Origin of the sequence: Aquimarina aquimarini, from assembly GCF_900299535.1 — a bacterium.
GTDB classification, from domain to species: domain Bacteria; phylum Bacteroidota; class Bacteroidia; order Flavobacteriales; family Flavobacteriaceae; genus Aquimarina; species Aquimarina aquimarini.
In genome coordinates, this window is sequence record NZ_OMKE01000009.1 from 230,687 (window position 1) to 288,357 (window position 57,671).

The 57,671-nt window shown below is 32.0% G+C and carries 57 protein-coding genes (2 of these 57 running past the window's edge); 36 read left to right on the top strand and 21 right to left on the bottom strand.

Going from position 1 to position 57,671, the window contains the following annotated elements:
- The 6 genes from DG508_RS04935 to DG508_RS04960 all read left to right on the top strand — a co-directional run.
- Positions 1-41, top strand: partial view of a winged helix-turn-helix domain-containing protein gene (locus DG508_RS04935; protein ID WP_103863773.1) — the 3' portion only. The gene continues 253 nt to the left of window position 1, outside the view; only the last 41 of its 294 coding nucleotides appear in the window; its start codon lies beyond the left edge, outside the window; it ends in the stop codon at positions 39-41.
- Between the two features lie 54 nt (positions 42-95).
- Positions 96-557, top strand: coding sequence for a Coq4 family protein (locus tag DG508_RS04940; protein ID WP_108867062.1), 462 nt, complete (start codon positions 96-98; stop codon positions 555-557).
- Positions 554-853 carry a hypothetical protein gene (locus tag DG508_RS04945; RefSeq protein WP_108867063.1) on the top strand — a complete coding sequence of 100 codons (300 nt, stop codon included), beginning with the start codon at positions 554-556 and terminating at the stop codon, positions 851-853. Before DG508_RS04940 ends, DG508_RS04945 begins: the two co-directional genes overlap by 4 nt.
- A 15-nt stretch (positions 854-868) precedes the next feature.
- Complete coding sequence (locus tag DG508_RS04950; RefSeq protein ID WP_108867064.1) at positions 869-1,522, top strand: DUF1361 domain-containing protein; 654 nt, start codon at positions 869-871, stop codon at positions 1,520-1,522.
- Between the two features lie 27 nt (positions 1,523-1,549).
- Entirely contained in the window at positions 1,550-2,905 is a 1,356-nt protein-coding gene (gene creD / locus DG508_RS04955) for a cell envelope integrity protein CreD (RefSeq protein ID WP_108867065.1), read from the top strand.
- 163 nt (positions 2,906-3,068) lie between these two features.
- Complete coding sequence (locus DG508_RS04960; RefSeq protein ID WP_108867066.1) at positions 3,069-3,566, top strand: DUF192 domain-containing protein; 498 nt, start codon at positions 3,069-3,071, stop codon at positions 3,564-3,566.
- Positions 3,567-3,831: 265 nt separating this feature from the next.
- Here the strand turns inward: DG508_RS04960 and secDF are convergent, their stop codons facing one another.
- From secDF to asnB, 7 genes are all read right to left on the bottom strand, one after another.
- Positions 3,832-6,858, bottom strand: coding sequence for a protein translocase subunit SecDF (gene secDF, locus DG508_RS04965; protein WP_108867067.1), 3,027 nt, complete (start codon positions 6,856-6,858; stop codon positions 3,832-3,834).
- Between the two features lie 227 nt (positions 6,859-7,085).
- On the bottom strand, positions 7,086-7,706 hold the full coding sequence (locus tag DG508_RS04970) for a hypothetical protein (protein ID WP_108867068.1): 621 nt from the start codon (positions 7,704-7,706) through the stop codon (positions 7,086-7,088).
- Between the two features lie 148 nt (positions 7,707-7,854).
- A complete protein-coding gene (locus DG508_RS04975; RefSeq protein ID WP_108867069.1) occupies positions 7,855-8,793 on the bottom strand; it encodes a SecDF P1 head subdomain-containing protein in 939 nt (312 codons plus the stop codon).
- A 72-nt stretch (positions 8,794-8,865) separates the two neighbouring features.
- Complete coding sequence (mdh, locus tag DG508_RS04980) at positions 8,866-9,792, bottom strand: malate dehydrogenase (protein ID WP_108867070.1); 927 nt, start codon at positions 9,790-9,792, stop codon at positions 8,866-8,868.
- Between the two features lie 87 nt (positions 9,793-9,879).
- A complete protein-coding gene (locus DG508_RS04985) occupies positions 9,880-10,881 on the bottom strand; it encodes a DUF6588 family protein (protein ID WP_108867071.1) in 1,002 nt (333 codons plus the stop codon).
- An 89-nt stretch (positions 10,882-10,970) separates the two neighbouring features.
- A complete protein-coding gene (gyrB, locus tag DG508_RS04990; protein WP_108867072.1) occupies positions 10,971-12,911 on the bottom strand; it encodes a DNA topoisomerase (ATP-hydrolyzing) subunit B in 1,941 nt (646 codons plus the stop codon).
- Positions 12,912-13,303: 392 nt separating this feature from the next.
- Positions 13,304-14,968, bottom strand: a complete 1,665-nt coding sequence (asnB, locus tag DG508_RS04995) for an asparagine synthase B (RefSeq protein ID WP_108867073.1) — start codon at positions 14,966-14,968, stop codon at positions 13,304-13,306.
- A 262-nt stretch (positions 14,969-15,230) separates the two neighbouring features.
- Between asnB and DG508_RS05000 the strand changes: the two genes are divergently transcribed.
- Positions 15,231-15,764, top strand: a complete 534-nt coding sequence (locus DG508_RS05000) for a DUF2911 domain-containing protein (RefSeq protein ID WP_108867074.1) — start codon at positions 15,231-15,233, stop codon at positions 15,762-15,764.
- A 1,384-nt stretch (positions 15,765-17,148) separates the two neighbouring features.
- On the opposite strand, the gene DG508_RS05005 is transcribed toward DG508_RS05000, so the two are convergent.
- The gene (locus DG508_RS05005; RefSeq protein ID WP_108867075.1) at positions 17,149-17,778 is read right to left on the bottom strand and encodes a 7-carboxy-7-deazaguanine synthase QueE; all 630 of its coding nucleotides are present in this window, start codon (positions 17,776-17,778) and stop codon (positions 17,149-17,151) included.
- A gap of 119 nt (positions 17,779-17,897) precedes the next feature.
- Positions 17,898-18,356 carry a RidA family protein gene (locus DG508_RS05010; RefSeq protein ID WP_108867122.1) on the bottom strand — a complete coding sequence of 153 codons (459 nt, stop codon included), beginning with the start codon at positions 18,354-18,356 and terminating at the stop codon, positions 17,898-17,900.
- Positions 18,357-18,522: 166 nt separating this feature from the next.
- Between DG508_RS05010 and DG508_RS05015 the strand changes: the two genes are divergently transcribed.
- From DG508_RS05015 to DG508_RS05090, 16 genes are all read left to right on the top strand, one after another.
- Positions 18,523-20,052 carry a helicase HerA-like domain-containing protein gene (locus DG508_RS05015; protein WP_108867076.1) on the top strand — a complete coding sequence of 510 codons (1,530 nt, stop codon included), beginning with the start codon at positions 18,523-18,525 and terminating at the stop codon, positions 20,050-20,052.
- A 42-nt stretch (positions 20,053-20,094) separates the two neighbouring features.
- Complete coding sequence (locus DG508_RS05020) at positions 20,095-20,661, top strand: hypothetical protein (protein ID WP_108867077.1); 567 nt, start codon at positions 20,095-20,097, stop codon at positions 20,659-20,661.
- Between the two features lie 184 nt (positions 20,662-20,845).
- Positions 20,846-21,685, top strand: a complete 840-nt coding sequence (locus DG508_RS05025) for an alpha/beta hydrolase (protein WP_108867078.1) — start codon at positions 20,846-20,848, stop codon at positions 21,683-21,685.
- A gap of 157 nt (positions 21,686-21,842) precedes the next feature.
- Complete coding sequence (locus DG508_RS05030) at positions 21,843-22,850, top strand: SIMPL domain-containing protein (RefSeq protein ID WP_108867079.1); 1,008 nt, start codon at positions 21,843-21,845, stop codon at positions 22,848-22,850.
- Positions 22,851-22,960: 110 nt separating this feature from the next.
- Positions 22,961-23,833: a 23S rRNA pseudouridine(2604) synthase RluF gene (gene rluF / locus DG508_RS05035; protein WP_108867080.1), complete on the top strand. Its 873-nt coding sequence runs from the start codon at positions 22,961-22,963 to the stop codon at positions 23,831-23,833.
- A 186-nt stretch (positions 23,834-24,019) separates the two neighbouring features.
- The gene (locus DG508_RS05040) at positions 24,020-24,673 is read left to right on the top strand and encodes a hypothetical protein (protein WP_108867081.1); all 654 of its coding nucleotides are present in this window, start codon (positions 24,020-24,022) and stop codon (positions 24,671-24,673) included.
- A 186-nt stretch (positions 24,674-24,859) separates the two neighbouring features.
- Complete coding sequence (locus DG508_RS05045) at positions 24,860-25,789, top strand: sterol desaturase family protein (RefSeq protein ID WP_108867082.1); 930 nt, start codon at positions 24,860-24,862, stop codon at positions 25,787-25,789.
- Positions 25,790-25,992: 203 nt separating this feature from the next.
- Positions 25,993-27,357, top strand: a complete 1,365-nt coding sequence (locus DG508_RS05055; protein WP_108867084.1) for an aldehyde dehydrogenase family protein — start codon at positions 25,993-25,995, stop codon at positions 27,355-27,357.
- A gap of 250 nt (positions 27,358-27,607) precedes the next feature.
- Positions 27,608-27,865, top strand: coding sequence for a LysM peptidoglycan-binding domain-containing protein (locus DG508_RS05060; protein WP_108867085.1), 258 nt, complete (start codon positions 27,608-27,610; stop codon positions 27,863-27,865).
- Between the two features lie 213 nt (positions 27,866-28,078).
- A complete protein-coding gene (locus tag DG508_RS05065; RefSeq protein ID WP_108867086.1) occupies positions 28,079-28,927 on the top strand; it encodes a helix-turn-helix domain-containing protein in 849 nt (282 codons plus the stop codon).
- 45 nt (positions 28,928-28,972) lie between these two features.
- Positions 28,973-29,446, top strand: coding sequence for a hypothetical protein (locus DG508_RS05070; RefSeq protein WP_108867087.1), 474 nt, complete (start codon positions 28,973-28,975; stop codon positions 29,444-29,446).
- A 41-nt stretch (positions 29,447-29,487) separates the two neighbouring features.
- Entirely contained in the window at positions 29,488-29,859 is a 372-nt protein-coding gene (locus DG508_RS05075) for a DoxX family membrane protein (protein WP_108867088.1), read from the top strand.
- Between the two features lie 169 nt (positions 29,860-30,028).
- Complete coding sequence (locus tag DG508_RS20965; protein WP_158250473.1) at positions 30,029-30,184, top strand: hypothetical protein; 156 nt, start codon at positions 30,029-30,031, stop codon at positions 30,182-30,184.
- A gap of 153 nt (positions 30,185-30,337) precedes the next feature.
- Complete coding sequence (locus tag DG508_RS05080) at positions 30,338-30,886, top strand: carboxymuconolactone decarboxylase family protein (protein ID WP_103866299.1); 549 nt, start codon at positions 30,338-30,340, stop codon at positions 30,884-30,886.
- A 126-nt stretch (positions 30,887-31,012) separates the two neighbouring features.
- On the top strand, positions 31,013-31,381 hold the full coding sequence (locus tag DG508_RS05085; protein ID WP_108867089.1) for a cupredoxin domain-containing protein: 369 nt from the start codon (positions 31,013-31,015) through the stop codon (positions 31,379-31,381).
- Positions 31,382-31,488: 107 nt separating this feature from the next.
- Positions 31,489-32,211 carry a hypothetical protein gene (locus DG508_RS05090; protein WP_108867090.1) on the top strand — a complete coding sequence of 241 codons (723 nt, stop codon included), beginning with the start codon at positions 31,489-31,491 and terminating at the stop codon, positions 32,209-32,211.
- 15 nt (positions 32,212-32,226) lie between these two features.
- Here the strand turns inward: DG508_RS05090 and DG508_RS05095 are convergent, their stop codons facing one another.
- The gene (locus DG508_RS05095) at positions 32,227-33,225 is read right to left on the bottom strand and encodes a Gfo/Idh/MocA family protein (protein ID WP_108867091.1); all 999 of its coding nucleotides are present in this window, start codon (positions 33,223-33,225) and stop codon (positions 32,227-32,229) included.
- A gap of 186 nt (positions 33,226-33,411) precedes the next feature.
- Between DG508_RS05095 and DG508_RS05100 the strand changes: the two genes are divergently transcribed.
- From DG508_RS05100 to DG508_RS05145, 10 genes are all read left to right on the top strand, one after another.
- Entirely contained in the window at positions 33,412-34,272 is an 861-nt protein-coding gene (locus DG508_RS05100) for an AraC family transcriptional regulator (RefSeq protein ID WP_108867092.1), read from the top strand.
- A gap of 275 nt (positions 34,273-34,547) precedes the next feature.
- Entirely contained in the window at positions 34,548-35,816 is a 1,269-nt protein-coding gene (kynU, locus tag DG508_RS05105; protein ID WP_108867093.1) for a kynureninase, read from the top strand.
- Positions 35,816-37,213, top strand: coding sequence for an FAD-dependent oxidoreductase (locus DG508_RS05110; RefSeq protein WP_108867094.1), 1,398 nt, complete (start codon positions 35,816-35,818; stop codon positions 37,211-37,213). The genes kynU and DG508_RS05110 overlap by 1 nt, the downstream gene beginning before the upstream one ends.
- Positions 37,214-37,243: 30 nt before the next feature.
- Positions 37,244-37,660 (top strand): RidA family protein, encoded by a 417-nt coding sequence (locus tag DG508_RS05115; RefSeq protein ID WP_108867095.1) that lies wholly within the window; start codon positions 37,244-37,246, stop codon positions 37,658-37,660.
- A gap of 25 nt (positions 37,661-37,685) precedes the next feature.
- On the top strand, positions 37,686-38,453 hold the full coding sequence (locus DG508_RS05120) for an IclR family transcriptional regulator (RefSeq protein WP_108867096.1): 768 nt from the start codon (positions 37,686-37,688) through the stop codon (positions 38,451-38,453).
- Positions 38,454-38,471: 18 nt separating this feature from the next.
- On the top strand, positions 38,472-39,914 hold the full coding sequence (locus DG508_RS05125) for an aldehyde dehydrogenase (RefSeq protein ID WP_108867097.1): 1,443 nt from the start codon (positions 38,472-38,474) through the stop codon (positions 39,912-39,914).
- Between the two features lie 30 nt (positions 39,915-39,944).
- Positions 39,945-40,724: an SDR family oxidoreductase gene (locus tag DG508_RS05130; protein ID WP_108867098.1), complete on the top strand. Its 780-nt coding sequence runs from the start codon at positions 39,945-39,947 to the stop codon at positions 40,722-40,724.
- Positions 40,725-40,847: 123 nt separating this feature from the next.
- Complete coding sequence (locus DG508_RS05135; RefSeq protein ID WP_108867099.1) at positions 40,848-41,372, top strand: 3-hydroxyanthranilate 3,4-dioxygenase; 525 nt, start codon at positions 40,848-40,850, stop codon at positions 41,370-41,372.
- Positions 41,373-41,418: 46 nt separating this feature from the next.
- Positions 41,419-42,501, top strand: coding sequence for an amidohydrolase family protein (locus tag DG508_RS05140; protein ID WP_199912757.1), 1,083 nt, complete (start codon positions 41,419-41,421; stop codon positions 42,499-42,501).
- A gap of 84 nt (positions 42,502-42,585) precedes the next feature.
- Positions 42,586-43,227 carry an O-methyltransferase gene (locus DG508_RS05145; RefSeq protein WP_108867101.1) on the top strand — a complete coding sequence of 214 codons (642 nt, stop codon included), beginning with the start codon at positions 42,586-42,588 and terminating at the stop codon, positions 43,225-43,227.
- Positions 43,228-43,299: 72 nt separating this feature from the next.
- Here the strand turns inward: DG508_RS05145 and DG508_RS05150 are convergent, their stop codons facing one another.
- The 7 genes from DG508_RS05150 to DG508_RS05180 all read right to left on the bottom strand — a co-directional run bounded on the left by DG508_RS05150 (position 43,300) and on the right by DG508_RS05180 (position 51,039).
- The gene (locus DG508_RS05150) at positions 43,300-44,796 is read right to left on the bottom strand and encodes a S8 family peptidase (RefSeq protein WP_108867102.1); all 1,497 of its coding nucleotides are present in this window, start codon (positions 44,794-44,796) and stop codon (positions 43,300-43,302) included.
- A gap of 340 nt (positions 44,797-45,136) precedes the next feature.
- Positions 45,137-45,430 carry a Sec-independent protein translocase subunit TatA/TatB gene (locus DG508_RS05155; RefSeq protein ID WP_108867103.1) on the bottom strand — a complete coding sequence of 98 codons (294 nt, stop codon included), beginning with the start codon at positions 45,428-45,430 and terminating at the stop codon, positions 45,137-45,139.
- Between the two features lie 90 nt (positions 45,431-45,520).
- Entirely contained in the window at positions 45,521-47,830 is a 2,310-nt protein-coding gene (locus tag DG508_RS05160; protein ID WP_108867104.1) for a M1 family metallopeptidase, read from the bottom strand.
- A gap of 64 nt (positions 47,831-47,894) precedes the next feature.
- Positions 47,895-48,404 carry a DUF6702 family protein gene (locus DG508_RS05165; protein WP_108867105.1) on the bottom strand — a complete coding sequence of 170 codons (510 nt, stop codon included), beginning with the start codon at positions 48,402-48,404 and terminating at the stop codon, positions 47,895-47,897.
- Between the two features lie 144 nt (positions 48,405-48,548).
- Positions 48,549-49,241: a hypothetical protein gene (locus DG508_RS05170; protein ID WP_108867106.1), complete on the bottom strand. Its 693-nt coding sequence runs from the start codon at positions 49,239-49,241 to the stop codon at positions 48,549-48,551.
- A 174-nt stretch (positions 49,242-49,415) separates the two neighbouring features.
- Positions 49,416-50,171 (bottom strand): peptidase associated/transthyretin-like domain-containing protein, encoded by a 756-nt coding sequence (locus DG508_RS05175; RefSeq protein WP_108867107.1) that lies wholly within the window; start codon positions 50,169-50,171, stop codon positions 49,416-49,418.
- Positions 50,172-50,247: 76 nt separating this feature from the next.
- Entirely contained in the window at positions 50,248-51,039 is a 792-nt protein-coding gene (locus DG508_RS05180; protein ID WP_108867108.1) for a carboxypeptidase-like regulatory domain-containing protein, read from the bottom strand.
- A 103-nt stretch (positions 51,040-51,142) separates the two neighbouring features.
- Between DG508_RS05180 and pepE the strand changes: the two genes are divergently transcribed.
- Both pepE and DG508_RS05190 read left to right on the top strand, forming a co-directional pair.
- Positions 51,143-51,850, top strand: coding sequence for a dipeptidase PepE (pepE, locus tag DG508_RS05185; RefSeq protein ID WP_108867109.1), 708 nt, complete (start codon positions 51,143-51,145; stop codon positions 51,848-51,850).
- Between the two features lie 11 nt (positions 51,851-51,861).
- Entirely contained in the window at positions 51,862-52,779 is a 918-nt protein-coding gene (locus tag DG508_RS05190) for a glutaminase (protein WP_108867110.1), read from the top strand.
- A gap of 11 nt (positions 52,780-52,790) precedes the next feature.
- Here DG508_RS05190 and DG508_RS05195 read toward each other — a convergent pair whose 3' ends face one another.
- From DG508_RS05195 to DG508_RS05210, 4 genes are read right to left on the bottom strand one after another with little or no spacing between them, the layout of a single operon-like run.
- Positions 52,791-54,272 (bottom strand): hypothetical protein, encoded by a 1,482-nt coding sequence (locus tag DG508_RS05195; RefSeq protein WP_159090680.1) that lies wholly within the window; start codon positions 54,270-54,272, stop codon positions 52,791-52,793.
- 1 nt (position 54,273) lies between these two features.
- Complete coding sequence (locus tag DG508_RS05200; protein ID WP_108867112.1) at positions 54,274-55,221, bottom strand: glycosyltransferase family 2 protein; 948 nt, start codon at positions 55,219-55,221, stop codon at positions 54,274-54,276.
- 43 nt (positions 55,222-55,264) lie between these two features.
- Positions 55,265-56,212, bottom strand: coding sequence for a Gfo/Idh/MocA family protein (locus DG508_RS05205; RefSeq protein WP_108867123.1), 948 nt, complete (start codon positions 56,210-56,212; stop codon positions 55,265-55,267).
- 9 nt (positions 56,213-56,221) lie between these two features.
- Positions 56,222-56,797: an acyltransferase gene (locus DG508_RS05210; RefSeq protein WP_108867113.1), complete on the bottom strand. Its 576-nt coding sequence runs from the start codon at positions 56,795-56,797 to the stop codon at positions 56,222-56,224.
- A 505-nt stretch (positions 56,798-57,302) separates the two neighbouring features.
- Between DG508_RS05210 and DG508_RS05215 the strand changes: the two genes are divergently transcribed.
- Positions 57,303-57,671, top strand: partial view of a tetratricopeptide repeat protein gene (locus DG508_RS05215; RefSeq protein ID WP_108867114.1) — the start only. The gene runs 1,596 nt beyond the window's last position; only the first 369 of its 1,965 coding nucleotides appear in the window; it begins with the start codon at positions 57,303-57,305; the stop codon falls past the right edge of the window.

Here is a 57,671-nt window from a genome sequence, read left to right on the forward strand (position 1 = left end):
AAAAGCACGTAGAGGCAATTGAAAAATTACTAAAACAATAGTTGTATTTTTTTTATCAACTTACTTTGAATTTCAAAGTACTTTAAGAAATTAAAATGAGAGCATTATTACTAGAGAGCATATACGAATGGAGCAAAAAACCATACCAAAAATGGTTTAAAAAACAACCTTCTTGGGATATTCCTGTAAAAACTTTAATAGAATATCCAAAAGACAGTCTTGGGTTTCATTTAGGGTCATTTTTATTACAGCATGATTTTAGCCCACAACCTAAACTAGAGAATCACGATGTTTTTCATGTACTAACCGATACAGGTATCACCGTTCCTGAAGAGATCGCTATGCAATATTACTTATTAGGAAATGGTAAATACAGCACCTATTTATTCTCTGTAATCTTTCTAGGCACTTTGCTATACCTTGATGAAATCAAACTTTTTAAAAATGCATATCAAAAAGGAAAAGCCGCTTACTCATTTCACCGATTAGATTATAAAAAGCTGTTGCATTATCCCATACAAACATTACAAACCACATTTTTAATATCATCATTATGAAAGTCATACAACCTATTAATAAAACAGCACTTTTTATTGCTGTTATAAGTTTTGTGTTAGGAACATCCTTATTATTATTTTTTCTGATTTCTCAATATCAAACCATGATCGACATAGGTATATTTTATGTTATGATCGCTTTTACCTTGAATGCAATCACTTTTGTTGGTCTCATTGCTAATTCAATTGTCAACTATAAGCATTACAAAGAAAATTTAATCACTATCGCAGTGGTCGTTATCAATATCCCTATAACCATAGGATACATTAATATCGTTCTTACTAATTCTTTTTAAAATATTTTTTAACTAATGAACACTATCTATAACCAAATACCTTTTATCAAAGGCTTTATATTTGCTACAGCCTTTAGTTTTTTACTACTATTAGTAAGAGTCTTAAAAACTGATTCTTTATTTTATTTATTTCTAATCTGGAATCTTTTTTTAGCATGTATTCCTTATGCAATTGCTCTTTTATTAAGCATTAGAAAAACAAATCATTTTATCTTTTGGGCTGGTTTTGCCATATGGTTGGTATTTCTACCTAACTCCCCATATATCTTAACCGATCTACAGCATCTACGATTAAGTACTCTAGAATCGATATGGTTTGATGTGTTACTCATTCTGTCTTTTGCGATCAATGGTCTTATTATTGGGTTTGCCTCATTAAACTTAATACACTCATTACTATTACAGCGATTTTCTAAAAAAAACACGAACCTTATTTCTTATTCTATTTTAATGCTATGTGGATTCGGCATTTATTTAGGAAGAGTTTTGCGATGGAATAGCTGGGATATACTTCAAAATCCAATGAAAATAGTATCTGATATATCAAAACGAATTTTATTCCCTATAGAACATATCAATACCTGGGCATTTACACTAGGGTTTGGCTGTTTTTTGATTATCATTTATAGAATTTCACAGCAGTATCAAATCAAAAAAGAAAACTACTAAAAACATATACAATAAACTTTTATCATTATGGAAACCCAAAAACAAAAAAAGTCCTTTGGACAATGGCTAAAAACATCAATTACAGTGCGAATGCTAATGGTGGGAGTACTCATCTTATTCCTCCTAATTCCTCTTTCATACGTAAAAAACTTAATACGTGAGCGCGCAAATAGACAAGAAGAAGTAGTAAACGAGATTAATCAAAAATGGGGTAATGAAGTATTACTTTATGGTCCTGTACTAAAAATACCTTACCAAACTCATAACATACATAAAAGATGGGATGAGAAAACAAAATCATATCATGAAGATGATATCATAACAGTAAACTATGCTTTTTTCTTTCCGAACACGCTAGATATTATAACAGATATAGAATCTGAAACTTTAGGTAGAAGTATTTATGAATCTGTGGTATATACTGCTGATATTAAAATAAAAGGGTCTTTTACTACTCCGAATTTTGAAACACAAGACGTAGCAGAAAAAGATATTTTATGGAACAAAGCTACTATACTGGTAAATTCTACCAATCTAAAAGGTATACGAAGTAATCTTGAATTAGAAATAGGAGAAGAAAACTACCCACTTCGCTCAAAGTATACTCAAAACTCGTATACCAATACTATGGAGACCAAGTTTCTAAAAGAAACAGCCTTGCCTAAAGAAAACACTATTGATTTTAGTCTAGATTTAATCATAAACGGAAGTGAACAACTACGATTTATACCTGTGGGTAGAGAAACCAATGTATCTATGACTTCCAATTGGGCTTCTCCTAGTTTTAATGGTAATTACCTACCAGATACTAAGACAAAAGAAATTACAGAGAATGGATTTAAAGCTAACTGGAAAGTTTTACAGATAAACAGAGAATTCGAACAAGAGTTTTTTGGAGAGCTACCTGAGATCAATTCTTCTGCCTTTGGAGTAAAACTCCTTATTCCTGTAGATGAGTATCAAAAAAGTGAACGTGCAGCCAAATATGGTTATCTTGTAATCGCACTTACTTTTCTAGTATTTTTCTTAATACAGGCAATTAGTAAAATTCATATTCATCCTTTTCAATATTTGATGATTGGACTGGCGCTCACCATGTTCTACACGCTTCTTATCTCTATCTCAGAACATGCAAGCTTTTTACAAGCATACAGTATCGCAGGTACTGCTGTGGTCGCCCTAATATCTATTTACTCAAAAGCAATACTCAAAAGTTTTAAGTTTATGATTTTTGTAGCTACTTCTCTAGCCGCATTATACTTATTTATTTTTGTGATTATACAATTAGAAAACTACGCATTGCTTGTAGGTAGTATTGGTTTGTTCTTAATTCTAGGTACTATAATGATGATATCACGCAAGATTGATTGGAAAAATGAATAGAAAACAACAGTTATAGAATTTGGTTCGGTTAGTTAGTTGAGAAAAGTCGTGCTTCATATTTTTGAAGTGCGGCTTTTTTATCTACTTTAGTTCGCGCAAAAAAGGATAGGTAAAATAATTATAAACAAATCGCAACTATCTTATAAAACCATATCATACACAAATGAAAAAGAGGATTTATTTTTCCATCATCGCATGTACTGCACTAAGCATTTTTTCATGCAAAACAGATAATAAAGTCAAAAAGATCGACACAAAAGAGATTACATTTACCAAAGAAGGCGAACTCTCATTATTTAGTTTGCAAGATTCTGTACCCAAACTGATCACCCAATTGGATATTGAAATTGCTGATGATGACTATCAAACTCAAACTGGATTAATGTACCGCAAGTCTATGCAACCTAACCAAGCTATGTTGTTTATTTCTGAAGAAAAAAAAGTACAATATTTTTATATGAAAAACACTTTAATCCCTTTAGACATTATATACATAGATGATGCATACAAAGTAGTGAGCATACAAAAAAATGCCAAACCTCTAGACGAATCTTCATTACCTTCTGAAGGCCCTGCTTTATATACACTAGAAGTAAATGCAAATCTTACAGATACATGGAACCTGAAAAAAGGAGATTCTATCTCCTATTCAAAACAATAATATAAATTATACGAGTTATGGATAAGAATTTCGCATAAAGAGTTTAAATTATTTTGTGCTAGATTAAGGCATAAAATTAAAGAATAGCCTTAGCTATTGTTGAATTTTATAACACAGATATAGTGCAAAAGAAACAAACTATATACGAAATTCTTATCCATAAATCGTATTAACTATCATAGTTTCTAAAACTATTGATATCAAAAAAAATCCGTTGTGTACACAACGGATTTTTTTGATCTTATATTTATTGAAGTAAGAAGATTTAATTCTCGACTTCTTCTTCTTTCTTTTTAGTCTTCAGACCTACTTTCTTTACTGTATCAAACATTATTGGTGTAGCAATAAATAACGATGAATACGTACCTATAACCACCCCTATAATCAGAGAGAACATAAACCCTCGCAGCGGTACTGCGAATATGAAGATCGCAATAAGTACTAATAAGGTAGTCAACGATGTATTCAATGTACGACTTAATGTACTATTCAAAGCTCCGTTAACATTTTTATCTAATGGTCTACCTGTATATTCATTAAAGAATTCCCTAATTCTATCAAACACAACCACCGTATCATTCAGTGAGTATCCAATTACAGTAAGGATTGCTGCTATAAATGCTTGATCGATTTCCATATTAAATGGCATAAACTTATAAGTCAAAGAGAATACACCTAGTACTACAAGTACATCATGGAATACCGCTGTTACCGCTCCTAAACTAAATTGCCATCTTCTAAATCGTAATAATATGTATAAGAACACTACTATTAATGACCCTAATACAGACCAGAATGCTGCTTGCTTAATATCATCTGCAATAGTTGGACCTACCTTCATAGATGACATAATACCTACTTGCTTATCTTTACTCCCATTAGCAAACTCATCATAAGTCAACCCTTCTGGTAGATGAGGTTTTAATGATGTATATAGCTTATTTGAAATCTCGGTATCTATTTCCTCCCCAGTTTCATCAACTTTGTATTTTGTAGTAATCTTTAACTGATTATTTGCTCCCAGTGTTTTTGCCTGTGCACTCTCAAAAGTAGCTACAAGATCTTTTTCTATCACTGTAGGCACAACATCTTTAGCAAAACGCACTGTATATGTTCTACCTCCTACAAAATCAACTCCATAATCCAACCCTTGCGTAAACAAAGATGATAACCCTGCAATGATAATAATACCTGAGATTACATACGCTACTTTACGCTTTTTCAAGAAATCGATATTTACATTCTTGAATAAGTTTTTGGTAACTCCTGTAGAGAACGCTAATTCTTTTCCATTTTTACCATACCCATCAATAAACAATCTTGTTACAAAAATTGCTGTAAATAAAGAGGTCAAAATACCAATTAATAAAGTAGTTGCAAAACCTTTAATTGGCCCTGTACCTATAACCAATAAGATGATACCTGTAAGACCTGTAGTTATATTTGCATCAAGTATAGATGATAATGCATTATTAAATCCATCTTTTATGGCATCTGCTTGAGATTTCCCTTTTGCTAGTTCTTCTCTAATTCTTTCAAAAATAAGTACGTTTGCATCTACAGACATACCAATAGTCAATACAATACCAGCAATTCCAGGAAGTGTTAATACAGCTTTTAGCCCTGCTAATACCCCAAAGATAAACAAGATATTTACTACCAACGCTACATCTGCAAAAGCTCCTGCTTTACCATAATAAAAGATCATCCAGATTAATATCAATACTAATGCAATAGCAAAAGACATCACACCACTATTAATAGATTCTTGTCCTAATGATGGTCCTACAACTTCTGCCTGAATAATATCTGCAGATGCAGGTAATTTACCAGCTCTTAATACGTTTGCTAAATCTTTACCTTCTTCTATAGTAAAGTCTCCAGAGATTTCACTTCTTCCTCCTGTTATCTTTCCTTTGGTTACCCCTGGTGCAGAATACACTATATTATCCAACACGATAGCAATCTGACTTCTTTGGTTATAAGCACGATCGGTCATTTCTTCCCATTTCTTAGCTCCTTTACCATCCATTTGCATAGACACAACTACATTATTGGACTGGTCAAAAGTCTGTGAAGCATCTGTAATAACACCTCCACTTAATTCAGGATCATTATCTCTATTTCCTCTAAGAGCATAGAAATCTACTATTTCTGCATCTTTTTTACCTTTACTCCAAGCAAACTTAGTATGTCTTATACTTTGTGGTAATAATGCTCTGATATCTGATCTTCTGAAAAACTGTCCTAATTGCGCTGTATCTTTAACATTTGCAGAGAACAAAGCTCCTGGAACTAATGGAAAACTTATTAAATCATTTATTGGGTTTACCTGTGTTTCAACTTCTGATGAATCTTCTGCATCTTCTAACAGGTCTTCTATAGCTGTATCAGCAGTTGTTGTACTATCAATCTGGGCAGAATCTACTACTTTTTCTGTATTCTCTGCTACCTCATTCTCCACCTTTTCTTTTGGCTCTTTCTGCCCTTCTAATTCTTGTTTCAAAAGTAAGTTGGCTGCATTGATAAAACCGCCTAATTCTTGAGAAGTCTCTACATCCCAAAATTCAAGTTGCGCCGTACTCGTTACCAAACTTCTTACTCTTTCTATATCTTTTGCGCCAGGTAACTCTACCAAAATACGCCCAGATTCTCCTAAACGCTGGATATTAGGTTGAGTAACTCCAAACTTATCAATACGTTTACGTAATACTTCGAATGCTGACGCCACAGATTCGTCTATCTTACGCTTTAGAATAGGTCTTACCTGCTCATTAGTCATATCATAAGTGATATCATCACTTAAGTTTTTGTTTGCAAAAATATCAGGTGAAGCTAATTTAGCATCTGGAATTTTTTCAAACTCAGTAAAAAAGTCATCGATATAGTTATTCTGACTATTCTTCTGCACCTCATCTGTTGCAATCAATGCTTGATTAAATGAAGGGTCTTTTGATTTGTTTGCAAGACCACTCAATATATCTCTTACAGAAATTTGTAGGATAACATTGATTCCACCTTTAAGGTCAAGCCCTTTATTAAGCTCTTTATCTTTTGCATCATTATATGTTATACCAGCAAAGATTTCTTCTTTACCAATAGAATCTAAATAATTACGCTCTGCTGTTTCTCTTAATTTTGAGTAATCTTCTACAGTTTCAGCATATTTTTGTTGTGCATATGCTTCTGCTTCTTTTTCTTTTGTGTAGGCCATATACGTATATGACAATTGGTAAATACATACCAAGCCAAATAGAACCGCAAATATCCTAACAAGTCCTTTGTTTTGCATTATTTGTTGATTTTGGTCAAACCCTTGTTAAAATTGAGTTATTATTAATTACTCAAGGTTTGACAATTGTTTTTAATTATTTATTTGTGTGATTGTACTTTATCTTTTTACAGATATAAGCAGGTATCAAAAGCTAAAACAACTTTTGAGAGCTTTTTGTTCTCTCTCTTTTTATTTTACTTTTAATAAGAAATGAATTGTTTTTAGGAATGGATTATAAATCCCTATTAAGAGATTGGTCCCGCTCTTACTTCTGGAATAATAGGTGAAGTAGTGTCTATTGCAATTGCAATATTTCTATTTACTTTTTGAGCTACTTTTACCAGCTTATCAATATAATTAACATCAATTACAGCGATACAACTACAGGAGTTAAGGCTGAAATACCCTCCTTGCTCTTGTTTTACCTCTAAAACATATTTACTATTAAAGTCAGAATTAAAATCTGTACTCTTTTGGATTTCATAAACATCAAAATTATAATCTTTTGAGTTTTTATCTAAAGGAAATTGACTATCCTCGTTATCTTCACCATAAAATATATGATCGAGAGCTACATTTTGTTCTTCAGAAAGTATTTTTTTGATATCTTCTACATCTGCATCACTATAATATGCAATAGTAAGCTTACCATTGGCTAATCCTTTTGATATCCTAGTACGCTCAACACCTATTGATTGCAGCTGCTTTTTTACAATTTCAATCGTATTTTGAGCCTCTAGAGAGGTAACTTCAATATCAACAAATTCTAATACAATTTCCTGATTAGGTACAAGGGCTTGTTGCTGAATAGCAACAAGTAATGCTAGTGCAGTAATTAAAGTCCCGAAGTACCATTTTTTCTTCATTGCGCAAATATAAAAAATTAGAATTGCATTTCTAATGTCTTCAAACAAATATCTGGTTTACTTTATAAATATCAAAAAACGTTTTAATATTGGATTTGGTATACAGCTATTGAATTATGATAAAATCAATAAGTAGACGTATCTGCAATTAGTTAATTTGCGTAACATCAAAACTTATTATACGCATTTTTGAAATACTTCCTGAGTCTAAAATAATAGCAAGATCCTGAGCTTCTTCAACTGTAAAATCACTTGAAATTTCAAACTTCCCTCCTTTTATAGGACCCTGTGATACTCCTGGAGCGCTATACACCGCATCATTAATAACCATCGCAATTTGAAATCGTTCTTGAAAAGCTCTCTCAGTCAATCGCTCCCAAATCTCTGCTCCTTCTTCGTTCACCTGAACTGCAATTGCTGGTCGAGCCAATTGATCAAACACTTGCTTTGCTTGTTCTATTGTTTTTTGATCTAGTACAGGTTTACCATATTTACCTAATTTTAACGCATAAAGCGGAAAAAAACTTGTACGCTCTTCTTGCCTACCCCATACAAATCGTATTATTCGTCTTTTGGCTGGTAATTTCGTCTCAGCTCCCTTAAAAGACAAATAATGATTTATTATAGTAGTATCTTTTTCTGAAGCATAAAAAAGAATAGCTCCACTACTATACTCTGCTCTTTTGATTATATCTAGCAACGGATCAATATCATCATCCTTCTTTAACAAGTTGTTTGTTTCTATCAAAAAAGGAAGTATCTCTTCTATATTATAGGTTTCATAGAAATCTAATCTTCCCTCATTTATTACTAAATCTTTAATTCGTTCTGGATCATAATGTGTAGTTACTTCAATTGTAATTTGATCACTATCTTGTTTTCTTTCTATTTTGGAATCACTAGAAATTTTATTAATTCTATTTTTTAAAATTTCAACCACAGTATTGATTTCTTCATTTGATCCATTTTTTTCATCAAATGTCACTGTGATTTTAACTATCTTATCTGGTTTTGGTCCAAAATTACAGGAAATTACCCCTAAGAATAATAAAGTGAATAGTAAAATTTTGATAGATATTGTATACATATCATATGGCCTTATAAACAACAAGAGCTGCAAAATTGCAGCTCTTGAAGATATTATATTATACAGTATAGATTATAGTTCTAATAATCCATTTGTTTTTTTCACTCCTTCTGCACTTTCAGCTAATTTGGCTTTTTCTGCTTCGCTAAGTTCTATTTCTACAACTTTTTCGATTCCATTTTTACCTAACACTACAGGTGCACCGATACACAAATCGTTTAATCCATACTCTCCTTCTAATAATGTAGAGCAAGGAAAGATTTTCTTTTGATCACAAGCAATTGCTTGCACCAATCCTGATACGGCTGCTCCTGGAGCATACCAAGCTGATGTTCCTAATAGTTTTGTAAGAGTAGCTCCACCTACTTTGGTGTCTGCTGCTACTTGCTCCAATCTATCATCAGAAATAAACTCAGATACAGGAACACTATTTCTTGTTGCCAATCTAGTTAATGGCACCATACCTTTATCACTATGTCCTCCGATCACCATTCCGTCAACATCAGAAATAGGAGCTCCTAAAGCTTCTGCCAATCTGTACTTGAAACGTGCACTATCTAATGCTCCTCCCATACCAATAATTCTGTTTTTAGGCAGATTGGTTGTTTTATGTACCAAATAGGTCATTGTATCCATTGGATTACTTACTACAATGATAATAGCATTAGGAGAATGCTCAATAAGACTAGAAGAAACTGTTTTTACAATTCCTGCATTAATTCCTATCAATTCTTCTCTTGTCATTCCTGGTTTACGAGGGATTCCTGATGTTATTACAGCAATATCACTTCCTGCAGTTTTAGAATAATCTCCTGTAGTACCTGTTATTTGGGTATCAAATCCATTTAAAGAGGCTGTTTGCATTAAATCCATTGCTTTTCCCTCTGCATATCCTTCTTTGATATCTAATAATACTACTTCTGAAGCAAAATCTTTTATCGCGATATATTCGGCACAACTTGCACCTACTGCACCAGCACCTACTACTGTAACTTTCATGGTATATTTTTTTTGAATGTGGTTAAAACTTATTTGCTTGCGAAAATACAAATTCTTTAACGAATTTATTAGCAAATAAAGTGTTAATTACCAGCCAAAATTAAGGCCTAAAGAAAGATTATTATAATTCTGTAAAGTATAATCCATATTAGCTTTAAAAATTCCAAATTTTACTCTTGCACCTATAGTTGCCTTCACTCCATTTGTTTTATTTCTTACACTAATCGGATCAGTAATTATCTGCGAAGCTAATGAGCCATTTTGTACCTGATAGGTTCCTAGTACATCTGCATTACTTGATCCAAAATAATACCCTAGACCACCATAAAAATTAAAAACAGGAAATTTGGTAGACACAACACTTGTAATTAACCAGGAGTTTGTTTGCAAACTCACTTCTTGATCTGTTCCAGACACTTCACTATCAGAATTTATATCATAGAAACCTTTGACGTTTGTATATCCTATTAACGCCGATAACCTAACTGGCCACCTTTTTAGAGGAAATACCCAATCTGTAAATTCGTGTTGAAATCCCACTCCATATAATTGTATTTCTGCATCTTGCACAGCCTTTACTCTTGGCAAAAACCTCAACTTGATCTCTGTACTTTTTATCAATCCTAGTGATCCTTGAATAAAACCACTTGGTATAGAATTAATTCCCGAATCTCCAAACCCATCTGGCAGAACAATCTCTACTGCTGGGCCTTGATCAGAAGCAACTATTACAGAAACATCTTGTTGATTATTCCCTAATGCACTGGCTACTTCTTGTCTTGTTTGCCCACTTGAAAGTATTAAATTTGTATAATTGCGAGTATCTAAAACAAAGGATTGTTTCTCATCTCTCACAAAAGAAAGATTACCTACTATTCCCACTTCAAAGTGCCAGAGTTTTTTGGTTTTTGCAGTACTATACCAACCATTACTCATAGCATTGACCAATGATTCTCCTGCTGGAGCAAAATACTCCCCACTAAATCTTTGAGCATTATCAATTCCTGCTTCCAGAATTTGATCTATATCTGTTTGTGAAAAGCCGACATGACATAGAACCAATGTCAACAGCAACATGCATTTTTTCATAAGATTTGGGTTTAATAGGCATTGCAATATAAAAAAAAATCCGCTATACCATAGATATGCGGATTTTTTAGTCTTTTAACAAATACTACTTACGCATCAATATTTGCATAGACAGCATTTTTCTCGATAAATTCTCTACGAGGTGGTACTTCATCTCCCATCAACATAGAGAAAATTCTATCTGCTTCTGTAAGATTATCTATAGTAACTTGTCTCATTGTTCTGAACTCTGGATTCATTGTTGTATCCCACAATTGCTCAGCATTCATCTCTCCAAGACCCTTATATCGTTGTATCTTAGAATTTTCACCAAATTCTTTTACAATCATATCACGCTGATCATCGTTCCAAGCGTATTGTTTTTTAGCACCTTTTTTAACCAAATATAATGGTGGTGCTGCTATATAGATATGACCTGCTTCTATCAATTCCTTCATATAACGGAAAAAGAATGTTAATATCAGGGTAGAAATATGACTACCATCGACATCGGCATCACACATAATCACAATTTTATGATAGCGTAATTTTGATAAATTAAGCGCCTTACTATCTTCTTCTGTTCCTATAGTTACACCTAAAGCAGTAAAAATATTTTTTATTTCTTCGTTTTCAAAGACTTTATGATGCATTGCCTTTTCTACATTCAAAATCTTACCTCGTAAAGGAAGAATTGCCTGAAACATTCTATCACGCCCTTGCTTGGCTGTTCCACCTGCCGAATCTCCCTCGACAAGAAACACCTCACACAATGCAGGATCTTGTTCTGAGCAATCTGATAATTTTCCTGGCAAACCACCAATACTCATCACAGATTTACGTTGCACCATTTCACGTGCTTTTTTTGCTGCGTGACGTGCTTGAGCTGCCAGAATTACTTTTTGAATAATTGTTTTAGCATCATTAGGATTTTCTTCCAGATAATTTTCTAGCATCTCAGAAACTGCCTGAGAAACAGCAGAAGTAACCTCCCTATTTCCTAGTTTAGTTTTGGTTTGCCCTTCAAATTGTGGCTCTTGTACTTTTACAGATACAATTGCAGTCAACCCTTCACGAAAATCATCTCCAGCAATCTCAAATTTAAGTTTATCCAATAAACCAGAAGCATCTGCATACTTCTTTAAGGTAGAGGTAAGACCTCTTCTAAAACCAGATAAATGTGTTCCCCCTTCATGCGTATTAATGTTATTTACATAAGAATGTAAATTCTCTGCATAGGAATCATTATAAATCATAGCTACTTCTACAGGAATATCATTCTTTTCCCCTTCCATAGAGATTACATTGTCTATAATAGAACTACGACTTGTATCTAAAAATCTTACAAATTCTTTTAATCCTTCTTCAGAATGAAAAGTCTCTGTAACATCTTTACCTTCTTCATCTTGATGACGCTTATCTGTAAGGGTAATTGTTATTCCTTTATTAAGGTAGGCTAATTCTCGCAAACGACTTGCTAGAGTATCATAATTATACTCCAGAGTTTGCTGAAAAATAGTTGGATCTGGTTTAAATGTCACTACCGTACCATTAAAATCTGTATCACCAGTTGATTTTACAGGGTATAACGGTTTTCCTCTTTCATATTCTTGCTCCCATACTTTACCTTCTTTATGCACAATTGCATGCAGATGGTCTGATAATGCATTTACACAAGAAACACCAACACCATGAAGTCCCCCAGACACCTTATAAGAATCTTTATCAAACTTTCCTCCTGCTCCAATTTTGGTCATTACTACTTCTAATGCAGAAACGCCTTCTTTTTTATGTATACCTACAGGTATACCACGCCCATTATCTTTTGTAGTAACAGAATTATCCTCATTAATAGTAACATCTATAATATCACAATGTCCGGCTAAAGCCTCATCTATAGAATTATCAACAACTTCATATACCAAATGGTGCAGTCCTCTCACTCCAACATCACCAATATACATCGATGGTCGCATGCGCACATGCTCCATTCCTTCGAGTGCTTGAATACTATCTGCTGAATAGTTCTTCTTATTAGCTTCTTCGCTCATAAAGTCCCTTGTTTATTTTTTTTACTTTTTGACAACAAACAAAGATAAAAAAACAGTAAAAGGATAAAAGGGTTTTATCAAAGATGATTTAAAGAGTTATCAACAATTAGTTAAGAACCAGTACCAGAAAAAAGGAAAATGCTCTTAAAAACGATAAAAATGCCCTTAAATTGAATTTAAGGATATCATAACATTTTTAAGCATTTCTTAAACTTCAAAAACTAACACACTAGCAATGAGTAATCTAAAAAAACCATATATCCTGACTCCCTGTTTTTATTGGATTTATAAACTATAAAACCCTGAAAATGATTTTCAGGGTTTTACATCACAATTAACGCAACTTTCAGCTATAAGTAAACTGGAACTTGGTTATATTATAAAATACTAGCTTAATATGCTTCCTCATGTACGTTGGTTACTGCTCTACCACTAGGATCATTCATATTCTTAAACGCTTCATCCCATTCTAAGGCTATTTTTGTGCTACAAGCTACAGATGGTTCCTGAGGCACACTTAATGCTGCTGTATCACTAGGAAAGTGGGTTTCAAAAATAGATCTGTAATAAAATTCTTCTTTGTTTTGAGGAGTTTGTATCGGAAATCTAAAATGTGCATTCGCCATTTGTTCATCAGTAATTTCGGTTTCTACAACTTCTTTTAATGTATCGATCCAACTATACCCAACTCCATCAGAAAATTGTTCTTTCTGCCTCCAAGCAACGCTTTCTGGTAAGTAGGATTCAAAAGCTTTACGAATAACCCATTTCTCCATTCTTTCTCCGTTGATCATTTTATCTTTGGGATTAATTCTCATGGCTACATCCATAAATTCTTTGTCCAAGAATGGTACTCGCCCTTCTATCCCCCAAGCCGCAAGTGATTTATTTGCTCTTAAACAGTCATACATATGAAGTTTATCAAGTTTACGCACGGTTTCTTCATGAAACTCTTTTGCATTTGGGGCTTTATGAAAATAGAGATATCCACCAAAAATCTCATCTGCTCCTTCTCCAGAAAGTACCATTTTTACTCCCATAGATTTAATAACTCTAGCCATTAAATACATAGGTGTTGATGCTCTTATCGTAGTAATATCATATGTTTCTAGATTATAAATAACATCTTTTATTGCATCCAATCCTTCTTGGATTGTAAATTTAATCTCATGATGAACCGTCCCTATATGATCTGCCACTTTCTGTGCAGCTGCTAGATCTGGTGACCCTTCTAACCCGACTGAAAATGAATGTAATTTAGGCCACCAAGCATCTTTGGTATCATTAGATTCTATTCGTTTTTCAGAATATTTCTTAGCTATAGCTGAAGTTACAGAAGAATCCAAACCTCCAGACAGTAATACTCCATATGGCACATCTGACATTAATTGCCTGTGAACTGCTGCTTCCAATGCATCTCTAAGTTCATCAATACTCGTCTGGTTTTCTTGTACTGTTTTATAATCAGACCAATCTCTTACGTACCACTTTTTAAGCTCTCCTTCTTTACTATATAAATAATGCCCTGGGGGAAACAATTCTATTTTTGCACAAACTCCTTCAAGAGCCTTTAATTCTGAAGCTACATAAAAAGTTCCATTTTGATCCCACCCCATATACAGGGGAATAATCCCCATATGATCTCTTGCAATTAAGTACACATCTTTTTCTACATCGTATAAAGCAAAAGCAAATATCCCATTAAGATCATCTAAAAATGCTGTCCCCTTTTTTTGATACAATGCTAAAATTACTTCACAGTCTGATTCTGTCTGAAAATCATAACTCCCTTCAAATTGCTTACGAAGTTCTCTATGATTGTAAATCTCTCCATTTGCAGCAAGGATTAATTTTTTATCTGCACTAAATAATGGTTGTTTACCAGAAACGGGGTCTACTATTGCTAATCTTTCATGAGCAAGTATCGCATTATTGTCTGAATATATTCCACTCCAATCTGGACCTCTATGTCTTATTTTTTTTGACATCTCTAATAATTGAGGTCTTAACACCTCTGAGTCTTGCTTTAAATCAAAAGCACAAACAATTCCACACATATCTTTCTTCTTTTCTATTAGTTTGAGATATCAAATATTAACTTATAGTTACAAAATAAAAACAATAACAACGCATCACCTTACAATATCAAACAAAAAGAACACAAAAAACTATAAAACAAAACAAAAAACATTATTTCTCCTTACTTCTACTACTAAACTGTTACTACAAACATTTAACACAATTTATAGACAGGATTAACACTTCGATTGTAAGTTCACAGATATCTTTACAGCAATCATAAAAATTAAAATCACCATTATGAAAAAATCACTCGTATTAATTATTATTATGTTTTTGGGTACGCTATCTTCTGTAAATGCTCAAAAGTTTGCTGGATTACAAAAAAGCCCAACTGACATTTCTTATGCAAAAAAGGATAGAAATGCCAAACCTGAGATCAAAGTTGTTTATAGTCGTCCTCAGAAAAAAGGTCGTAAAATTTTTGGTAGTCTAGCCGCATATAATAAGGTATGGAGAACTGGTGCTGATGAAGCAACAGAAATTAAGTTCTATCAAGATGTAAAAATGGGAGATAAAACTATCAAAGCAGGTACATACTCTTTATTTACTATTCCTGGTGAAAAAGAATGGACTATTATTATAAATTCTGACCTTGATAGTTGGGGCGCTTATAACTATGATAAAAGCAAGGACGTTGCAAGAATTAATGTTCCTGTAGCCAAAGGTGATGAATTAGAAGTTTTTTCTATTGCATTCAAAAAGACTGACAAAGGATATCATATGGCAATGGGATGGGACACTACTGTTGTAGAGGTTCCTTTTTACTTCTAATCAAATTTTAAATCTTCTTATATAAAAAAATAGCTTGAACGTTTTGTTCAAGCTATTTTTCCCTAAATTAAAATTATTAAGTGTGCGTTTTAGTACCTCAACAGAGGTCAATTAGTTCTTCCTTCAACTACCTTTTCTATCTATGTATTGCATGACCAGACGCGCCAGGTAGTTCTTTTAGAAATTCCATTACGATTCTAAAAGTTAATCTAAATTTTGTGTAAAATAGCCCCATAAGTGTTTGATTAAAAGTTAATTATTATTGTTATTGTTTTTCAAATATAACATTGATATTACGAGATATCAATAGTTTTATATACATTTTAGATATAAATTGAGATTTCACCGACGACTAACACAAAAAGCTCAATTTCAGCAAGTTTCGCTTTTATTTTTTTATTCATTTACATAAAGAAAGCAGGGTGATTTCCCCAAATCTCTATATTACCCCATCAAATAGCTACTTTTATTATTTTTCACTATTACATCATGTTTTCTTACAATTCTTATCTATGAATTGCATTACTACAAGCCGATGGTAATTGTCTTAAGAAAGTTGTTAATGCTTTCATATCAATAGTCAAAATACCGTAGAGAAATTTCATAATCTTTTGATTTTTAGTTTGTTACACAAATATAACACCTATATCGTATTACTTAAAAAAAATTAACATATTCAAATTGAATTTTTAGACATAAAACATCGTAGAAACGACATACAGCTTAAAAGAGACTACAGTCAATTTTTATGTTAGGAAATTTCCTACTCAAATATTGCAATATATAGGGGTTTTTTCCCCTTTATTAATTTTATTTAGATTTATTTAAAGCTTATAAAACACAACAAAAGCAATAAAAAGAGGGTTCTGAACACGTGCAACCTAATTATTATAGTAATAATAATTTTTCTGGTAGTTTTAAAGAAGTAAAATCGTGTTGCAAGAAGAAATGATATACATAGTCAAGGTAACTGTAGTATATTTTGTGAAATTCTAGTTATTATTATAAAAATCAAGAGATTGTCTCCGCAAAACAATCTCTTAATCAAAGCACTATAACATGTAATAACAAGTAATATATTATTATACCCATGCCCAATCTATTTACCCATTGCATAACGTGATGCTCCTGGTAAATCTCTTAAAAAACTTATTATAATATTAAATTTTAGTCCGAAAAAAGTAGTAATATATTTCATAACATCCTGATTTTATAATTATACTGTAAATTTAAAGCATATCATCAGTTGTCTTTTCAAAAAATCGTTAACTGACCAAAAAGTGTATTTAAAATAACATTTTTGTTCGACGAACGGTAAATTTTACTCGTTTCACAGAACAAAATTACGGTATTACATTAAAAATCAAGGTATTTACAAGTACTATTATGGGATATTAAGATATTTGTGTGTTTGTAATGATACTTTCCATTTTGGGTTTTTCATTACATAATCAACAATCATAGGAACTACCTTATCTCTTACACTCCATTCTGGTTGAAGATATAGCACACACTCCTCTGAAACCTTTGCAGCTTGTTTTTCTGCAAATTCAAAATCACTTTTATTATAGACAATACATTTTAGCTCATTTGCTTTTTTACTAACCTCTTCTTTTGGTAGCATTCTTTTTTTAGGAGAAAGGCAAATCCAATCCCAATCACCTGTGAGAGGATATGCTCCTGATGTTTCGATATGTGTTTTGGCTCCCTTTTCTTTTAGACCATCTGTAAGAGGGTTCATATTCCAGGTAAGAGGCTCTCCTCCTGTAACTACAATTACATTACTATGTTTAAGTGCATTTTCTACAATTATATCAGTATCAGTTGGAGGATGTAGATTAGCATTCCAACTTTCTTTTACATCACACCAATGGCATCCTACATCACAACCTCCTATTCTTATAAAATAAGCTGCTGTCCCTTTATAGTAACCTTCTCCCTGAATGGTATAAAATTCTTCCATAAGAGGAAGCATCTTTCCATCATTTACCAATTTCTGTACACTCTTTTGCATAAGGGAGCAAAGGTAAATAATATTAAATTACGATTTTACAATAATTAGAATAAGAAAAAAGTCTTTAGTATAACTCTTTTTTATGCTACAAAAAAGCTTTTTTTAAATCATCCAAAACTCTATTTCTTTTTGACCGCTACGCACTCTATTTCTATCTTAGCATCTTTTGCAAGTCCTTTTGCTGCAAAAGTAGTACGAGCAGGTTTATGAGGAAAATAGTCTTTATAAATCTCATTAAAAGCAGAAAAATCGTTTATATCAGAAAGAATCACAGTGCACTTTACTACATTTTCCATATCCATATTATGATGCTTCAAAACATCTTTTATATTTTCCAAAGCTTGCTTTGTTTCTACTTTTATCCCTCCTTCAACTAATTCTCTTACACTATGATCCATACCTATCTGCCCAGATAGAAAGTATAAATCTCCAACTTGTACAATATCAGAAAATGGAGCTTTTGATTTTTTGGGTTCGTGTGTCTTATGAAAAACTACTTCTTTTTTAGAATCAGAAGTATTCATAGTGCATCCTATAAAAATCATTAAAAGACATATAAGAGAAATTGTTTTTTTCATCTGTTTATATCTGAAATTATAATTATTTTCTTGTTTAGTCATAACTTCAAAACCGATTTTAATACCATTTTTATAAAGAGCTACAATTTTACTTTGTATTAAAAATAACGTATAATTTCTATAGAAAAGTTAAGATTCCTATTTTTATGCAAAATTATTTCTAATTATGAGTGATAATCAGGCATTTCTAGATCATATAAATAAAGGATACACCACCAAAGGTGATTTTCTAACCATGGGAGCAGCTATGTATAATGGCGAGACGATAACCGATGCTCATGTAAAAATCCCTTTAAAAACATTAAACCGTCACGGTTTGATAGCTGGAGCAACAGGTACAGGAAAAACCAAAACCCTACAAGTAATAGCTGAAAATCTAAGCGAACAAGGAATCCCTGTACTTTTGATGGATATAAAAGGAGACTTGAGTGGAATCGCAGCGGCAAGCCCAGGACATCCTAAAATCGATGAACGTCATCAGAAAATCGGCATTCCCTTTGAAGCCAAAAATTTTCCTGTAGAAATTCTCTCACTCTCTGATCAAGATGGGGTAAGGCTTAGAGCTACAGTAAGTGAATTTGGACCTGTATTATTATCCAGAATCCTTGATGTAACAACTACTCAAGCAGGAATTATTTCTGTTATTTTCAAATATTGCGATGATAATAAACTACCCCTATTAGATTTAAAAGATCTAAAAAAAGTATTACAGTTTGCTACCCAAGAAGGAAAAAAGGAATTAGAAAAAGATTATGGTCGTATCTCTACTGCCTCTACTGGGTCTATTTTACGTAAAATAGTAGAACTTGAGCAACAAGGAGCTGATCAATTTTTTGGTGAGAAGTCATTTGAAGTTCAAGATTTGTGTAGAATTGATGAAAACGGCAGAGGTATAATTAATATTATTAGATTAACAGATATACAAGATAAACCCAAGTTGTTTTCTACTTTTATGCTGAGTCTTCTTGCAGAAATATATGGTACTTTTCCTGAGCAAGGAGATAGTGGAAGGCCTGAATTAGTAATTTTTCTAGATGAAGCACATTTGATTTTTAAAGAAGCTTCTAATGCGCTTATGGGCCAAATAGAAAGTATTGTCAAGCTTATACGATCAAAGGGTGTTGGTCTTTATTTTGTAACCCAAAACCCTACTGATATTCCAGATGGAGTATTGAGTCAGCTAGGTCTAAAAGTGCAACATGCACTTAGAGCATTTACTGCAAAAGACAGAAAAGCGATCAAACTTACTGCAGAAAACTATCCTATTTCAGAGTATTATGACACCAAAGAAATGCTTACTTCATTAGGAATAGGAGAAGCACTGGTATCTGCTCTTGATGAGAAAGGGCGTCCTACTCCTCTTGCCGCTACCATGCTACGGGCACCAATGAGCCGAATGGATATATTAAATGAGAATGAACTAAAAGATGTACTCAAAAAATCAAAGCTTATTCCTAAATACAATAAAGAAATTGATAGAGAGAGTGCATATGAGCTTTTGAACGAAAAAATAGAAAAAGCCGAAGCAGAAGAAGCAAAGGCTGCCGCAAAAAAAGAGAGAGAAAAACTCGATAAAAGCTCCTCTCGTACAAGAAGCCGAAGGACTAGTACTACCGAAAAAGCTATTATAAAGGTACTTACTAGCGCAACCTTTATAAGAGGTGCTCTAGGAGTACTAAATAAGTTATTGAAATAAATTACGTTATCTCTTTATATAAAATATTCAACCATCTTAATTATGAAAAAAATATTTTTCAAAGCCCTTCTTGTTCTATTGATTATCACAAGCTGTAAAAAAGAGCAACAACAAAACCCTTTTGAAATAGCAACTAATAGAATAGGACTATTGACCAATGAGATACAGGTTAATGAATTGGATTCTATTTTCGCAAATGATTCTATTGCAAAAAGAACTGCTGGAGATCAGTATTTAAATAGTACAAACGAAATTGAAATTTTTGAAAAAGGTGGAGCAAAACTCTTGGTTATAGAACCCAAAACAGAAGCAGATCCTAGCTCAACCATAGAGAATATACAAATTATAGACCCAAGATACAAAACAGTTTCTGGGCTATCTTCTCATAGTACTTTCAAGGACATTAATGACAACTACACTATTTCAAAAATTAATAACACATTAAGTACAGCTGTAATATTTGTAGACAGTATCCAGGCATACTTTACTATTGATAAAAAAGAGCTTCCTCAAAAATTCAGACAATCCACCGATATAGAAATACAAACCACTGATATTCCAGAATCGGCAAAAATCAAACATTTCTGGATAAACTGGGATGCCAATTAAATCTATAAATAGATAAAAACAACACTTATAAACTTTCCTTTTTTATAAAAAAGGAAAGAAAAGTTTCATTAAAGTGTTTTTATCTACCTTGCTATAATTCAAAAACGATAGGTCAATACTTTTTCTTCAAGAGGAATATAGATACTTTTACACACATAATAGAAACAGTACAACGTGAAGATGAATGAAAGAAAAATATAAAAAATATCTACCTCTTATCATAGGAAAATATATCCAATGCCTTTTCCTATTTTATCCAAAAAAGGCAATTCATAAAGCATACATTCTATTTTGTACTCCAAGAAAAGGAAAAGTGCAACCAGAACAAGAATATTTTCTTGAGGAAGCCGAAGATGAAACTATCTTGATAGGCTCTACTCATATTCAAACGTATAGATGGGCAAACACAGGAGAAACAATTTTACTCGTTCACGGATGGGAAAGTAATACACATCGATGGAAAAAATTAATTAAAAAGTTACAAGAAAAAAACTACAATATCATCGCTTTTGATGCTCCAGCTCATGGCAACTCATCTGGTAAAATACTAAACATTCCATTATACACAAAGTGCTTACAAAAAGTGATTGAGTTATATAGACCTAATTATGTCATGGGGCATTCTGTAGGTGGAATGGCCGCTATTTTTCATCAATACTCTTACCCTAATGATGAGATAGAAAAATTAGTTATACTAGCTCCCCCATCAGAGTTATCAAGAATCATGACAGGGTATCAAGATACATTAAAACTATCTTCTAAGTTTATGGCTGCACTAGATCAATATTTCAAAAATAAGCATGGTTTTTATTTTGAAGAGTTTTCGATTTCTGAATTTTCTAGAAACTTAACTCAAAAAGGACTCTTAATTCATGACAAAAACGATACTATTGCACCATATTTTGAAGCAAAAAGCATAAGTCAAAACTGGAATGGGGTTCAATTTATCAGTACAGAAAACTATGGGCATTCTCTATTTTTTGATGAAGTAGACACTATAATTCTTGATTTTTTAAAAACATAACCAAGTATCAGATAACACACTGATACAATTTCCACCTTCTTTTTGGTTTATAGTTAAAAAGCCACTTCACTCAACCATAACGGTAGTTCACTCATTCTTACTTTCTACATATAGGGTTTCAAGTATATGTTTGTATTAAATTATAACTACACCAATTATGAAAAATACAACTTTTGCTTTTTTTTTATTAATATCATCAGTTATTTCTGCACAGATAAATGGAAACGTTTCTTCAATTTCTAGACAAAATGTTGTCCATATGGAAAACAATTCCATTATATATAAAGATCAAATAAATCAGTTTAGAAAACAAAATCTGGTTCCAAATCCAATAATAACTTTAGATGTTAAGGCATTACACAATATTATTGCTGACTCATATACAGCTGTTTTTAATGTAACACAGATAGGAAAAACATCTGAAGAGACTAACAGGCTAATGAAAAATCGAATGGCAAAAGTAAAAAATGAATTACTCGCAAATGGCATTCCTGAACAAGATATCATTCTTGATGTAGTATCATTTATTCCTATATATGAAACCGTAGTAGAACACAAAATATTCAGTAAAAAATACAATGAAGTTCCCAAAGGTTTTGAATTGCAGCAAAATATTCATGTAAAATTCACAAAAGTAAATCAGTTTGAAAAAATACTTTCTGCTTGTGCTAATAATGAAATTTACAACCTTGTAAAGGTTGACTATTTTATCGATAATATTCAAGAAATATATTCACAACTACGTGTAGAGATATTAAAAACATTAAAAGAGAAACAACAGTTTTATACTGATTTAGGTTTTGACATAACACTTTATAAACCAACTATTGCAGATACTCAATACTGTTACTTCCCAAAAGAATTCTACAAAGAATACCAAGCATTCAACAGTACTTCTATAGAAGCATTTAGCAAAAAACAAGGGGTTCAAAAAACAACAAAACCAATATCATATTATTATGACCCTTTATCATTTAAAGATTATGATATTGTTATAAACTCATCAATTGTAGAACCAGTAATCCAAATAGGACTAGAGATAAAATTACAATACACATCAAAACCTCAAGAACCAAAGCCAGCTGATAAAGAAACTGTAGCTCCCAAATATTTCTTAATATCACCCAATGGAAGTATAGACGTAAAAGAGTTAAAAATAAGCTAGAAAACACATCATAAGAATTGATAGAAGTATTTAAAATTTATATTTTCTAAAAACCAAATAGGTAATAGGATCCCTTTATAAATATTATCTTTGTACATTATTTTAATTGTATGCCAGAAAAAACACTTACCAGACTTAACAAATATCTAAGTGAAGTTGGGTATTGCTCAAGACGTGAAGCCGATAAATTAATTGATCAAGGAAGAGTTACTATTAATGGCAAAATACCCGAAATGGGAACTAAAGTTGCTCCAGAAGATACTGTACAAGTAGATGGTGAATTAATTAATCAACCTAAAGAAAAACATGTTTACCTTGCTTTTAATAAACCTGTAGGAATTGTTTGTACCACTGCTCAAAACGAAAAAGACAATATTATTGATTATATCAATTACCCTAAACGTATTTTTCCTATCGGTAGATTAGACAAACCTAGTGAAGGTTTAATTTTTTTAACTAGCGATGGAGATATTGTAAATAAAATTTTAAGAGCTAGAAACAATCACGAGAAAGAATATTTAGTAACTGTAAACAAACTAATTAGCCCTTTATTTATAAAGCGAATGAGTAATGGTGTCCCTATTTTAGATACAATAACTCGCAAATGTGAAGTAGAGCAAGTTAATAAATATGATTTCAAAATCATTCTTACACAAGGGCTCAACCGCCAGATACGAAGAATGTGTGAGTATCTTGGGTATGATGTAGTTCGGCTAAAAAGAATTAGAATCATGAATGTGCCTCTAGATGTTCCCCTAGGAGAATGGAGATATCTTACAGAAAAAGAACTCCTAGTTCTTAACTCAGATACTGAAGATTCTAGTAAGACAGAAGAAGCTTCTGCTATCGAAGAAAAAAAACAAAAAAGAAATAGTACTACCCATAATAAACGGTTTATTCCTAAAGACTCTAATAAAAGAAGAAACGATAACAGAAATACACATCCATCAAAAAACAAAAGACGTAGAGATAGGAAAAACTAACGAATTCTAAGTTACACCCAAGCAGTGTACTGTACCATTTATATATTGAAATTATCAATAGTAGATACCAAGAAAAAGTAATCAGCAACAATCTGCTGTTTTTCATTTTAAAGTATTTTTAGTATCTTCAACATGCTTACTTCATACATTTCATTTTTTTAAGTAATCATTTATAGTAAACTGCTTATGAAAAGAATAGTACATTATACCACATTAATTTCCTGTATATTATTATTAAATAGTTGTGGAGTTCCACAAGCTGATTATGATACATTAAAAGAGGAAAACAAAAAACTAAAACAAGAAATACTAAAGTTAAAAAAGACATTAAACGATAGTGATCCTGAAGATCAAAAAAAAACTAAAAGTTATCAAAAAGCACTATCAAAAATGCAAGAAAAATATGACCCTACAAATAGTGTCACATGGTATTCTGATAAATCCTCTATAAAAGTTAATACCAAAAATTATATTCAGATTTATGTTGGTAAAAAAAACAAAGGCAAAACATGGCTTGGTCTCTCTATCAATTATTTTACTAAAAAAGATTGGTTATTTATTCAAAGAATAGAAATAGATGTTGATGGCAAAACTTTTGAAATAGAAGAAGAATCTAAAGGTGAATTAAAGAAAAAAGAAGAATCTGGAGGAAAAAGAGAATGGATAGATCGTATTGTAAAACAACTTGAAATACCCATGATAAAAGCAATAGCTTCTGGTAAAACGGTTAAAATAAAGTTTTTTGGTAAAGATGACGTAAAAGAAATGACTGTAACAACAGCAGAAAAAAGATCTATGCAAAATGTACTTAAAGCTTTTTATGAGCTTAGAGAACTATAAAAAATACTCAGTCAAAACAAATTCCTTATCTCACTTAATATTACTCATTTAAGGCTTTGTTTTTATTGTCTTTTTCAAAATCAGTTCTTTTTGAGTATAATTCATAATCGAATACTTCTTATAATTATAGCGATTTCCTGAAAATTCTCCCTATATTCTGCCCCCAAACAAATTTGACAAAAAAAGATGGATTTTACCAACCCCTTGGTTTATGGAGTTCCTTGTTTCTTAGGACTTATATTACTAGAGTTAACATACAGCAAAACTCATGATCATAAAGAGCTATATAATTGGAAAGATTTAACTGCCAGCCTTACTATGGGAGTTGGATCAGCTATTTTAGGTCCACTAATCAAAACAGCCTTTTCAATTGTTCTTTTTCACTTTGTTTATGAGTTTTTCAATCCAGAAATAGATGGAGTTCGAACAAATATAATGGGATGGCAATCTTTTGGATATGCATGGTATGTATGGCTATTATGTCAACTTGCAGATGACTTTACCTATTACTGGTTTCACAGACAAAATCATATGGTTAGAGTATTATGGGCGGCACACATTGTTCATCATTCATCAGATAACTTTAACCTAGGTACTGCCGTTCGTAATGGATGGTTTACACTCTTATACAAACCACTATTCTATATGTGGTTACCTGCCATAGGATTTCCTCCAGAAATGGTAGTAGTGTGTTTAGGTATTGAAGCTTTGTGGCAATTCCAACTTCATTCTGTATATATTCCTAAAATGGGAATTATTGAAAAATTTATGAATACGCACACAATGCATCAAGTACATCATGCTAAAAATTTAGAGTATATGGATAAAAATCATGGGGGATTCCTTAATGTTTTTGATAAAATATTCGGCACATGGAAAGCCCTTGATGAAAATATAGAAATACAATACGGAGTAACACATGCTCCTAATTCTTACAATCCATGGACTATTCTTACTCATGAGTATAAAGATATCTGGAACGATACCAAAAAATCAAGAAACTGGTATCATAAATTCATGTACATTTTTGGCCCTCCAGGTTGGAGTCATGATGGAAGCACTTTGACTGTAAAACAAATGCAAAGAGATCTTGAAAACAAAAAGATTCCTACTTAAATAATCTTTCAAAGCACATTTCTATTTAAATACTATCTCTAGAATGAACTCTAGAGAATTCGATGGGTTCTTTACTTTTTTTTAAAAAAATCATTGTTATTTTTATAGGGCAATAAGTTGTGTATATTTTAGAATATAAACATATATGATATATATTTTTTATATCATATATTGTTTTTATAGAGATTTTATACTTTTCTACCATGAATTATCAAGAGATTATAAATCAGCAACGCTATTTTTTTAACACAAACGCTACAAAAGATGTCACGTTTAGAATCAACCAATTAAAACGATTAAAGGCTGTTTTAAAAAAAAATGAGAAACTTCTCTATGATGCCATTTATACCGATTTTAAAAAATCAGAATTTGAGACTTATACTACCGAGTTATCTATAATATATCACGAAATTGATCTAGCACTCTCAAAAATCAAAAAATGGGTTAAAAAAAGAAAAACTTCTACAAGCTTGGCTAACCTTCCTGGTAAAAGCTACATCATACCAGAACCCTACGGAACCATTTTGGTAATTGGAGCATGGAATTACCCATATCAATTATCCTTATGCCCTGCAATATCAGCAATTGCCGCAGGATGTACCGTTATACTCAAACCTAGCGAATTATCCTCATCTACTTCTTCAATTTTAGCACAACTTATAAATCAAAATTTTGATTCTAATTTCTTTAAAGTTATAGAAGGCGGCGTAAAAGAAACCACTGAACTATTAAAAATCAAGTTTGATAAAATATTTTTTACTGGTAGTGCTACTGTTGGAAAAATCATATACCAAGCAGCCGCACAACACCTCACCCCGGTTACACTAGAATTAGGAGGAAAAAGCCCCGCTATCATCACAAAAGATGTAAACATCGATTTAACTGCAAAACGATTGGTTTGGGCTAAATTCCTGAATGCTGGTCAAACTTGTATCGCTCCTGATTATGTTATGGTTGAATCTAGCATTCACGATCAATTATTATCTGCCATACAAAAACATATCACAAAAGCAGATTACAATGTTTCTAACCATAATTATACACAAATTATCAATGATAAAAATTTTGATCGCCTTAATAAACTTATAGATCCAAGCAAAAAATTTATAGGAGGTATTAGTGATGCAAAAAAAAGAATAATCCCCCCAACTATTCTAAAAGATATAACATTTTCTGATCCATCGATGCAAGAAGAGATATTTGGCCCTATTCTTCCTATACTTACATTTGACGCTATAGATCAAGCTATCAAAAACATAAAATCACTTCCCTCTCCTCTTTCTTGTTATGTTTTTACTAAAAACAAAGCTATCAAAAATAAAATTCTACATGAGATTCCCTTTGGTGGTGGTGCTATAAATGATGCAGTTATGCATTTTATAGAACAATCTCTTCCTTTTGGAGGTATAGGAGATAGTGGGATAGGTAATTATCATGGAAAATATGGTTTTGAAACTTTTTCACACAACAAAAGCATCCTACAAAAAACCTTTTGGGTAGAACTAAACCTAAAATATGCCCCGTATAGCATAAAAAAATTAAAATGGCTAAAACGCCTCATTGGGTAATCAAAACACCTACCGATAAATAGCTCTTCTTATTTTCATAAAAATTTAATACTATAATATTTTACATTTTTTTTATATGCTGGGGTTTCCCGTAAAAATTTTAAATAATTGTGTAGTAAATTAGAAGTAACAAACACAATACACACAAAAACAAACATTTAAACCATGATATAAGTATCATATTATAATTCAATCATACCCTAAACTAAACTGATTGTAATCAACTATTAATAATATAAAATACGCGAATATGAGTTTAAAAAAAATAGCCAGAAAATGTGGTGTAACCCTAAGCTCACTAAATGACCTCAACAAAGGAAATGTAAGAGCTAGTATTGCAGAAAAACTTGGAGTTACTGTTTCTTCTTTACAAAATTTTGTAGATGGAGGATCCAGTACTGCACTTGCTTCTAAAATAGAAATAACTTCATCAAGTTTACAAGAACTTCGAAACTTAATTGGACAACGAGGTGCAATAGGTTTAATCATAGGCTTATTGCTATCATGATCATTTATACAAAAAATGATAATAACATTCTGATTTATGAATTACCAATCCTTCTTAATACTCATAAATCAGAATGTTATAAATACAGAAATTACTTATACACATAAAATCAAAAACAAAATAATACTCACAATCTATAATCCCTACCCCTCTCGGTTGTATTACTACTAATCTTTATTGTAATGTAACCTTATAAAAAACGACATATCAAATATGATCAAAGAGTTTAAAGAATTTTCAACAGGAGCTTTATTAAAAATAGGAAACGAAGAACTATTAAAGTCTTATACAACATCAACCATTATTGATTTATATACTTTTATTTGGTCTCAGAGCAGTGAAGCTGTTATTGAGATTGATGGGGTCTCAACGACATTACAAAAAGATAGAATCGTAGTATTAACCCCCAATCAATATTTCAGATACATTAGTGGATCTGGTAGTATTGTATATCAATTTAACCGAGAGTTTTATTGTATCAAAGATCACGACAAAGAAGTAAGCTGTATGGGAATACTTTTTTACAGTAACAATACTGCTCCTCTAATAGAATTAAACAGTACCGAACACAACAAACTAGATCAGCTACATAAAGTTTTCTTAGATGAGCTTGGTACTGTAGATACTATTCAGGCTGAAATGCTCAGGATGCTAATGGCTAGATTCATAATCACAGTTACACGTCTTATCAAACAACAAAATAATTATAGTAAACTGGGTAATCAAGTAGACCTAGTTAGAAATTTTAATATACTAGTAGACTCTCATTTTAGAAAAGAACATAGTGTAGGGTTTTATGCAAAACAGTTATTCAAATCCCCTAAAACACTCTCTAATAATTTTGCCAAATTTGGTAAAAGTCCATTACAGATCATTCATGACCGAATTATATTAGAAGCCAAACGTTTACTCATCTATACCGATAAATCTGCCAAAGAAATTGCATACGAAATCGGATTTGAAGATGCATCTCACCTCAGCAGAATGTTCAAAAAACACACATCTTTCTCTCCTTCTGAATTCAAAAAACAATTAAAATCAGAAATTATAGAACAGTATTAGTGTATTAAAAATTAATAGCACATCAAGTAATTTAAAGTAAAGAAAATGAAAAATTTACTTCATCCTCTCAAAGCAATAATAATTGGACTTTCATTTTTTATCTATACAACAAATAAAGCACAGGTAACTTATGAGAACCAGTTAGAAACAATATATCTGAATAATTATACAGAAGAAATGACCTATGCAAATAATTTTAGTGCTTTAAATAATGGGCTAATTGCTATGGGTAAAGTTAATTTTGGGTCAGAAATCAAAAAAGCAAAGAAAAACAAAAGCAACCTAGTCTTTTTATCAAAAAGAAATAACATTCAAATTCACACCTATAATTATCTAAAAATTATACGCAAAGGAGCCAACAAAAGTACTGACAGCAAAGTCTTTATTCATTTTGTATATGAGAAATTTCCTGAATTAATCAACCAATTCAAGAAAGATAATAACCTTAAAGAATTGTATTTTATCTCTAGAAAGAATACTTTTAATGGGAAAATAGACGCTTTACCCTTTATTTTATAACGGGATTACCTTACTCAAAATTAAACAAATACTAACCCAACATGAAAAAGATTTTACCCCTATTGTTACGAATTATTGTAGCTATAATCTTGATTCAAACTTTAAGATTTAAATTTACGGCACATCCAGACAGTGTATATATTTTTACAAAAGTTGGGATGGAACCTTATGGTAGAATAATAACTGGAATAACAGAACTTATTTCAGGAATTTTAATATTAATCCCAAGAACTGCATGGATAGGTGCAACGCTTAGTTTAGGAATTATTGGAGGAGCCATTATGATTCACCTCACTAAACTAGGTATCGAAATTAATAATGACGGAGGAATTCTTTTTATAACCGCCATTGTAACTTTTATACTGAGTGCTATTATTTTATGGATCAGAAGAAAAGAAGTTAAGTTTTTTTGACAATAAAAAAAATAGCAACCTCATTTATATCCAAATGATCTCAACTCCTCTACACCTAGAGGAGTTTTTTTATTTAAGGGAATAATTGACAAGTAACAAGGAAGAACTATCATTCTTTTTCCTCTAAATATGCAAGACCTTTGTACTATCAATTTTAAAACCATATAAAATGAAAATACATAATAAATCAATCTTCAATTTGATAGAGATTTTTGGTCAAGGAAAAAAAAGAATAATCAATTCTATACATCCTAAAACTCATTGTGAACAAAAAGGTCTTCATGATTTTTACTGTAATACAGAAAAAGTATTGGTCAACAAATAGAAGAAAGAGTTGTCAGGGAAAATTTGACAAGAAATCGGGAAAAATAACTATTCTAATCCCACAAATTACACCTGATCTTTGTATCAGATAAAAAAACAAAATTTAACACATCCAAAAAATCAAATTTTGGATACTAATAAAAACAATAAAATTATGAGCACATTTAATGTTCCAACTAGAGAAGAAGTAAACACTAGCAATCAAGCAATTTTTGATAATTTAAACAAAGCATTAGGATTTGTTCCAAACTTATATGCTACTTATGCACATAGTGAAACAGCATTAGAGAACTACCTAAACCTTGCAAATGCAAAAACCTCTCTTTCTGCAAAAGAAAAAGAAGCTGTTAATCTTGCTGTAAGTGAAGTAAACGGATGTATTTACTGTTTATCAGCACACACTGCAATTGGTAAAATGAATGGTTTTACAGACGAGCAAATATTAGAACTTAGAGCTGGTCATGCTTCTTTTGACACAAAACTTGATGCATTAGCTAAACTAGCTAAAAATGTTACAGAAAACAGAGGAAAAGCTGATCAAGAAGTAATCAATAATTTTCTTTCTTCTGGATACAACAAAGGAAGTCTAATTGATACAATCGTTCTTGTAGGAGATAAAACTATCTCAAATTATGTACATGGAACGACTCAGATTCCAGTTGACTTCCCTGTTGCTCAACCATTAGAGACTACAGGAGTTTAATACTATAAATTGGTAACCATATTATAAATCCACGATAATTGAATTCCATCAGAAAAGGATGAACTCATAACATTGTTCTTCCTTTTCTGAAAAAATTAAAATCATTTAAATACATAAATTAAAATCATGAAAAAGTTAATCACTGCATTTTTATTCATTCTAGCAATCACTTTTAGCGCACAAGCGCAACAAGTAAAAACAGTATCTTTAGAACAAACTAAAGGAGAATTTACTCAAAAAGGAATTACCCTTTCAGAAGGCAGCTATGTTTTCAATATTTCTAACAATGATGTTGGAACTGATGTTGGCTTTGTATTAGTACCTGAAGGAAAAGATGCTTCTGATGCAAAAAATCATATAAAGACTGCTTATGTAACAAAAGTAGTTGCAAATGGTAAGACAGAAAGTTCAAAAACTGTTGCCTTAAAAAGAGGAACTTATAAATACTTCTGTCCACTAAACAAGACTCCACAATACACTTTGGTTGTAGAATAGTCTTTTTACATTTCTTTAAAAAAATAGAAACCTTACTAAATAAGATTAGTAAGGTTTCTATTTTTTATATTTTAGCAAGAAAATAAACCTAAAATATAATTGATCTGATGAAAAAACTTGTAATACTTACATCACTCGCCCTACTTTGTATTGCTTGTAACACAAATATCAAAAAAGAAAAACAATATGATGAAGATATAGAAATAAGAGACCCTAAACCTATATCAGATAATCAAAAAAAAATACCAACAACTGCAGAAGCTATTGCTCACGCAAATGGTTTACAACATTGGAATAAAGTAACAGAAATAAGTTTTACATATAACATCGATCAAGATAGCCTTCATTATGAACGATCATGGAACTGGAAACCTAAAACTGATATTGTAACTTTAATCTCTCCCAAAGACACTACAACATACAATAGAGCCCAAATAGACAGCACCTCTATAAAAGCAGATCAACGATTTATTAATGATAAATACTGGTTACTTGCCCCTTTTAACCTTACATGGGATTCAAAAAGCTTTACATCAAAACATCAAGTAAAAGCCATAGCACCTATAAGTAACACACAAATGCAAAAGCTTACCATTGTATATAAAAATGATGGAGGGTATACACCTGGTGATGCCTATGACTTTTATTTTGAAGGAGATTTTATAATTAAAGAATGGGTATTTAGACAAAAAAATCAAAAAGAACCTTCTATAATCACTTCTTGGGAAGATTATCAAGACTTTAACGGTATCAAAATCGCTAAAATGCATAAGCAAATTGAAGGAAATCGGATACTGTATTTTACAAATATTAAAATCATCACTCAATAATAAAATACTCCAAAACTATATTTCTGTCACAGGTTTTACGATAGCCCAAGTTCCTGTTTCTTTTGACTCTTCTGATGCCAATCCTATACATTGCAAGTTAGCTACTTCTATAGCATTTGCATAGCTAGGTATTCCAGACTCTACAGCATCTAGAAAAGAAGAAATCGATTCATGCATCCCTGGCCAGTCTGCATATGGCTGTATCGCTGGTAATAACCGAATATCCCATATAGGATTTCTTTTTGTCCTTGTTTTTAATTCTCCAGTTAAAACATCAATATGCATATCCCCATTATCTCCAACAACTTCTATTTTTATAGTCAATACTTCAACACTATCTATATTTACCTTAAACTCGCCCCAAACTCCGTTATAATCAAAAAAACAAGTGCTTTGGCTTTGACGGCGCCCCTGAGTACCATAACCATCCATCAAAAGTACACGTTTAGGGCTGGAATCTAATAAAACATTAAGAACATGAACATACCAAACTGATAAACGATTTATAGTATTTGTATCTTGATTAGAATCTCTTCCCCAATTCGACTGTAGACGAATACTCGCCGTTTGCACATTTCCTATAGTTTGTTTTTTTATCAATTCTGAAGCCATACTTATTGCAGGAACAAGAGCAAGTTCTAAATCAGCATGAGTAATTTGCTGAGCAGCAAGCAACTCTTTTAACACTTCGGGGATCAATACTCTTGTATGTGCTATCGGAGGTTCATAAAAAATAGCCTTGGCAGAGTTTACCCCTGCAATAATAGCATTTGCATGAACCTCATCTGGCACAGCAATCATTACCGCTTCTATTTTTATTGAGTCTAGTAAATCCTTATACCCCCTATAAATATCAATAGTATCTCCAAAATCCGCTCTAATCATCTGTATAGTAGCTTCACTTCTAGCAGAAATAGCAACTATTTCTGCTCTTCCGTCTCTTCTTAATGCAGGTATATACGCATCTTTAACCCAAGATCCATAACCAATAATTCCTAATTTTATTTTTGTCATATATTAATCACATTGTGGAGTTTAGTTTTCTAAAAGCTTCCTTGTAAATTTACTTTGAAGTAGTTTCCTTTTGTCTGATTCAAAAGTAAAAACACTGTCTTATTTTTTGTAAAACAAAATATCCAAATCATAAGACATATTATTCTTTGATTTTTGATTATTAATAATAAAAGATAGTTTTGTCATATGAAAATATCTTATGAGCCTATATACCTAAATCAATCTGAATCACTCAAGGTTCAAAAATATACACATACCTCAAAATGCAGTAGTGTAAGTTGGCACCTACATGCCAAATACGAAATTGTGTATATTAAGAATGGGCAAGGAAATATTCAAATAGATTCGCATTATGAAAAATACACTGAAGGAACACTCATATTTTTAGCTCCAAATACTTCTCATATGCCTTTTGGGAATAGTGTATTCAAAAATAACATAGAAATTGTTATCCATTTTTCAGAAAACTTCATCTCTGATAAACTAGTTCACTTTCCTGAATTTGATTCGATATCAAAATTTTTAAAAACAATCACAAGTGCAATCATATTCTCTTCAGAAACACACAAGAAACTAGCTTCTTTATTTTCTAAATGTGAGAAACAAAATAAAACCGAAAAATTATTAAGTTTTTTAACAATTCTCTACGAGCTATCTATTGCAAAAGGCCAAAGATCTGTATCAAAAAACAAGCTCTTTCTTGATAGCAATAAAGACTCACTAGAAAGAGTTTCTAAAATATATCAATATATAAATGATAAATATGACCAAGAGATACGTTCAGAAACTTTAGCAAAGCAATTAGGGCTAACCCCTAACTCTTTTTGTCGAATGTTTAAAACAGCTACCAATAGAAGTTTTATTGATTTTGTAAATGAATTTAGAATAAAAAAGGCTCAAGAATATTTTAAGTACAATGATAGTGCAATATCAGAAGTAATGTATCAATGTGGTTTTAATGATCCTTCATATTTCTCAAGACAATTCAAAAAATACACAGGTATAACCCCCTCAATCTACATTAAGCAACTACATCAATCTAAGTGATATCAAACTATCTTATACCAGTTATACTTTGAATTTACTGTAAAAAGAAAATCAGCTATTTTTTGTTTATGCAAAGAAGAAAAAGAAAATTTTATTGTGGTAAATTCAAAGTGTAAATGGTATTACTACAATTGATGTATTTCTCAAACAAAACCCTTACCATATTCGTTCTGTAATTTTGCTTGATAAAAAGTCAAAATAAAGTCAATTGTTTTTTTGGTATCATTATATTTTGTAATTTAGTGAAACACTGTTTCAATTATTAAAACACTAAAATGGGAGTAGCACTAAAAACAGGTTTAGAATATGCCAAAGAATTGGATCAAAAAGATAAAATAGCTCACTATAGAGATCAATTTCATATTCCAAAAACCGCTGATGGTAATGATTGGGTTTATATGTGTGGTAATTCTTTAGGGTTACAACCAAAAATCACACAACAATACATTCAACAAGAATTAAACGATTGGGCAAACCTAGGTGTAGAAGGCCATTTTGATGCCAAAAATCCTTGGCTACCGTATCATGAATTCTTAACAGACACTATGGCAAGGGTAGTTGGCGCAACACCTATCGAGGTTGTAATAATGAATACATTGACGACCAACCTACACCTACTAATGGTATCTTTCTACCAACCAAATACAACCAAATACAAAATTGTTATAGAAAGTGATGCTTTTCCTTCAGACAGATATGCTGTAGAATCACAATTACATTTCCATGGATTTGATCCCAAAGAAGGGATCATAGAATGGAAACCTCGAGAAGGAGAAGAATTATTACACATAGAAGATCTAGAAACTATTCTTGAGCAACAAGGAGATGAAATCGCTTTATTATTAATTGGCGGTGTAAATTACTATACAGGGCAATATCTGGATCTCAAAAAAATTGCTGATTTAGGGCATGCACAAAATTGTATGGTTGGTATTGATTTGGCACATGGGGTAGGAAACATTCAACCAGAATTACATAACTCAGGAGTAGATTTTGCAGCATGGTGTACCTACAAATACCTAAACTCTGGTCCAGGAAGTCTAGGTGGTTTATTTATCCATGAAAAACATGCCTATAATAAAAACCTAAAAAAGTTTGCTGGCTGGTGGAGTCATAATAAAGAAACTCGTTTTAATATGCGTCAGGAATTCGACATAATGCCTGGAGCAGAAGGATATCAATTAAGCAACCCTCCTATCTTATCAATGGCAGCTATCAAAGCTTCTTTAGATATATTTAATGAAGTAGGAATGGATCCCATTCGCCAAAAATCAAAAGCATTAACCAGCTATTTTGAATTTTTGATCAATCAAATAGATACAGATAGAATCAAAATCATTACACCAACCAATCCAGAAGAAAGAGGTTGCCAACTCTCTATTCAAGTAAAAAATGCAGACAAAAGCCTGCATCAAAAACTCACAGAACATCATATTATTACAGATTGGCGAGAACCCGATGTGATTCGTTGTGCTCCTGTACCCTTGTATAATAGTTTTGAAGATGTACACAAAGTGGTAGAAATATTAAAAACACTCGTATAATGCAGGACAAAGAAAACATACTTATCATTGGTGCTGGCCTCTGTGGTTCTCTATTAGCCTTAAGATTAGCGCAAAGAGGATATCAAGTAACAATGTATGAGAGCAGACCCGATCTAAGAACTACAGATATATCTGCAGGTCGTTCTATAAACCTTGCATTATCTGATCGAGGACTAAGAGCAATGAAGATGGTAGGGATAGTAGATAAGGTACTCCCCTTTTGCACCCCAATGTATGGTAGATTAATTCATGATATACAAGGAAATACATTTACCTCTAATTATTCAGGAAGAGATGGAGAATACATCAACTCAATTTCTAGAGGAGGACTTAATGGACTGCTACTTACCGAAGCCGAAAAACATGATAATGTAACTATTCATTTTAATAAAAAATGCACTAGTGTTGATATAGAAAACACCACAGCAAAATTCAAATGCTATATTACCAAAGAAAAGCATGAAGTCTGTGCTGATCTTATTTTTGGAGCAGATGGTGCCGGGTCAGCACTTAGAAAAAGTTACTACTTAGAGAAAAAATTCTTATTCAGCTATTCTCAAAATTACCTCACTCATGGATATAAGGAATTAGAAATTCCCGCAGATAAAATTGGAAACCATCAAATAAGTAAAGACCATTTACATATCTGGCCACGAGGACAATATATGCTTATCGCATTACCTAATCTAGACGGTAGTTTTACAGTAACATTATTTTTATCTTATGATGAAGGAGCGTATAATTTCAATAACCTCACAACAATTGAAAAAGTTACAGAATTTTTCAAAACACAATTTCCAGATGCGCTAGATTTAATTCCTGATATTGACAATGAATTTTTTAATAACCCAACAGGAGCACTAGGTACCGTAAAATGTGCACCTTGGTATTATAAAGGAAAAACATTACTTATGGGTGATGCTGCCCACGCCATAGTACCTTTCTATGGACAAGGAATGAATGCTTCTTTTGAAGATGTTGTTGTTTTTGATGAAATCTTAGATCAACATCAAGGAGATTGGGAAACCACTTTCAAAGCATATCAAAAAATACGAAAAAAAGATACCGATGCTATCGCAGATTTAGCTATAGACAACTATTACGAAATGCGTGATCATGTCGCTAATCCAATTTTTAAAGAAAAAAGAAAAATAGAAATGGACTTAGAAAAAACATTTCCTAATGATTATTTTTCAAAATATTCTATGGTAACATTTAATGAGACTATCAATTATGCAACCGCTATGAAAATTGGAAGAGCGCAAGACAAAGCTTTACTCAATCTAATTGCAGATAATGAACTCGATACTGATGCAAATCTAAAAACGGTATTGCATAAGGTACAACAGCAAACCAAGGAAATTTTACAAGAAGATAAAGTCGCTGGTTTACAATAAATATAACAACAATCATAACTCATACAAATCATGAATAAAGGAAAACTGATAGAAGGCAAAGCAATACCAAGAGGTAAGTTTCCTCATGTAAAGCGTGTAGGTGATTTCATATACGTTTCGGGCACAAGCTCCAGAAGGCCTGATAATTCATTTGAAGGTGTAGAAGTAGATGAATTTGGCACCACGAATTTAGACATCAAAGCTCAAACAAAAGCGGTTATAGAAAACATTAATGATATTCTACAAGAAGAAGGCGCTAACATAAAAGATATTGTGGATGTTACTTCTTTTCTGGTAAACATGAATGATTTTGGAGGATATAATGAAATTTACTCGCACTATTTTGACTATGATGGACCAACCCGAACTACTGTTGCGGTACATCAGCTACCACACCCTCATTTATTAATAGAAATCAAAGTAGTAGCCTATAAAAAACAGCGCTAATTAAACACATAGAATAAATACAATCATGAGTAACGCTATAAATAAAAAAATTCTAAACACTTCTGTTGAAAAAGCATTCAAAATTTTAGACTGCTTTTCTACACATCATATAGAATTAGGTGTTACCGAGATTGCCAAACAAATGAACACTAACAAAAGTGCTGTATATAGAATGTTGGCAACTATGGAGGCTTTAAATGTTATCCAGCAAAATCCAGAAAATGAAAAATATCGCTTAGGGCTTAAATTATTTGAACTAGGACAAAAAGTGAGTATTCATAAAAATTTTATCGCTAAAGCTAGGCCTTTTATGGAGGAATTGGTAAAACGAGCGGGAGAAACAGCTCATTTAGCTATACACAAAAACCAGAAAGTATATTTCTTGGACAAGGTTGTTGGTAGGCATGATTTGCAAATAAATTCTCAAATTGGTTCTGAAAAACCTTTGCACTGTACTGGATTAGGAAAAATCATATTGGCTTTTGCACACCCTAACTACAAAGATATTATCAAGGATCTTGATTTAATATCAGTTACCAAAAACACAATAACCAATAAAGAGAAATTGATCTCTGAAATTGAAAGCATTAAACATAAAGGGTTTGCTTTGGATATCGAAGAAAATGAAATCGGATTAGTCTGTGTAGCTGCACCTGTTTTTAATACGACTGGAAAATTTATTGCCGCTATTAGTACATCTGGTCCCTCTGCAAGATTTAATAAAAATGAAATTAAAACCTATACTGGTGATCTTAAACAAACAGCAGAACAGTTAAAACATATTTTCAGCTAATTGAAAACGTAACAGAAAATGAAAAAAATATTCAACTATATCAACGGTGAATTCAAAGCCCCAATAGAAGATCAGTGGATTGATAACTACAACCCTTCTATAGGAGACGTATATAGTTTACTACCAAATTCATCTACTGTAGACGTGCAAAATGCATATGAGGCTGCTGAAAAAGCTTTTCCTGAATGGTCAGAGACACCGCTAGAACAGCGCAGTAAAGTTTTATCCAAAATAGCTTCATTAATCACAGAAAACTTAGACCAACTTGCCAAAGCAGAAGCTATAGATAATGGTAAACCTTTAAGTCTCTCAACAAGTATAGATATTCCTAGAGCTTCTAGTAATTTTCAGTTTTTTGCACACGCTCTAACTCAATTTGCAAGTGAAGCCCATGAGAGTACTGGTTTTAATGCTATCAATTTTACATTGAGACAACCTATAGGAGTTGTTGGCTGTATCTCTCCTTGGAATTTACCATTATACTTATTTACATGGAAAATTGCTCCTGCTCTAGCCGCAGGTAACACTGTCGTAGCTAAGCCAAGTGAAATTACCCCCATGACAGCCTATTTATTGGCAGAAATATGTATCAAAGCAGGAGTACCAAAAGGAGTATTAAACATTGTTCACGGCCTAGGTAATACAACAGGACAAGCCATAATAGAACACCCTAAGATAAAGGCTATATCTTTTACAGGAGGTACAGCTACAGGAGCCCATATTGCCAAAACAGCAGCCCCTATGTTCAAAAAGCTATCACTAGAACTAGGAGGCAAAAACCCTAATTTGATTTTTGCAGACTGTGATTATGAAAAAATGTTAAGTACAACACTGCGATCTTCATTTGCTAACCAAGGGCAAATATGCCTATGTGGTTCTCGAATATATGTAGAAAGAGCTATCTATGATAAATTCAAAACTGATTTCATCGCAAAAACGAATGCCTTAAAAATCGGAGCACCTCTTGATGCTGAAACCAATATTGGTGCACTCGTATCCAAATCTCATCTAGAAAAAGTAAAATCATATATCGATATAGCTACAGCAGAAGGAGGCACCATCCTTTGCGGGGGCAATTATGTAACCGTAAAAGGATATGAAAATGGATATTACCTTCAACCTACAATTATAGAGATTAACAATACAAATTGCAGAGTAGCACAAGAAGAAATTTTTGGTCCCGTGGTTACCATTACACCATTTGATAGTGATGACGAAGCTTTGGCAATGGCAAATGATGTGCGCTATGGGTTATCCTGTACTATCTGGACAAATAACCTTAACCGAAGTATGTATATGGCCAAACATGTACAGGCAGGTATTGTATGGGTAAACACTTGGATGATGCGTGATTTGCGTACTGCTTTTGGTGGCACCAAAGATTCTGGCGTAGGAAGAGAAGGAGGTTTTGAAGCATTGCGCTTTTTTACAGAACCTAAAAACATTTGCATACAATATTAAAGAATAGTATAAACTACAGAAATAATTATAATGAATCTAAATCTCACTCATAAAAATGCATTAGTCTGCGGTAGTACGCAAGGCATAGGAAAAGCATCTGCAATACAACTGGCAGCATTAGGTGCCAATGTCACTTTGGTTGCAAGAAATGAAGAAAAACTGCAAAGCGTGATAAAAGAACTTGCAACAGACTCAACACAAACACACAATTATATTGTTGCTGATTTTCAAAACCCTGATAATCTAAAACAAAGGATCTCCTCTACTGGAACAACCTTTCATATTCTTATTAATAATACAGGAGGCCCTGCAGGAGGCCCTGTCTTTAATGCCTCCTTAGAAGAATTTGAACGTGCTTTTACCCAACATCTAAAATGTAACCACATACTAGCGCAAGCAGTTGTACCAGGAATGAAAACAGATGGTTATGGTCGTATAATCAATATTATTTCTACCTCTGTAAAACAACCACTAAATGGATTAGGAGTCTCTAATACCATAAGAGGTGCTGTAGCCAATTGGTCTAAGACATTGGCCAATGAGCTGGGTGCTTATGGAATTACTGTGAACAATGTATTACCAGGAGCTACTGCTACAGAACGATTAAATGAAATTATAACCAATAAAGCAACAAAGACAGGAAAATCAATAGATGAAATAGCTAGCGCTATGCAAAATGAAGTCCCTGCCAACAGGTTTGCAAAACCAGAAGAAATAGCTAATGTAGTAGCCTTTTTAGCATCAGAATCAGCATCTTATATTAATGGAATAAATCTTCCTGTTGATGGAGGAAGAACAAAATCATTATAGGTAAGTTAACTATTTCTTATTACCTAATGAACATCAAAATAAGTACATTTAATACAAAATACAAATCTTAATTATTATAGATTTTTCACAACAGAAACGACACATCTTAATTAAAACAAACATATGAGCAATCTAGTTTCACCTTTGAATTTTAAAGCTTGGATAGACGAACATCGTCATTTACTTAAACCACCTGTTGGTAATAAATGTGTATGGAAAGATGGTGATTTTATTGTAATGGTCGTTGGCGGCCCAAATAATAGAAAAGATTATCATTATAATGAAACTCCCGAGTTCTTCTATCAGGTAGAAGGTGATATTGTACTAAAAATTATAGATAATGGAACCCCTAAAGATGTGCATATCAAAGAAGGAGATATTTATTTATTACCCCCCAAAGTACCACACTCTCCACAACGAGGAGCAAATACTGTTGGGTTAGTAATAGAATATCCTAGAGAAGAAAAAATGATGGATGCTCTTGAGTGGTATTGTGAGAATTGCAATACCCAATTATACAGAGAAGAGTTTGCATTAGACAACATAGAAACTGATATGCCTATAATCTTTGATAAGTATTATAGTGATCGAACAAAGTGTACCTGCCCTAACTGTGGAGCGGTAATGGATGCTCCTAACAAGAGATGAGAATTGGTTAAAATCCTTAAATAATTAACAACAGGAACTATCTATAATGAAAAGAAAACTTCGAATAAACGGTCATTCACATTTATTACCTTATCCAGAAGAAATCCCTAAATTTATGAAAGATAAAGAGATTTTTTGGGTAGATGATGAGCGTAAATATATGTTACAAAAAGGATGGAAACGCCCTGTTACTCACTCTAGTTTTTTTCTAGATGAAAAATTAGAGTGGATGGAAATCAACAAGATTGATCATGCAGTAGTACTCAACCTTTCTCAATTATATGGTAATGGGTTACGACTAGAAGAAATGAAACATGCACTACGATTTCAAAACGATTTTAATGCTCATGTACAACAAGATCACCCTGATAAGTTTTCATGTGGTTTTGTAATACATCCAGGTTTTATCAATGGAGCGCTATGGGAAATGGAACGTTGTGTAGAAGAATTAGGAATGCGGGTGTTATGTTTACCTACCCATTTTATGGATTCTATTGGCCAATGGAGATGTATTTTTGACGAAGAAAACGATCCTATTTTTGAACTGGCAGATAAGTATAAATTAGCAATAGAGGTACACCCCTATGATGGTGATAAAATGATAAAATTAGAAAATGTCTCTTGGCGTTTTCATTTGGTATGGATGCTAGCTCAATGTGGGGATGCTTATCATTTTTATACCCTTAACGGAATGCAGAGTCGTTACCCCAATATTAGAACTTGTTTTGCACATGGTGGGCAATTGGCGCAAATGAATTTGGGGCGTCGTATACAGGGATTTGATGGAAGACCCGATTTATTTAAAGGAAAACAACACCCTAGAAAAGCAGTTGGACATCCTAACATATACTTTGACACTTTGGTTCATGACACTGACTCCTTAAAGCTTACTGTAGACCGACAAGGAAGTAATCAAGTTATCATGGGACTTGATGATCCTTATCCATTAGGTGAAATGGAAAGTGAACCGCAATCTTCTTACCCAGGAAAGATTCTAGATTTGGCTCTGGATCGTGATATTATTACTCCAAAAGAATATGATGATATCTGGGAAGATAATGTTTTGCGCTGGCTATTTGGTGATAACCAAGAAGCTAAACAGGCTTTGATCGATATGATCTTGAAATAAAAGCATATTTTTATCTAACAAAATCACTTTAGACCCAACAATAAATTCCTTGTACCTATATTAAAAAAACAACAGTAATTAATTATGCATTTCATTCCAGAAGAACTAGATACATATGTAGTAAATCATACCCAAAAAGAACCTGAGTTACTACAACAACTAAATCGCGAAACATATCAAAAAATATTACAACCTAGAATGCTTAGTGGAGCATACCAAGGTAGGGTTCTAAGCATGTTATCTAAAATAATAAACCCTAAAAACATATTAGAAATAGGGACTTATACCGGATATTCTGCAATATGTTTGGCAGAAGGATTACAAACAAATGGAGAGTTGCATACCATTGATATTAATGAGGAGTTAGAAGATTTTCAAAGGAAATATTTTGATCTTTCTGATTATGGCAAACAAATTCATCAACATATTGGCGATGCCACTCAAATTATTCCTAATCTTGATAAAAAATTTGACTTGGTATTTATTGATGCTGACAAACCAAATTACCCTCTATACTTTGATTTAGTTATTGACAAAATTAACTCTGGAGGTATTATTCTATCTGATAATGTATTATGGACAGGTAAAGTAATCGAAGAAGTTAAAGACGATGATCTATCTACAAAAGCCCTTTTACAATACAATAAATTACTGGTAGAAGATCAAAGAATTGAAACAGTACTGCTACCTATAAGAGATGGATTAACGATCAGTAGAAAAATCTAACTTATTAAAAACAAAATAAAGCGGAAGTCATATCGATGGTCTTCCACTTTATTTTAGCGCAATTAACTTAACTTATTGAACAGCTTTTAAAGCATCAATATTTCCATACCCATACTTACTGTTTCTATTAGGGTAAAAATCCCCAGCTTTCTTTAACTTATCAAGTACCTGGTTTCTGGTCATGCTTGGATTACGTGCCCATACCAAAGCTGCAATTCCTGCGGTAGTAGCTGTAGCAATAGAGGACCCTCCTACATATACCTGTGTTCCTGTATTAAAACCAAGTGTTGGCATTTTTCTATTAGAATCTCCTGCTCTTTCCATTACAATAGTAAAATCAATCTTATTTCCATCGTGGCAATTTCCACAACTGTTATATCCATTATCTTTCAAGCCCGTTACTGCAATAGTTTCTGACATAGTCGCTGGAAAAATAACTCCATACCAATTTGTAAATATGGTTGATGTTCCTCCTGCTGCAATAATCAACTTACCTTTTCCGTATGCATATCTCACAGCATCTTTTACATTACCGATAGACCATGGGTATCCAATTGACATCGAAATAATTTTAACTCGTGAATTATTCCCTAATCCTTTTAGCGCATTGCTTACTCCTTTGCGTTCATGGTAATCATTTAGCACAACATCTTCTGTTCCTCTATAAGAAATTAAGTTACAATTATAGGCCACTCCTACGGGCATAAAATCATTATTTCGAGGAGAGGAGATTGCTGCTGCCATAGTAGTACCATGACCACATCTATCATTGGGTCCATCAACATTATCAGACCACCACCATGGAGAATCAATAAATGTTCCGTATCGTTGTATGCTTCTTCCGTTTGAAGCTCCATCATTAAATCCACTACCTAATAAACTCTGATTTGCCGAAATTCCTGTATCAATCAAACCAACGGTAATACCTGAACCTGTACTATAATTCCATGCTTGTGGTATTTTATGAAGATCAAAATTCCAAGGGACTCGGGCATTTGGAGAAATTACTCTGTAATCTCCACTATGAATAGTTTGTCCCCCTGTACTACAACCTGCAGATTTTTGTTGAGGAGTAGCTTCTTGCAAATAGGAACCATATCCTATTGGCTCTAAATATCTAATTTGATCTGTTTCCTGCAAAGCTATTATAGTTTCAAGGTGTGTAACTTTTACATCAGTCACATTAAGTATTTCATCTGCAGATAACACAGAACTAGTTTTTTTTACTCCCTCTGCAGATGCCACAATTTCATAAATATTATCTAGCGCATTGACAAGTCTTGCTGACTTCTGAACAGAGAAACTTTCTCCTTTTTCTCCATAGCCAATACTCAGTACCTCTCCCCCGTGCATTACGGCACTCCATAATACAACTGCAGGTGCTTTGGTCCAGTTTACATCTCCTTTTTCTTTTAATTCAGTTTGGATGTATTTATTAACTTCAGAAATGGTTAGTAATTTTTGTGATTCAGAAAAATCTGAATTTGGTTCGATAATTTCATCTGGATTTTCTTTGGAACAAGAAAATACGAGAATTAAGATGGTGATAAGAAAAGTGATTTTTTTCATTTTAGAATAGGTTTTAAGTTTGTGTATAAAATCAAGTGAGTGATTCAATAAAAACACATATAAAATGTATTTTTCTTAATTTGAAAGCGAATATATTAAATATTATCTAAATATTTAGCTATAAAATTATCATATCATCATTTCAAAACCATCTATTATGCTTGCATAACACAAACAAAACAATAATACAATCATGGGGAACCTCAGTATTAACAAGGGGTTTTATCTTTTAAGGCAAACAGAGATAAACGTTTCAAAAAAAAACTCTTTTTTTGAAAATTAATTAGAATATACAAGGAAAATCTACTGAAAACTGGTTACAAGAAGAGGTGTTTCAGGTTTATCGTTGGCGCTTTATTGGCCCAGTAATGTCTTCAATATCATCTTTGACCTGCTCTATTTCCTTTTTTATATCAGAAGTAATAGAAGTGGGAATATCTGTATCAATACCATGCTTTTCTGCGCTTTTGGTAATCTCAGTCTTTATATCGTTTGTAGCATCTTTTATAACTCTCATTCCTTTACCTAATCCGCGTGCTATTTCTGGAATTTTATCTGCTCCAAAAACCATTACCAATATAAAAACTATAAAGGTAATTTCTGTGCCACTAATAAATAAAGGTAATGTTATCATACGCTACAAATATAGTCAATATTATATAGAAAAAAGCCATCCCAAAAGACTTCTGGGATGGCTTTTATAAATCTATAGAAAAACAGCAACTTATTGCCCTTTTACTCTATTTTTAAATTGTTTAAATTTCCCTATTCTTTTTGTTTTTGGCCAGCTATTATTTGATGTATCTATATCTGCTGTTTCTTTTTTAGGGTCTACTACTATTTTTGAAATAACCTTTTCTGAAGCTATAGCTCTTTTTACTTGATGGTCATTCTTTCTCCATATTTGCGCTGGATATGTTATCGTTTCTGTACTTCCGTCTTCGTACGTATACTCTACAATCAATGGCATTACTAACCCTCCTGGCTTTTCAAAAGTAATTTCATAGAAAAACTTAGGGTTTTTAACTTGTTTACGTTCTTCTATTGAAAAATTATCCATTAAATACTCTTTTAATGACTTTGCGTCACTAATAATATTTCCATTACTTTTCATGCTTTCATATTCATCAGTACCATCTTTTACCATGAATACAAGTGGCCCCAAATCTTCTACTGTTGCTCCTCTAGAAGCGACATAATCTTTTACTTTTTTATTAGGCTCTTTGGTAACAACATACTTCTTTACTTCTTTTACACCAAGATCTGTATAGTCTGTAGTATAAAACCATCCTCTCCAGAACCAATCCAAATCTACAGCAGACGCATCTTCCATAGTTCTAAAAAAGTCTTCTGGAGTTGGGTGTTTAAACATCCATCGTTGTGCGTAGGTTCTAAATGAATAATCAAAAAGATCTCTACCCATCACTGTTTCTCTTAAAATATTAAGACCTGTTGCTGGTTTAGAATATGCATTTGATCCAAATTGGTGTATATTATTAGATTGAGACATGATAGGGGATAAGAAATTTTGGTTTCCGCTCATGTATGGTATAATTTTATGTGCAGGTCCTCTACGAGAAGGGTATTTTTTATCGCTTCCTAATGCTTTTGGATACCATTCTCCAAAATCTTGTTCTGCTACATATTGTACAAAGGTATTAAGTCCTTCATCCATCCATGTCCATTGTCTCTCATCACTATTCACAATCATTGGGAAGAAATTATGCCCTACTTCATGAATAATCACACTCATCATACCGTATTTTACTCGATCACTATAATTTCCATCAGAGTCGGGTCTTCCGTAATTCCAGCATATCATAGGATATTCCATTCCTTGATTTTTTGCATGTACAGAAATTGCTTTATGATAAGGATAATCAAAAGTCATTCTACTGTATGATTTTAATGTACTAGCAACTACTTTTGTAGACCAATCTTCCCAAAGAGGGTTTCCTTCTTTTGGGTACATAGAAACTGCCATCACATCTTTTCCTCCAATTTTAACCGCCATCATATCCCAGATAAATCTTCTTGAGGTAGCAAAACCAAAATCACGAACATTTTCAGCTTTTAATTTCCATGTTTTTTTCTCATTAGAAAATGTTGTCTCTTTTGCTTCAGCTTCTTTTTGAGTAACAATTACTACTGGCTTATTATATGATTTTTTCGCTTTTTCATAACGGTTCATCATATCTTTACTATATACTTCTTTTCTATTAACAAGTACTCCTGTACCATCTAAAACATGATCAGCAGGAACTGTAATATTTACTTCAAAATCACCAAATGGTAATGCAAATTCTCCTCTACCCCAGAATTGGTGATTCTGCCATCCTTCTACATCATTATAAACTGCCATACGAGGATAAAACTGTGCTATTACATAAGCTCTGTTTCCTTCTTCAAATTCTTCATAACCTGACCTTCCTCTAGCATCTACGTGGTTATTTATATTATACCACCAGTCAATCGAAAACACAAATTTTTCTCCAGATGCAAGATTTTTTGGCATCTCAACACGCATCATAGTTCTATTGATCGTATAAGTAAGAGGGTTTCCGTTGTTATCTTTTACGGCTGTTACATTAAAACCTCCATCAAAAGGTTCTGACATATATTTCTTTAAAAAATCTTGCGGCGTCGTTGCTGGCTCAACACGATTGGATTCAATCAATGGTGATTTAGAATCCTTAGCACGAACATTTTGATCTAATTGAACCCACAGAAATTCTAAATCATCAGGAGAATTATTGGTATAGGTAATTGTTTCTTTTCCTGTTAATTTTTTGTTTTTATCATCGAGCTCAATATCCATCTTATAATCAGCTTGTTGCTGATAATATGCAGGCCCTGGAGCTCCAGATCCAGTTCTATACATATTTGGAGTTGCAAACTCATCATACATTTGTTTGAATTTGTTCTGATTAGTATGTCCTAATTCACGAACATTTTTAGTCTCTTCTTGATCTTGAGCATACGAAACTCCTGATATCAAAAAAGTCACCGAGAGGACTAAAAGTATCTTTCTCATTGTAATGGTTTTGAATTAATTGTTAAGGATTTGCAAAGTAATTGTTTTTTAAAAGTTTACTGATTTATTCACTAAACTTTAACAACCCGCTGCTTTTTTCTTTCTCGAGAATAAGGCTTTTTCGCTCATTCTCTTTTTTAACATGTACTATATTTTGCTGTTCTTCAAAGACATCCATCAAAATCTGGTTTGTTATTTTTATTGCTTCTAAAGAAGTTATATTTTCTATTTCTAAATAACAAATAATGAGGTCATCTTCATATTCTTTCCCTATAAACACAAAAGAAGTTTCTTTCCCATTTACCTGAAATGTTAATTTCTGATCAAAATACATAGATAAATATTTGTCTACATCTTTACTTTCTCCATCTTTATCTAAGCTAATCGAATCACTATATCTTTCTCTTAGCAATTCTTGTATATCATCTATAAATATTCTTGAAACTATCTGTAATGATTGTTCTTGTTTATCATATTCTACTTGTGTTACACTTACATAAAATTTGTGCACAACGGCAAACGAGCTTAAAGAAATAAGGCCGATAAAAAGAAAGATTTTTATAATTCTATTCATTATTTGAAATTTGCAAAGTGTTAAATGTAATTAATTTTAATGTTATGCATTAAAAAAATATGCCAAACTTCGGATCATTAGAAATAAAGAGTTAAGATTTATTCTCATTTTAGTAAAATTTAGTTATCTCCAGAAATATATTCATTACTTGTTCACCACAAATTCTTTTCGTTTATTCGACAATATTCTTAATACAACATTGTGATTTTCTTTACTAAATTCATATTGAATAGCACTCGTCTGAATGCAGAATAATAAAAAATCATATATTTTCTCTTTAGGAAGGTTGTATACCGAGGATAAAAAATGTTTTCCATAAAAGTCCTGAATAATCTCTAAATTATTATTTTCTGCATCTAATTTTCTTGTTGTTTTTAAGGTTTTATAATATCCAGATAGATTTTTATAAGTTGCTTCAACATCTAATCGAAATCCTATACCATAAAACATAATAGCTTTATGCATTGGGATAATTTCCTCCATCTGAATTCCATCATAAACAGGTATTCCAACATCTTCAGGGCTAAACAATTCCTCAGTCTTTATCCCCTTAATATCGGTATTCAAATCACCTGACAACTGTACTCCTACAATTACTTCATCTAATTCATTAAGGTTTTCTTTTAGCATAAAACTAAATTCTTTATCGTCATACATGTTTTTATTTACTACAATAACCTTTAGATCATATTGAACAGATGAAATAACAAATACATCTCCAATAGTTCCTTCTAAAAAGAAAACCCCTTCTTTGTTTGTAATAGTAAATAGATTGGCTGTTTTATTAATTATATGAATTCCTTCTGAACTATCATTTTCTATTACTCCTTTTATCATTTTTCTTTGACAAAAAACTGAAAGAAAGAAGAAATGAAATAAAATTATAGTTACGTATTTTTTCTGCACTCATGGTTGTTAAAATTCATTATTAAAGACAAGTTATATCCAATCATGTTGCATTGGTATTATTTTTATAGTTTTTTAGAAATTAAGCTTCATAACAAAAAGTAACTAATCCAGTTCTTTGTGTTCTTTATAAGGTTTTACCTTTTTCTGAAAAAACTCTACTAATGTTAATCTTTTAGAGTTTTCCAAAAGATCAATAAAATATTCATCTTTGGCACAGTAATACATGAAATCGGTTATTAAATCTTCTGGTAATCTTAGTTCATCTACAAAGAAGGTCGTATTAAAAGTTATTTCTCCTCTTTGCACTACTGCATCAAGATCTTCTAACGCTTTGATTCTCTTTAATTTTTTTAATTTTCCGCTCAGGTAATTAATAGGCAAGTCCAATATCCCGCTTCTTGCCGTATAAATTCTTCTTTCGGCTACCGTGGGTTGGGGTTTATCACTAAATGGAAGACCTAATACTTGGTTATCAACAAAAGGATCTAACTCTACAACACCTATATCTCTGTCTATATTTCCTGTAAGTTCTATAGTACTCACCTTTACTTCTTCTAATTTTTGTACTCTGGGATGTAATACAATAGTATTTATTTCTTCTTGAAGATGATTTTGCGCTACAATAATTGTCTTTGTTTGATATTGAACAGAAGAAAAAACTATAGAATCCCCAACACTAGCAGATATTTCAAAAAAACCATTATCCTCGTTCGTTGCTCCAATTTCTTTAGTAAAATTTACAATATTAATAGCATACCCTTGAAGAGAATCTGCTACGATTTTCCCTTTCAGAAGTTCAGATTGTCCAAAACTATGTATTGAGATTATAATAAAAAGAAAACGTATAAATTTTGTCATAAAAATATAATCAGGGAATTAGTATTCCAAAAGACGATATAATTATGATAAAATTACAGTGACACTCTTGAAAGCTTTATTGCTTGTTGTGATAAAGTTTACTTTGATATGCCAAAAATTGTAAAAGATCGAGCTCTTTTCCAGATTTAAAATATTCAGAATTCAGACCTTTATTCTCTACAAAAAGGATAAAATCATTGATTTGATCTATTTCTACAGCCAAATAATCTTTAAAAAACTGATCATTATACATATCCCTTATTTTTACATCAATATCTGAGGGCTGTTTTCTTTTTTTATTTTTTTCTTTGGTAGTATAAACCAATTTAAAAAGGTTAACAAAATTTAATCCATTTATCATTCTATCTTCTAAAAACACTTTGTTTTCTAATGGAGACAATCCATCGGGCCTAAAATCATAATCAGTATCATTGATTCTAGAAGAAGTTTCTTCTGCGAGATCACCAATTCCACTTTTACTAAATCCTATTTTTTTTACATCTACTGATACATTACCAAGTAAATCATATGGGGTTACCACAACCTCTTCTAGCTGATTTACAGTCTCATTAAGAAATATATTTAATTTCTTGGTATCCATCACCCCCTTATCTATTAATACCATAAAATGTTGATATTGCATTGCTACAACCTCAATTCTATCATTTATTCCTGCTTTTATTTTAAATCCACCATCTTTATTGGTTATGGTACCTTTATTAGTACTGCGGTTAAAAACAACAACTCCTTCAACATTATCACCAATCGGGGCACTAATTTTACCTTCTATCATAACTCTAGAGGTAATTTGCGCCGTTGTTGTAGCAATTATAAAACAAACGAAAAGAACAGATAATTTTATTTTCATAGTAAACAGACTTAATTTTATTTTTTAAGATACTACATTTTTTTATTTTCACAGAAAATTTTAAACTAAGAAAACGTTAAACTACGAGATAAAAAACGCCATTATGACTAACTCTATCATTGCCAGCACTTCAACAATACATGGAAGTGAGCCATTGGCTTATCTAAAAAATACATTATTGGATCTTTATACTGATGTAGAAGAAATACTTTTTATTCCATATGCTCGCCCTAGTGGAATATCTCATGATGAATACACTATTGGTGTAAATAACATCTTTAAAAAGATTGATAAACGAATTGTTAGTATACATATGTTTTCTGATCCAATTGAAGCTCTAAAAAATGCGAAAGGCATTTATACGGGTGGTGGAAATACTTTTCTACTCGTGGATCAATTATATAGAAATGGGCTGATCACTCCTCTACAAGAAGCTATCCAATCTGGCATACCTTATCTAGGAACAAGTGCAGGGAGTAATATTTGTGGGCTTACTATGAAAACTACTAATGATATGCCTATTGTTTACCCTCCTAATTTTGCAACTTTAGGGATAGTCCCTTTTAATATCAATCCACATTATCTTGATCCAGATCCAAGTTCTACTCATAAAGGAGAAACTAGAGAAACACGAATTAAAGAGTTTCATAATCTAAACTCTCAACCTGTGGTCGGGTTACGAGAAGGAAGCTGGCTGAAAGTGTATAAAGGCCAAATTACATTGGAAGGAGAATTGACCGCAAGAATCTTTGAACAAAACAAAGAGCCTTATGAAATAGAAAGCGGCAGTTCGTTATCAGAATTACATTAAAATATAAAAAAGTGAACTATCAACAAATATTAGACACCATTGCTACAGAGTATTTATCTATGCAATCAACAGGAAAAGTAGCATCCTACATTCCTGAACTATCCAATATTGATCCTCAAAAATTTGGAATGCACTTATATTGTATTAATTCGGGTCATTACTCCTTTGGTGATAATAATGAACGGTTTTCTATACAAAGTATTTCAAAAGTTTTTGCTTTAACCAGAGCAATGCTTTTAATGAACGATACTGAATTGTTTGCCCGTGTTGATGTTGAACCTTCTGGAGATCCTTTTAATTCTCTAGTACAGCTAGAATATGAAAATGGAATTCCTAGAAACCCTTTTATAAATGCAGGGGCTTTGGTGATTAGTGATATTTTAATTTCTCAATTAGACAACCCAAAGGAGGATTTTTTAAGTTTTATTCATAGCCTCACTGGCACTACTAGTATTAATATTAATCCAAAAGTTTTTGCTTCAGAAAAAGCATATAGCCATCGTAATGCTGCTTTATTAAATCTAATGAAAGCTTTTGGAAACATCACCAATGATATTGAAACTGTTCTTGATTTCTACATTTTTCAATGTTCTATAGAAATGTCTTGCAAAGAATTATCTACTGCATTTATGATCTATGCCAATGGTGGCAAACGATTATCTGATGAGCATCAAATAGTACCTCCTCAAAAGGTAAAACGTATCAACGCAATCATGCAAACTTGCGGTTTTTATGATGAGGCTGGTGAATTTAGTTTCAGGGTAGGGCTACCAGGAAAAAGTGGAGTTGGCGGTGGTATTGTTGCTATACATCCTAATCAATATACTGTAACAGTATGGAGCCCTCCTTTGAATCCCAAAGGAAATTCTGAGCTGGGTATGTACGCACTAGAACGCCTAACTACTTTGACTGGGTTTTCTATTTTTTAAATACAAAACTATTATTTCTCTATTGAAGTTTTTACTATACTTTTTTTCTGATAGTATTTATAAGCCATCAATAAACTTATTACTAAGACAAAGTACACAAAAAGTGAATTATAAGTAGTTCCTCTTCCTGAATGTACTATTATTGAGGTAGCAGACAAGGGGAGTGAAACTACTATAAGACTAGCCCAATTCCATTCTTTATTCCTTATTAAATAATAAGCTAAAGGAAATAACAACCACCCTAGATACGACACTGGAATTGTTGTTGTCAATGTTCTAAATACCCTTTTTACTATAATCGTAACATACCACAAAGGATCTTTCTTTATATCAGAAATAACTTTATTTTTTACAACAGTTTCATAGTTTTCTAGTTCTTCGGGTTTTTTATAATACAATCTACTATCATCATAATAGTCATCTGTATAATATTTCCCAGAGTAATGAATATTCATCCCATAATCCTTATTCAAAATAGGTATCGCATAATTGTATGCCTTAATATCATTCCACTCATACCCATATTTTGAATCAAAATCCCCAAGTCCACAAAAAACTGGGTGCCAAAAATTATGACCACTTATTTTTGCTCCGTTATACACATGCCCCTTACTTAAATTAACCAATTGGCTAGTTTTTTCAAATTTTTCATTAAAATGTTGCCTAATAAATCCTTTTGTAGCATTAAAAGAAAAAATAGCAATAATGATCAAGACTATTTTAGGAACTATTTTTATATATCTAGACAACATATATAAAAACAATAAAGAGACAATAACCACAGAAATTTCATTTCTAAACTCACTAAAAAAGCCTATCAAAACTCCAGAAAAAACAGCACTAAAAATCAACTTAAAATAGTCAATTGACTTTAAAAACAACACTTTTATATTCAAGCCTAATATCATCAAAAAGGTAGAAGCCATTAGTCCAAAAATATTTTCATGAGAATACACCTCATACAAGAAAAAAGGAGTGCAATTCATTAGTATCAATAACAATAGTCCTGGTAATGGTTTTTTTATTTCCCAAAATCCATAAAACATCAACAATAAACCTATAACAAAGGTAAGAGCATTAAACAACTTAATAGAAGGATTATCTATAGATCCTTTTAGATAAGCATTAGGCATATATGCCAAAATTCTAGCATTTTCACCTAATCTTGACCAATGCGTATATTCCATAATCAAATCTTTTCCTCTCGTAGCAATCTCTTGATTTGCTCCTTCTTTTGAGTATTCTAAATCTGTATTTAATGTAGCCAAAGGAAAATTTCCAGTATAAAAATAAAAATAGGCAAACTTATATGCTTTATCTGGAGAGAATCCTGCTGCATCTACTCTAGCTTGCGTAGGTGGAAAATTTTTATAATGAGATGACACATAATATCCAGTATTCAATACGACAGTCAATATCAAAATAATTCTCAAGCCTCTTCTTCTTTTCAAAAAGACATCAAAATCACTAATCAGACCAATTAACTTATGCATACTACTCATTTTTTTGCTTTATGATATATATCGGTCTTTTCCGTATTTCTTGTATGATTTTCTCAAAGTAAAGAGACAGAATTGACAGGGTAATAAATAATATAGAGAAAGAGGCAGACATAAATATCATAATCGTATTATATCCTGATGGAGCTTCATTACCTACCATATAAACATATAAAGTATATCCTATCATTCCCAATGTAAATAGAGTAAAGATAACAGACAGTACAATACTAACTCTCAAAGGTTTATTCGAGAAAGAAAAAATGGCATTAAAAGCTAATTTTAATAAGCCTAGATAAGAATAACTACTTTCTCCATACTGCCTAGCAGGTGCAGAAAACAACAATGTTTTTTTTGAAAATCCAAGAGATTGTATAAACCCTCTTATAAATCGGTTTTGATCTCTAAAATTAGATTTTAAAATTCTCTTTATTCGTTTAGAAATTAAGAAGAAATCAGTCGAATTCTCTTCAAATTTTATAGTAGACAGCAGGTTAATAACCCTATAAAAAAATCTTGAAAATTGTTTTTTAAGATAACTACTATCCTCTCGAATCAATCGTTTCATCAATACTATATCATTCCCTTCATTAAATATTTTAATCATTTTAGGAACCTCTTCTGGAGGATGTTGCCCATCTGAATCTATACAAATAACGGCTTCTCCAGATGCAGTATCAATACCTGCAATCATAGCAGATTCATGCCCAAAGTTTTTAGAGAATTCAATTCCAATATTCTTAATATTATCTACAGAAGGTTCTTCACAAATCTCATCAATAGCTTCCTGTGTTCTATCGATACTACCATCATTTACCCATATTAACTCAAAACAAACTTGTTTTTCTTCACTTATAACCTCTTTTAATGATGTCCAAAAATGATGTATCCCATCCATCTCATTATACAGTGATATTACTATAGAGATCTTTTGTTGTTTCATTAATGGAGTATTATAAAATTAATTCAAAAAACTATTCATTTTTTTAGATTATATTCTTTACAAAAGGGTGATAATCTTCTTGCAAAGTACTAATTCCTGAATTTCTGATATCGTGAACAATTTCAATAGATTTTTTAGCATCCAAAAGCCCAAATCCTTCACCTTTCAAAATCCCTTCATAACTTCTGGTATGCAATTCTGTAAATCCAGTACTAAACTCTATCTCTTCGTTATCAATAGTAATTGATCGATATGTTCTTTTACCTTGTGCTTTTATCTCGTCAGGAATATTCTCATAATTAATTGATAAAAACCATCGCACTCTAGCTTTTTCAAATTCTAAATACCCAGACGCAGTATCATCAGTTAAGACATGAACTTTATTTCCCTTTACATCCCCAAAAACCCAAGATAGCATATCATAAAAATGAACTCCTATATTAGTAGCAATACCCCCTGATTTAGAAATATCTCCTTTCCATGACGCATGGTACCAATTTCCCCGAGAAGTTAAATATGTTAAATCAAAATCATAAATTTTATCTTTCGGTCCATTATCAACTTTTTCTTTTAAAGCAATAATACTTGGATGCAGTCGTAACTGCAAAATGGTATTTACTCTTCCTTCAGATTCTTTCTCTATCTCTACTAAATTATCAATATTCCAAGGATTTAGCACCAGTGGTTTTTCACAAATTGCACTGGCTCCTCTTCTTAATGCCATTCTGATATGAGAATCATGCAGATAATTAGGAGTACATATACTCACATAGTCCAATTGAACATTTTTTCTCCTTTTTAGCTTCTCTATATGTCTATCAAAACGTTCAAATTCAACAAAAAAGTGAGAGTTAGGAAAAAAACTATCCATAATTCCAACACTATCAAATTTATCCAACGCAGCTATTAGGTTATTACCAGTATCCTTAATCGCTTTCAAATGTCGAGGTGCTATATATCCAGCAACCCCCATTATCGCAAAATTATGTATTTTCATATTTTATATTTTAACAACAGTCTCATTTATTAGCCTGTATTTTTCTTTACTTTCAGCACATATTGCGATTCCTTCAGAATCAAAATCTAACCTATTTCCATGTTCACTCATCCATCCTATTTGCTTTGCAGGGTTACCAACTACCAAAGCATAAGGTTTCACTGTTTTTGTTATCACAGCTCCTGCTCCAATAAAAGCGTAATCTCCTATATCATGACCACAAACTATGGTCGCATTAGCACCAATAGTAGCTCCTTTCCCTACATGTGTTTTTGTATACGCTTCTCTCCTATTTACAGCACTTCTAGGATTTATAACATTGGTAAAAACACAAGAAGGCCCTAAAAACACATCATCACCACAGGTAACTCCTGTATACACAGAAACATTATTCTGAATTTTCACATTATTACCTAAAATCACTTCTGGAGAAATTACTACATTTTGCCCAATATTACATTTTGTTCCAATTTCAGAACCTGTCATAATGTGAGAGAAATGCCATATTTTGGTACCATCACCTATCTGACATCCATCATCTACAACTGCTGTCTCGTGAGCAAAAAAACTAGTATCCATTTTTATTTTTAATTATCATTAGTAATAAATACACATTCAGAAATATATTTATATCTACAATTTCTCAAATATAAAACAATTCACTTATTTCATTAATTCTTTTTAATGGTTTTAATTTCCAATATCAAGAACCAACAAGCTAGATACACAAACTATTTTTTTGAATTTTTAGTTTATTTACTATGTCTAAAAAAGTAAAATTCCTTCTTAAATATTGAAATAGTTTCTATTATAAAAAGAAGAATTATCATATTTATAACACATTACATCAACAACCACATCTTTTCTCAACCAAAGTAATCTACTGAAAGCAAAAAACTTACAACTTGTCAAATAAAAAAAGTACACTTACAAAAATCATAACTTTTTCTTAAAATTATCCTATAACAGATAACAAAAAACAACATAAAACTATTATATTTATTCCCTGTTTCAATCGTATTAATGACGTTATAAAGAACACTTAACCCTATATAACAAATACTTACAAAAACAAAACCCCCATATGTTCACGATTTTTACTTCAAAAAAAAATGAAATAAAAGTACTCATCGCAATACTTGCTATTACTTTTGTTGTATACCTAAATCACTTTGACAATCCTTTCTTTTTTGATGACACTCATACCATTTCAGAAAACGAGTCTATACGAAACCTAAGTAATTGGACTAGCTTTTTCACTAATGCAGATACTTTCAGTTCTCTTCCTGCAAATAGAGCTTATAGACCAATGATCACTTTAATGAACGCCATTGATTATTCATTTGCTGGAGGTCTAAATTCTCGCTATTACCATTATCATATCTTTTTTTGGTTTTTAGTTCTTATAGTTTTGATATATCTAATAACAAGACATCTTTATAACATAGCATTA

Bases quoted from the DNA above. Each gene is read 5' to 3' on its own strand.
- DG508_RS05135 (WP_108867099.1), top strand. From the start codon at position 40,848: ATGAGCAATCTAGTTTCACCTTTGAATTTTAAAGCTTGGATAGACGAA.
- mdh (WP_108867070.1), bottom strand. From the start codon at position 9,792: ATGAAAGTTACAGTAGTAGGTGCTGGTGCAGTAGGTGCAAGTTGTGCC.
- DG508_RS05125 (WP_108867097.1), top strand. From the start codon at position 38,472: ATGAAAAAAATATTCAACTATATCAACGGTGAATTCAAAGCCCCAATA.
- DG508_RS04945 (WP_108867063.1), top strand. From the start codon at position 554: ATGAAAGTCATACAACCTATTAATAAAACAGCACTTTTTATTGCTGTT.
- gyrB (WP_108867072.1), bottom strand. From the start codon at position 12,911: ATGAGCGAAGAAGCTAATAAGAAGAACTATTCAGCAGATAGTATTCAA.
- DG508_RS04940 (WP_108867062.1), top strand. From the start codon at position 96: ATGAGAGCATTATTACTAGAGAGCATATACGAATGGAGCAAAAAACCA.
- DG508_RS05065 (WP_108867086.1), top strand. From the start codon at position 28,079: ATGATCAAAGAGTTTAAAGAATTTTCAACAGGAGCTTTATTAAAAATA.
- DG508_RS05100 (WP_108867092.1), top strand. From the start codon at position 33,412: ATGAAAATATCTTATGAGCCTATATACCTAAATCAATCTGAATCACTC.
- DG508_RS05055 (WP_108867084.1), top strand. From the start codon at position 25,993: ATGAATTATCAAGAGATTATAAATCAGCAACGCTATTTTTTTAACACA.
- DG508_RS05045 (WP_108867082.1), top strand. From the start codon at position 24,860: ATGGATTTTACCAACCCCTTGGTTTATGGAGTTCCTTGTTTCTTAGGA.
- DG508_RS05170 (WP_108867106.1), bottom strand. From the start codon at position 49,241: ATGATAAAAGGAGTAATAGAAAATGATAGTTCAGAAGGAATTCATATA.
- DG508_RS05020 (WP_108867077.1), top strand. From the start codon at position 20,095: ATGAAAAAAATATTTTTCAAAGCCCTTCTTGTTCTATTGATTATCACA.
- secDF (WP_108867067.1), bottom strand. From the start codon at position 6,858: ATGCAAAACAAAGGACTTGTTAGGATATTTGCGGTTCTATTTGGCTTG.
- creD (WP_108867065.1), top strand. From the start codon at position 1,550: ATGGAAACCCAAAAACAAAAAAAGTCCTTTGGACAATGGCTAAAAACA.
- DG508_RS05115 (WP_108867095.1), top strand. From the start codon at position 37,244: ATGAATAAAGGAAAACTGATAGAAGGCAAAGCAATACCAAGAGGTAAG.
- DG508_RS05015 (WP_108867076.1), top strand. From the start codon at position 18,523: ATGAGTGATAATCAGGCATTTCTAGATCATATAAATAAAGGATACACC.
- DG508_RS05085 (WP_108867089.1), top strand. From the start codon at position 31,013: ATGAAAAAGTTAATCACTGCATTTTTATTCATTCTAGCAATCACTTTT.
- DG508_RS05080 (WP_103866299.1), top strand. From the start codon at position 30,338: ATGAGCACATTTAATGTTCCAACTAGAGAAGAAGTAAACACTAGCAAT.
- DG508_RS05070 (WP_108867087.1), top strand. From the start codon at position 28,973: ATGAAAAATTTACTTCATCCTCTCAAAGCAATAATAATTGGACTTTCA.
- pepE (WP_108867109.1), top strand. From the start codon at position 51,143: ATGACTAACTCTATCATTGCCAGCACTTCAACAATACATGGAAGTGAG.
- DG508_RS05180 (WP_108867108.1), bottom strand. From the start codon at position 51,039: ATGAAAATAAAATTATCTGTTCTTTTCGTTTGTTTTATAATTGCTACA.
- DG508_RS05000 (WP_108867074.1), top strand. From the start codon at position 15,231: ATGAAAAAATCACTCGTATTAATTATTATTATGTTTTTGGGTACGCTA.
- DG508_RS05160 (WP_108867104.1), bottom strand. From the start codon at position 47,830: ATGAGAAAGATACTTTTAGTCCTCTCGGTGACTTTTTTGATATCAGGA.
- DG508_RS05005 (WP_108867075.1), bottom strand. From the start codon at position 17,778: ATGCAAAAGAGTGTACAGAAATTGGTAAATGATGGAAAGATGCTTCCT.
- DG508_RS05060 (WP_108867085.1), top strand. From the start codon at position 27,608: ATGAGTTTAAAAAAAATAGCCAGAAAATGTGGTGTAACCCTAAGCTCA.
- DG508_RS20965 (WP_158250473.1), top strand. From the start codon at position 30,029: ATGAAAATACATAATAAATCAATCTTCAATTTGATAGAGATTTTTGGT.
- DG508_RS05210 (WP_108867113.1), bottom strand. From the start codon at position 56,797: ATGGATACTAGTTTTTTTGCTCACGAGACAGCAGTTGTAGATGATGGA.
- DG508_RS04985 (WP_108867071.1), bottom strand. From the start codon at position 10,881: ATGAAAAAATGCATGTTGCTGTTGACATTGGTTCTATGTCATGTCGGC.
- DG508_RS05130 (WP_108867098.1), top strand. From the start codon at position 39,945: ATGAATCTAAATCTCACTCATAAAAATGCATTAGTCTGCGGTAGTACG.
- kynU (WP_108867093.1), top strand. From the start codon at position 34,548: ATGGGAGTAGCACTAAAAACAGGTTTAGAATATGCCAAAGAATTGGAT.
- DG508_RS05090 (WP_108867090.1), top strand. From the start codon at position 31,489: ATGAAAAAACTTGTAATACTTACATCACTCGCCCTACTTTGTATTGCT.
- DG508_RS05155 (WP_108867103.1), bottom strand. From the start codon at position 45,430: ATGATAACATTACCTTTATTTATTAGTGGCACAGAAATTACCTTTATA.
- DG508_RS05010 (WP_108867122.1), bottom strand. From the start codon at position 18,356: ATGAAAAAAACAATTTCTCTTATATGTCTTTTAATGATTTTTATAGGA.
- DG508_RS04950 (WP_108867064.1), top strand. From the start codon at position 869: ATGAACACTATCTATAACCAAATACCTTTTATCAAAGGCTTTATATTT.
- DG508_RS05040 (WP_108867081.1), top strand. From the start codon at position 24,020: ATGAAAAGAATAGTACATTATACCACATTAATTTCCTGTATATTATTA.
- DG508_RS04970 (WP_108867068.1), bottom strand. From the start codon at position 7,706: ATGAAGAAAAAATGGTACTTCGGGACTTTAATTACTGCACTAGCATTA.
- rluF (WP_108867080.1), top strand. From the start codon at position 22,961: ATGCCAGAAAAAACACTTACCAGACTTAACAAATATCTAAGTGAAGTT.
- DG508_RS05165 (WP_108867105.1), bottom strand. From the start codon at position 48,404: ATGAATAGAATTATAAAAATCTTTCTTTTTATCGGCCTTATTTCTTTA.
- DG508_RS05195 (WP_159090680.1), bottom strand. From the start codon at position 54,272: ATGCATAAGTTAATTGGTCTGATTAGTGATTTTGATGTCTTTTTGAAA.
- DG508_RS05200 (WP_108867112.1), bottom strand. From the start codon at position 55,221: ATGAAACAACAAAAGATCTCTATAGTAATATCACTGTATAATGAGATG.
- DG508_RS04960 (WP_108867066.1), top strand. From the start codon at position 3,069: ATGAAAAAGAGGATTTATTTTTCCATCATCGCATGTACTGCACTAAGC.
- DG508_RS05145 (WP_108867101.1), top strand. From the start codon at position 42,586: ATGCATTTCATTCCAGAAGAACTAGATACATATGTAGTAAATCATACC.
- DG508_RS05025 (WP_108867078.1), top strand. From the start codon at position 20,846: ATGAAAGAAAAATATAAAAAATATCTACCTCTTATCATAGGAAAATAT.
- DG508_RS05095 (WP_108867091.1), bottom strand. From the start codon at position 33,225: ATGACAAAAATAAAATTAGGAATTATTGGTTATGGATCTTGGGTTAAA.
- DG508_RS05150 (WP_108867102.1), bottom strand. From the start codon at position 44,796: ATGAAAAAAATCACTTTTCTTATCACCATCTTAATTCTCGTATTTTCT.
- DG508_RS05120 (WP_108867096.1), top strand. From the start codon at position 37,686: ATGAGTAACGCTATAAATAAAAAAATTCTAAACACTTCTGTTGAAAAA.
- asnB (WP_108867073.1), bottom strand. From the start codon at position 14,968: ATGTGTGGAATTGTTTGTGCTTTTGATTTAAAGCAAGACTCAGAGGTG.
- DG508_RS04975 (WP_108867069.1), bottom strand. From the start codon at position 8,793: ATGTATACAATATCTATCAAAATTTTACTATTCACTTTATTATTCTTA.
- DG508_RS05075 (WP_108867088.1), top strand. From the start codon at position 29,488: ATGAAAAAGATTTTACCCCTATTGTTACGAATTATTGTAGCTATAATC.
- DG508_RS05110 (WP_108867094.1), top strand. From the start codon at position 35,816: ATGCAGGACAAAGAAAACATACTTATCATTGGTGCTGGCCTCTGTGGT.
- DG508_RS05140 (WP_199912757.1), top strand. From the start codon at position 41,419: ATGAAAAGAAAACTTCGAATAAACGGTCATTCACATTTATTACCTTAT.
- DG508_RS05030 (WP_108867079.1), top strand. From the start codon at position 21,843: ATGAAAAATACAACTTTTGCTTTTTTTTTATTAATATCATCAGTTATT.
- DG508_RS05175 (WP_108867107.1), bottom strand. From the start codon at position 50,171: ATGACAAAATTTATACGTTTTCTTTTTATTATAATCTCAATACATAGT.